General features: G+C 72.5%; 43 protein-coding genes and 1 pseudogene. 17 read left to right on the top strand and 27 right to left on the bottom strand.

Annotated elements, in window-relative coordinates; translation table 11 throughout:
* Positions 1 to 544: 544 nt before the first annotated feature.
* On the bottom strand, positions 545 to 877 hold the full coding sequence (locus tag ACWCYY_RS19455; protein WP_449796766.1) for a hypothetical protein: 333 nt from the start codon (positions 875 to 877) through the stop codon (positions 545 to 547).
* Between the two features lie 51 nt (positions 878 to 928).
* On the bottom strand, positions 929 to 1,894 hold the full coding sequence (locus ACWCYY_RS19450) for a hypothetical protein (protein ID WP_449796765.1): 966 nt from the start codon (positions 1,892 to 1,894) through the stop codon (positions 929 to 931).
* Between ACWCYY_RS19450 and ACWCYY_RS19445 the strand changes: the two are divergent.
* The 3 genes and pseudogenes from ACWCYY_RS19445 to ACWCYY_RS19435 all read left to right on the top strand — a co-directional run.
* Positions 1,815 to 2,072 (top strand): annotated as a pseudogene (locus tag ACWCYY_RS19445) (transposase); the annotation flags it as partial. The gene ACWCYY_RS19450 and the pseudogene ACWCYY_RS19445 sit on opposite strands and share 80 nt — an antisense overlap.
* Before the next feature lie 319 nt (positions 2,073 to 2,391).
* A complete protein-coding gene (locus tag ACWCYY_RS19440; RefSeq protein ID WP_449796764.1) occupies positions 2,392 to 3,084 on the top strand; it encodes a hypothetical protein in 693 nt (230 codons plus the stop codon).
* A gap of 1 nt (position 3,085) precedes the next feature.
* On the top strand, positions 3,086 to 5,251 hold the full coding sequence (locus ACWCYY_RS19435; RefSeq protein ID WP_449796763.1) for a M48 family metalloprotease: 2,166 nt from the start codon (positions 3,086 to 3,088) through the stop codon (positions 5,249 to 5,251).
* A gap of 30 nt (positions 5,252 to 5,281) precedes the next feature.
* On the opposite strand, the gene ACWCYY_RS19430 is transcribed toward ACWCYY_RS19435, so the two are convergent.
* From ACWCYY_RS19430 to ACWCYY_RS19420, 3 genes are all read right to left on the bottom strand, one after another.
* Positions 5,282 to 5,584: a hypothetical protein gene (locus ACWCYY_RS19430; RefSeq protein ID WP_449796762.1), complete on the bottom strand. Its 303-nt coding sequence runs from the start codon at positions 5,582 to 5,584 to the stop codon at positions 5,282 to 5,284.
* 176 nt (positions 5,585 to 5,760) lie between these two features.
* Entirely contained in the window at positions 5,761 to 6,540 is a 780-nt protein-coding gene (locus ACWCYY_RS19425) for a hypothetical protein (RefSeq protein WP_449796761.1), read from the bottom strand.
* 283 nt (positions 6,541 to 6,823) lie between these two features.
* Positions 6,824 to 7,123, bottom strand: a complete 300-nt coding sequence (locus tag ACWCYY_RS19420) for a DUF4193 domain-containing protein (RefSeq protein ID WP_345284610.1) — start codon at positions 7,121 to 7,123, stop codon at positions 6,824 to 6,826.
* 800 nt (positions 7,124 to 7,923) lie between these two features.
* On the opposite strand from ACWCYY_RS19420, the gene ACWCYY_RS19415 reads away from it, so the two are divergent.
* On the top strand, positions 7,924 to 9,480 hold the full coding sequence (locus tag ACWCYY_RS19415; RefSeq protein WP_449796760.1) for a trypsin-like serine protease: 1,557 nt from the start codon (positions 7,924 to 7,926) through the stop codon (positions 9,478 to 9,480).
* Between the two features lie 282 nt (positions 9,481 to 9,762).
* Here ACWCYY_RS19415 and ACWCYY_RS19410 read toward each other — a convergent pair whose 3' ends face one another.
* Entirely contained in the window at positions 9,763 to 11,028 is a 1,266-nt protein-coding gene (locus tag ACWCYY_RS19410) for an FAD-dependent monooxygenase (protein ID WP_449796759.1), read from the bottom strand.
* A gap of 117 nt (positions 11,029 to 11,145) precedes the next feature.
* Positions 11,146 to 13,344, bottom strand: coding sequence for an MMPL family transporter (locus ACWCYY_RS19405; RefSeq protein ID WP_449796758.1), 2,199 nt, complete (start codon positions 13,342 to 13,344; stop codon positions 11,146 to 11,148).
* A gap of 126 nt (positions 13,345 to 13,470) precedes the next feature.
* Here ACWCYY_RS19405 and ACWCYY_RS19400 point away from each other — a divergent pair, with 126 nt between their 5' ends.
* Entirely contained in the window at positions 13,471 to 14,094 is a 624-nt protein-coding gene (locus ACWCYY_RS19400; RefSeq protein ID WP_345284621.1) for a TetR/AcrR family transcriptional regulator, read from the top strand.
* Between the two features lie 26 nt (positions 14,095 to 14,120).
* Here the strand turns inward: ACWCYY_RS19400 and ACWCYY_RS19395 are convergent, their stop codons facing one another.
* The 3 genes from ACWCYY_RS19395 to ACWCYY_RS19385 form a co-directional block, all read right to left on the bottom strand.
* Complete coding sequence (locus ACWCYY_RS19395; RefSeq protein WP_345284623.1) at positions 14,121 to 14,513, bottom strand: Mth938-like domain-containing protein; 393 nt, start codon at positions 14,511 to 14,513, stop codon at positions 14,121 to 14,123.
* Between the two features lie 52 nt (positions 14,514 to 14,565).
* Entirely contained in the window at positions 14,566 to 16,851 is a 2,286-nt protein-coding gene (locus ACWCYY_RS19390; protein WP_449796757.1) for a tetratricopeptide repeat protein, read from the bottom strand.
* Between the two features lie 221 nt (positions 16,852 to 17,072).
* Complete coding sequence (locus ACWCYY_RS19385; protein ID WP_345284627.1) at positions 17,073 to 17,624, bottom strand: cupin domain-containing protein; 552 nt, start codon at positions 17,622 to 17,624, stop codon at positions 17,073 to 17,075.
* 126 nt (positions 17,625 to 17,750) lie between these two features.
* On the opposite strand from ACWCYY_RS19385, the gene ACWCYY_RS19380 reads away from it, so the two are divergent.
* Positions 17,751 to 18,320, top strand: a complete 570-nt coding sequence (locus ACWCYY_RS19380; protein ID WP_449796756.1) for a TetR/AcrR family transcriptional regulator — start codon at positions 17,751 to 17,753, stop codon at positions 18,318 to 18,320.
* 24 nt (positions 18,321 to 18,344) lie between these two features.
* On the opposite strand, the gene ACWCYY_RS19375 is transcribed toward ACWCYY_RS19380, so the two are convergent.
* Positions 18,345 to 19,007: a hypothetical protein gene (locus ACWCYY_RS19375; RefSeq protein ID WP_345284631.1), complete on the bottom strand. Its 663-nt coding sequence runs from the start codon at positions 19,005 to 19,007 to the stop codon at positions 18,345 to 18,347.
* Positions 19,008 to 19,275: 268 nt separating this feature from the next.
* On the opposite strand from ACWCYY_RS19375, the gene ACWCYY_RS19370 reads away from it, so the two are divergent.
* Positions 19,276 to 19,596, top strand: coding sequence for a YkvA family protein (locus tag ACWCYY_RS19370; RefSeq protein WP_345284633.1), 321 nt, complete (start codon positions 19,276 to 19,278; stop codon positions 19,594 to 19,596).
* Positions 19,597 to 19,630: 34 nt separating this feature from the next.
* On the opposite strand, the gene tpg is transcribed toward ACWCYY_RS19370, so the two are convergent.
* The 7 genes from tpg to ACWCYY_RS19335 form a co-directional block, all read right to left on the bottom strand.
* Positions 19,631 to 20,176 carry a telomere-protecting terminal protein Tpg gene (tpg, locus tag ACWCYY_RS19365; protein ID WP_345284635.1) on the bottom strand — a complete coding sequence of 182 codons (546 nt, stop codon included), beginning with the start codon at positions 20,174 to 20,176 and terminating at the stop codon, positions 19,631 to 19,633.
* Between the two features lie 73 nt (positions 20,177 to 20,249).
* Positions 20,250 to 22,643 carry a telomere-associated protein Tap gene (gene tap / locus ACWCYY_RS19360; RefSeq protein WP_449796755.1) on the bottom strand — a complete coding sequence of 798 codons (2,394 nt, stop codon included), beginning with the start codon at positions 22,641 to 22,643 and terminating at the stop codon, positions 20,250 to 20,252.
* 283 nt (positions 22,644 to 22,926) lie between these two features.
* Positions 22,927 to 23,187, bottom strand: coding sequence for a hypothetical protein (locus tag ACWCYY_RS19355; RefSeq protein ID WP_345284639.1), 261 nt, complete (start codon positions 23,185 to 23,187; stop codon positions 22,927 to 22,929).
* Between the two features lie 477 nt (positions 23,188 to 23,664).
* Entirely contained in the window at positions 23,665 to 24,531 is an 867-nt protein-coding gene (locus tag ACWCYY_RS19350) for an NmrA family NAD(P)-binding protein (protein ID WP_449796754.1), read from the bottom strand.
* Positions 24,528 to 25,055, bottom strand: a complete 528-nt coding sequence (locus ACWCYY_RS19345; RefSeq protein ID WP_449796753.1) for a hypothetical protein — start codon at positions 25,053 to 25,055, stop codon at positions 24,528 to 24,530. The genes ACWCYY_RS19350 and ACWCYY_RS19345 overlap by 4 nt, the downstream gene beginning before the upstream one ends.
* Before the next feature lie 108 nt (positions 25,056 to 25,163).
* Positions 25,164 to 25,685, bottom strand: a complete 522-nt coding sequence (locus tag ACWCYY_RS19340; RefSeq protein ID WP_449796752.1) for a MarR family winged helix-turn-helix transcriptional regulator — start codon at positions 25,683 to 25,685, stop codon at positions 25,164 to 25,166.
* An 87-nt stretch (positions 25,686 to 25,772) separates the two neighbouring features.
* Complete coding sequence (locus ACWCYY_RS19335) at positions 25,773 to 26,669, bottom strand: class I SAM-dependent methyltransferase (protein WP_449796751.1); 897 nt, start codon at positions 26,667 to 26,669, stop codon at positions 25,773 to 25,775.
* Positions 26,670 to 26,781: 112 nt separating this feature from the next.
* Between ACWCYY_RS19335 and ACWCYY_RS19330 the strand changes: the two genes are divergently transcribed.
* Positions 26,782 to 27,312, top strand: a complete 531-nt coding sequence (locus ACWCYY_RS19330; RefSeq protein ID WP_345284649.1) for an ArsR/SmtB family transcription factor — start codon at positions 26,782 to 26,784, stop codon at positions 27,310 to 27,312.
* Positions 27,313 to 27,423: 111 nt separating this feature from the next.
* The gene (locus tag ACWCYY_RS19325; RefSeq protein WP_380150233.1) at positions 27,424 to 28,137 is read left to right on the top strand and encodes a hypothetical protein; all 714 of its coding nucleotides are present in this window, start codon (positions 27,424 to 27,426) and stop codon (positions 28,135 to 28,137) included.
* A 683-nt stretch (positions 28,138 to 28,820) separates the two neighbouring features.
* Here the strand turns inward: ACWCYY_RS19325 and ACWCYY_RS19320 are convergent.
* Complete coding sequence (locus tag ACWCYY_RS19320) at positions 28,821 to 29,348, bottom strand: glycine-rich domain-containing protein (protein WP_449796750.1); 528 nt, start codon at positions 29,346 to 29,348, stop codon at positions 28,821 to 28,823.
* Between the two features lie 728 nt (positions 29,349 to 30,076).
* Positions 30,077 to 30,250, bottom strand: a complete 174-nt coding sequence (locus tag ACWCYY_RS19315; RefSeq protein WP_449796749.1) for a hypothetical protein — start codon at positions 30,248 to 30,250, stop codon at positions 30,077 to 30,079.
* Between the two features lie 207 nt (positions 30,251 to 30,457).
* Here ACWCYY_RS19315 and ACWCYY_RS19310 point away from each other — a divergent pair, with 207 nt between their 5' ends.
* The 3 genes from ACWCYY_RS19310 (at position 30,458) to ACWCYY_RS19300 (ending at position 31,801) form a co-directional block, all read left to right on the top strand.
* Positions 30,458 to 31,273 carry a helix-turn-helix domain-containing protein gene (locus ACWCYY_RS19310; RefSeq protein WP_380150235.1) on the top strand — a complete coding sequence of 272 codons (816 nt, stop codon included), beginning with the start codon at positions 30,458 to 30,460 and terminating at the stop codon, positions 31,271 to 31,273.
* Positions 31,270 to 31,473: a DUF397 domain-containing protein gene (locus tag ACWCYY_RS19305; protein ID WP_345286915.1), complete on the top strand. Its 204-nt coding sequence runs from the start codon at positions 31,270 to 31,272 to the stop codon at positions 31,471 to 31,473. The genes ACWCYY_RS19310 and ACWCYY_RS19305 overlap by 4 nt, the downstream gene beginning before the upstream one ends.
* A gap of 106 nt (positions 31,474 to 31,579) precedes the next feature.
* Positions 31,580 to 31,801, top strand: coding sequence for a hypothetical protein (locus ACWCYY_RS19300; protein WP_449796748.1), 222 nt, complete (start codon positions 31,580 to 31,582; stop codon positions 31,799 to 31,801).
* 418 nt (positions 31,802 to 32,219) lie between these two features.
* Here ACWCYY_RS19300 and ACWCYY_RS19295 read toward each other — a convergent pair whose 3' ends face one another.
* From ACWCYY_RS19295 to ACWCYY_RS19275, 5 genes are all read right to left on the bottom strand, one after another.
* Entirely contained in the window at positions 32,220 to 32,609 is a 390-nt protein-coding gene (locus ACWCYY_RS19295) for a hypothetical protein (protein ID WP_449796747.1), read from the bottom strand.
* 69 nt (positions 32,610 to 32,678) lie between these two features.
* Positions 32,679 to 33,131 carry a hypothetical protein gene (locus ACWCYY_RS19290; protein WP_449796746.1) on the bottom strand — a complete coding sequence of 151 codons (453 nt, stop codon included), beginning with the start codon at positions 33,129 to 33,131 and terminating at the stop codon, positions 32,679 to 32,681.
* A gap of 35 nt (positions 33,132 to 33,166) precedes the next feature.
* A complete protein-coding gene (locus tag ACWCYY_RS19285) occupies positions 33,167 to 33,760 on the bottom strand; it encodes a hypothetical protein (protein WP_449796745.1) in 594 nt (197 codons plus the stop codon).
* A gap of 366 nt (positions 33,761 to 34,126) precedes the next feature.
* The gene (locus ACWCYY_RS19280) at positions 34,127 to 34,594 is read right to left on the bottom strand and encodes a hypothetical protein (RefSeq protein WP_449796744.1); all 468 of its coding nucleotides are present in this window, start codon (positions 34,592 to 34,594) and stop codon (positions 34,127 to 34,129) included.
* Positions 34,591 to 35,082 (bottom strand): hypothetical protein, encoded by a 492-nt coding sequence (locus ACWCYY_RS19275; RefSeq protein WP_449796743.1) that lies wholly within the window; start codon positions 35,080 to 35,082, stop codon positions 34,591 to 34,593. The genes ACWCYY_RS19280 and ACWCYY_RS19275 overlap by 4 nt, the downstream gene beginning before the upstream one ends.
* A 207-nt stretch (positions 35,083 to 35,289) precedes the next feature.
* Here ACWCYY_RS19275 and ACWCYY_RS19270 point away from each other — a divergent pair, with 207 nt between their 5' ends.
* Positions 35,290 to 36,093, top strand: a complete 804-nt coding sequence (locus tag ACWCYY_RS19270; RefSeq protein WP_449796742.1) for a GNAT family N-acetyltransferase — start codon at positions 35,290 to 35,292, stop codon at positions 36,091 to 36,093.
* 10 nt (positions 36,094 to 36,103) lie between these two features.
* On the opposite strand, the gene yidD is transcribed toward ACWCYY_RS19270, so the two are convergent.
* Complete coding sequence (yidD, locus tag ACWCYY_RS19265; RefSeq protein WP_449796741.1) at positions 36,104 to 36,604, bottom strand: membrane protein insertion efficiency factor YidD; 501 nt, start codon at positions 36,602 to 36,604, stop codon at positions 36,104 to 36,106.
* 134 nt (positions 36,605 to 36,738) lie between these two features.
* Here yidD and ACWCYY_RS19260 point away from each other — a divergent pair, with 134 nt between their 5' ends.
* Positions 36,739 to 37,362: a DUF4865 family protein gene (locus ACWCYY_RS19260; RefSeq protein WP_449796740.1), complete on the top strand. Its 624-nt coding sequence runs from the start codon at positions 36,739 to 36,741 to the stop codon at positions 37,360 to 37,362.
* Positions 37,363 to 37,474: 112 nt separating this feature from the next.
* On the opposite strand, the gene ACWCYY_RS19255 is transcribed toward ACWCYY_RS19260, so the two are convergent.
* Positions 37,475 to 38,062 (bottom strand): HAD family hydrolase, encoded by a 588-nt coding sequence (locus ACWCYY_RS19255; RefSeq protein WP_449796739.1) that lies wholly within the window; start codon positions 38,060 to 38,062, stop codon positions 37,475 to 37,477.
* A gap of 51 nt (positions 38,063 to 38,113) precedes the next feature.
* Here ACWCYY_RS19255 and ACWCYY_RS19250 point away from each other — a divergent pair, with 51 nt between their 5' ends.
* The 3 genes from ACWCYY_RS19250 (at position 38,114) to ACWCYY_RS19240 (ending at position 42,004) form a co-directional block, all read left to right on the top strand.
* Positions 38,114 to 39,160 (top strand): SCO2583/SCO2584 N-terminal domain-containing protein, encoded by a 1,047-nt coding sequence (locus ACWCYY_RS19250; protein ID WP_345286899.1) that lies wholly within the window; start codon positions 38,114 to 38,116, stop codon positions 39,158 to 39,160.
* Positions 39,161 to 39,256: 96 nt separating this feature from the next.
* On the top strand, positions 39,257 to 40,774 hold the full coding sequence (locus tag ACWCYY_RS19245) for a M1 family metallopeptidase (RefSeq protein WP_449796738.1): 1,518 nt from the start codon (positions 39,257 to 39,259) through the stop codon (positions 40,772 to 40,774).
* 114 nt (positions 40,775 to 40,888) lie between these two features.
* Positions 40,889 to 42,004: a calcium:proton antiporter gene (locus tag ACWCYY_RS19240; protein WP_345286895.1), complete on the top strand. Its 1,116-nt coding sequence runs from the start codon at positions 40,889 to 40,891 to the stop codon at positions 42,002 to 42,004.
* Positions 42,005 to 42,026 lie beyond the last annotated feature (22 nt).

The raw sequence follows: 42,026 nt of genomic DNA, 5'->3' as shown, positions 1-42,026 counted from the left end.
GCTGGTCGCCGACGCGGACGACCCCTGGGCCAAGGCCCGCGTGCTGATGGACGCCCTGGCCCCCGGCAGCTACGTCGCCATCACCCACCCCGGGCCGGACTTCGACCCGGGCGTCGGTGGGCGGGTACGCGATCGGGGCGTGGCTGGCGGATCTGCGGTCGGCGACGCAGGTCCCGGACGGCCATTCCCGAGCGCTGGCGCCGGACCGGCGGGCCGCATTGGAGGAGATCGACTCGTGGTTGTGCCCCATCTGGCCCATCGCTTGGCAACGCGCCTACACCGCTGCCAAGTTGTGGTGGCTGGAGGCCAACGGCGAGCCGTGGTAGCCCGCCGCCAAACGGCCTCCGACCCCGACCTCAAGCCCCGGGGCTGCGACCTGGTGCCCGGCTCCCTTCCGGAAGGGAGCCGGGCCCGGGCAGGTCGTCGCGCCGATCTTTACTGCCGTACACGGCCGTTGAGATACGTACCACCAATCAACTGACGATCACCCTGAAAAGCGGTCGGAGTTGGCCAGATCCAAAAGTCAGCCAGCGATCGCGCCAGCTCAGACGGAACCGAACCAGCAGATCTGCAGAAATGAATCGGAATCATCCAATTCATCCATCTCCCTTCTGATTCTCTCCAAGACCTCCCCCTTGGGGAGGCCCCATGGCTCAAAGTCCACATCGGGCTTCTCGCTGATATCGCCAACGGAGATTCCGGCGTCTACCATATCTCCGACCAGCTGGACAGTCATGTCACGGATGGCATCTTCCGTTGCCCCGGAGCCAGCGAGCTTTTCGGCCGCATCCCTGACGACAAAGAAGTACACGAGCGCATCATGCGCATATGCGACCAGGTAGTCCAGCTCTTCCTTGTAGAGCCTGGAGCCTGTCATTGATACCTATCCTTTACAGACGGAACGCATTACATCTCAACAGCGCAGCCCTCACCGTCGCGGAACATGGTAACGCTTCAGACCCAGTTCGCGCTGAAGGTCGTAGGCAAAGTCGATTGTCCAGTCGCCAGACCCAGCTGCACCACTGAAATTTCTATAGTTAATCTTACTGTCGCCGACCGCCCAGTACTCCACATCACCCTTTCCCGCCACCGGGACGCTCTTGTCAGCCGCTCCGATTTCCCTCCTGATATTTCCGATAATCATCTCCAGCTCCTCTTCGGTGACCTCCCACACACCAGCGCTTCCCGGCCTCCCGTATGGCTTTCCATCAGCCTTGAGCGCTACGCTTTTCACCTTTGAAACCTTCGCCGCGACTGCGGCCTTGGTCATGACGGTGGTAGCCGCAGCGAGCTTTTCGACGGTCTTTATCTTCTCTGCCGCCCGTACGACCTGCACACCTCGGCCTGCGGGGATCATGCCTACCGCAAGTTCCGAACAGGCGGACAGGGTGTGCTGGAGTCGGCACTCGTTGAATGTGTCGATACCGAGCAGTGCTTTGATCAGGGGAGTGCGCCGAGAGTCGTCCCGGTCGCCCCTGATCACGAGGCACATGTTGACCAGCCAAGTGGGTTCGGTGTAAGGGCAGGCGCTGTGGGCCTTGGGCCTTCCGCCGGGATTTTCTTTCTCGTAGGCCTTGATCGCCGCGATCATCTCGGCTTCGGCGTCAGCCATCTGCCTGTCGATCTCGGCCTGCTGGGCCGCCTCCTGCGCCTTTAGGGCGGCCTGACGTTCCTGCTCAAGTTTCTGGTCGACGAAATCCCAGGCCTCCTGCGCCGCAGCAGCGGCCTTGGCGTCGTCCTCGCCGGCGGCCGGTTGCGTCCAGGGGAGTGGTGTACGGGTTCCACCCGTTCCGGGGGTTTCATCCCGGTAGTGGGAGAACCTCGCCTCGGCGACTCCCGACTTGTTGCGGGCGATGGTGAAGACCTTCGCCGAGGCGATGATGTCCGCCGACATGGACCGGGCCTGCGGCGGCGAGTACGGCCGCCCCGGCGAGGACCGGGTCAACTCCCGGAACGGATACTGGAATCGGGACTGGGACACGAGGGCCGGCACGATCGACCTGGCAGTTCCGCACGTCGGCTCCGGCACCTACTTCCCGAGCTGGCTGCTGGAACGACCAGGCCGTACTGATCCGCCGTCCGACAGCGGCCCGGCTCACCCACGACGGTGACCCTGTGGTGAGGACAGCGGTTCGGGACTTACCGGCGGCGATCGGCGGCCACCCGAGTGAGCTCTGCCGCCGCGTTCGACGGAGGGGCCCATCTGCGCCCGTGCGGCCTGACCAGCCGGGGACGGCCCGAGAACGGTCCCGGAGCCCGATCGCGCCGATGGCCGGACAGCGTGAGATCACGGGGCCATACTGACGACACGTCGCGGCACGCGGGCCGATGTCCGACATCACCGCGGTCGCAGCTGAGTCCGGGACCGCAACGGGGGGCTGACACACACTCATGACGACTTCGAAATCATCCGACGCCGCCTGGCCCGTGAGCCCGTGGCGGGTCCGGGCGGAACGCCGTCGGATCATCCGCGCCCTCGCCCGGCCGGTGGTGGCCGAGGTCGCCCCGAAGGAACTCCCGCTCTTCGAGCGCCGCGCCCGGAGCCACTTCCGCCCCCGCCTGCGGCGCCGTAGGCCTCTGTCCATCGACATCGTGGGGCTGGCGACCGACGTGGTCACGCCTGCGGCGCTGTCGGCGGCCGCCGGAGTGCTCGGGACGATGTCCGCCCAGTGGGTGGGCCGGCTGGCCTCGCGCCTCTCGGACCGGGTGAGGCGCCGTCGACGCGGGGCCGACCAGGAGCCGCCCGAGCCCGCCGAACCGGACCTGCCGCCGGAGGCCGAGCCGCCCGCACCCACCGCGGCGGAGCTGGTCCGCTGGCGGCAGGCTGCGCTGTCGGGCGCCCTGCGCCACACGTCCGACCGGCAACGGGCGGAGCAGATCGCCGACTCCGTCCTGGCAGAGCTCGTCGCCGCGTTGGCCGCAGGATCCGCCGACACCCCGGCGATCGGCCCGGGTGCGCCCGGCCCCGCCGACCGCCGGAACCCGGACGGGAATCCGGACGGGGACACCACCGGGAACCGGGATCCGGACGGGGACACCACCGGGAACGGGGGCGGGAACGGCCCAGCGGCGAGCGGGAGTTGACGTGTTCGCCCGGGCCCTCCTCTTCTGCGTCGCCCTGATGAGCGCGGCGGTCACGATCGCCTTCCCCGCCACCACCAGCCGGGAGGACGACGCCGGCATGGCGTACGCCATGTGCTGGCCGGGTGCGGTCAGGCAGTACCAGCTGCAACTGCCGCTCTCCCCCGTCGAGCGCGAGATCCTCCGCCTGGCACCGGTCTGGCCACCGCAACAGGTGGCGGGCGAGGACGGACCGGCTCTGCAGCGGTACTTGGCGCAGCACTGCCCCCAACCCCCGGTCCCCCGGGGCGAGTTCCGAGTCGGGCTGGCCCTGGGGATCCTGGGGGTGGGCGGCTTCGTCCTGTACTGGCTCGGCCCGTACTGGCAGATCCTCCGCCACCGCCTGCTGAGGCTGCGCCCGGGGACCGGCTACCGGCCGGACCTCGCGGCGGCGGTGTTCCGGCTGGCGGACGAAGCCGGCGTCACCGTCCACGGGGTCTGGCTGAACCCGGGCGACTACACCTCCAACGCCGTGGCCTTCGGACACTTCGGGCGTCGGCACATCGAGCTCGGCAGCGGCATGGAGAGCCGGTTCGACGAGGACCCGGACACCTTCGAGGTGATCGTCCGTCACGAACTCGGCCACGTCCGCCACCGCGACCTCGACGTCACCCAGGGCATCGGCGCGCTGTGGGGGGCCTTCCTCGTCCTGCTCGTCGCCGCCCTCGGCTTCGCCGTGTCGGGTGACGCCGGGGACGGCGGGTACCTCGGGCAACTCTCGTTCCACCTGGCCGTGCTGGCCGGTCTGGTGTACGCCGCCCGCAACGCCTTCCTCCAGTCCAGGGAACTGCACGCCGACGCGTTCGCCGTCCACGGCCTCGACACCCGTTCAGGGCGGAGGGCGGGATTGCAGCGCAGCCTCGACGCCTTCTTCGTCGACCTGGCCGCCGGACGCGACGGCGGCGGGCTGCCGTTCGGCACCCACCCCGCCCTCCCCCGCCGCCGGGCCGCCCTGCGCCACCCCGCCCTCGCCGGCGAACTCAGCTTCTGGGACGCCGCGTTGACCGGCTGCGTCGCCCTGCTGGCCGTCAACCTGCTGCTGGGCGACAGCTTCGAGCTGATGCTGACCGGGGGGCGCCTGGGCTTCCTGGAGATCGACACGCTGCGCCCGGTCTACACCTGGCTGGCTCTCCCCCTCCTCCTGCCCGCCGGGGCCGTCCTCGGGACCGGCATCCGCCGCACGGTCGGCGCCTGGGGCGGCGGCCGCGCCGGGACGGGGCGGCTGGCACTGATCGCCCTGGGCCTGTTCGCGGGGCTCTACGCCGGGTGCGCACTCCACCCGAGCCAGCCGTACGGGAGCCGCTCCGCCCAGTTGCACAGCATGTGGTGGCGTCCGCTCACCGACACCGCCTTGCTCGGCCTCGCGCTGACAGCGGTCCTCTCGGTCCTGGCGCTCGCCCTGTTCGCCCACGCCCACGACACGCTGCGCGGGCCACGAGCCGCGTCCTGGCCGGTGGGTGCGTACGGCGTGCTCGTCACGGCCACCTGGTTCCCGACGGCCCTTCCGGGCGGAAGCACGCCGTACCTCCGAGGCGCGGTGATCGCGGGCGCCGTGCTCGCCGGCGTGCTCCTGGTGTTCCGACGCCGCCAACCCGAACGGGCCTCCGCGCCAACGCCGTTGCTCCCGCCGGACGGCACGAACCGGACCGAGGCGCCGTCCGTGACGGGCCCTCGACTCCTGCTCGCCCACGCCGTGACGGCCGCCACCGCAGCGGGCACCGTCGCCGCGGCGTCCCACCTCCTGGAGCAACCCCCCGACTCGCCGCTCGCCTTGGTCGCCGGTTCCGGGCTGATCTGCTCCGCAGGCGCCTTGGCGGGAGCGGCAGCCGCCCCGCACGACGCCGAGTTCCGGCGCCGCGTCCGGTACGCCACGGTCTGCCTCGGTGTCGGCACGGTCGCCGCCCTGCTGAGCGCTCCGGGGAACGCCGGGCTCGCCCTCCTGCTCGGCGCGGCCGCAACCGGCCTCGCGGTGACCGGCCGCCTCACGGCGTCGACCGTCTACGCCTTCCGCCACCACCACCGACCGGCACCGACCACCGCCCCGCCCGAGGCCGCCCCCCTGCCCCGCCCGGCCGCCCCGCAGAACGAGCCGACGGCCCGTCCCCGGCGCACCGGAGGACGCCACCGCTGACCGGCCCCACGAGCGGCCGCTGCTCCGGCATCAGGTGCACGCCCACCGCGTCGGCCGCCGGCCGCCGGTGGTCAGTTCAGTTCGGGTGCTGTGAAGGGTCTCGCCGTCCGTCGCGGAGGTGATGGCGGCCTCGGCCGAGTAGCGGCCATCCGCCGACTTCGCGAGCGCCACCTCCGGATCGAAGGCCACGGCGGCGGACCTGCCCACCGAGGGTGACACCGACGCGCGGGGAGCGGCGGGTCCGGAGTCGGCCGGCCCGCCGCACGCGGTCAGCAGGGCGGCCAGCGCGAGCGCCGAAGCGGTGAACAGGTGGCGGCGGTGCAGGACCCGCACGGGATTCCCCCAGGTGAGACGTGGTGCGAGGAGCGCCGAAGCGTCTCACACCACCCTCCGCTCCCCGGACATCGGGCGCCCCCTACAGCACCTCGGCACCCCGTCGACGGCGGACGTGACCTGCGGCCCAGGAGTGACGGACCGTCACCGTGCCGACCGGAGCGCACTGGTGACCGTCACCTCTCCTCCCGAGCGTGGAGCGTGTCAGCGACCCCCTTGCCCAGGTCGGCGAGGAACGCGTCGTGGGCATCACCCAGTTCGCGCTGGACCAGCTGCGCGCTGTGGTCCCGCAACCTGCGCAGCCAGCGCTCCCGCACCGGGTACCAGAACAGCGCCTGCACGGCGAGCACGACCACGAACCCCACCAGCCAGACGAGCAGGCCGGCCAGCACCGCACCGCCGTAAGCACCTGAGCCGTCGTCCGGCGGGCTCGTGTCGTCTGCCGCCGCCCCCGTCCGCGACAGCCAGGCTGCCAGGCCCACGACCGTGCAGAGCGCCATCCAGCCGGAGATCACGACCGCCGGGAAGCCCATCAGCGCCGGGACAAGGTTGCCCTCCTGCTCGGGCCCGGGTATCCGGTCGGCCACCCACCGGGCCTCCTTGCCGTGTGCGGTACGGAAGTCCGGTCCCTCCGTGAGCTCGGTGAGGTCCTGCGGGAGTCCGCGGTCGACGACCTCGCGGGCCAGGGCGGTGAGCGGGTGGTCGAGCTCGCCGTCCCGCAGCGGCCTCCTGGCGCGGTGGATCGCCGCCCATCCGGTGGCCACGGTGTCGTAGCGGCTCCGGCCGTGGGCGAGCAGGGTCGCCGGGTACAGCGCCCCCGTACGCTCGTCCAGTTCCGCCAGTGCCCGGGCGAGCGCCTGGTCGGCGCGCCGCCAGGCCAGGAACGCCCAGAGGTTCGCGAGGACGGCGACCACGACGGTGCTGACGACGAAGGCACTGACGCTCCACCACTGCATGACCTGGCCTCAGTCCTCGGAACGGGGCGCGGCGGTTGCCGCCGCAGTCATGCCCGGCCGGTGGGTCGCGAAAACTCGGCCCTGGGAGCCGCCCGGAGGCACCCACCCGCGGCCCGCGGCAATCCGGCCGCCACTCGCCGGGACACTGTCGCCGAAGCCCTCACGCGTTCACCCGGCACCGGCTCCCGACCGAAGTGATCGGGAGCCGGTGCCGCGGTCGAGGATGTCCTGCAGCGCCCGCTGCCCCCGTGAGGGACGCGTGGGCGCGTGGCTCGATGCCCGGTCAGTCGCAGTCGCGGCAGATCGGCTGGTCGTTCTTGAAGCGCGCCAGTCGGCTGCGGTGGTGCACCAGGAAGCAGCTGCTGCAGGTGAACTCGTCGCTCATCATCGGCTGAACGGCGACGGTGAGCTCCTCACCGGAGAGGTCTGCTCCGGGGAGTTCCACACCATCGGCGGACTCGAGAACGTCGAGGGCGTCGATGCTGGAGCCCGACTTGTCGCTCCGGTGGGCCTTCAGCTCCTCGATGCTGTCGGTCGAGCTGTCGTCGTCGCCCTTGCGCGGAGCGTCGTAGTCGGTTGCCACAAAGGAGTCCTCATCGTCTGAAGGCACTGGCACGGGCATGGGCGGATTCGCCGAACCGCCTCCCGGCCCGCGCCGGTTCCGGTGCTGAATGGTGTGCGGAGTGTAACCGAGGTGTACCGGGTGCAAGGACACATCACCCACATCCGGGCAGTCGCCAGGCCCGGCCACCGGCAACTCCTGTCCCGCCGCGACCAGCTGACGACCCCACACTCAGCGGACCAGATCCGTCACCGGCCGCGACACGGATCGCCCAACGGCAGACCGCCCGGTTTCGGCCTTGACCAGCCGGTCAGGACTGGCAGGTGGCCCGGCGCTTCCCGTCCGTCGACCAGCGTCGGTTCGACGGCACACCGCGACGTGACACACCACGGGAGCGAAGGGGAAGCCGATGGGTGCCGGACGGGTCCTGGTGGTGGAGGACGACGCGGCGATCCGACGCTCGCCGGAGCGCGGGCTGCGACAGCGACTCCGAGTGGCAGGCCACCTACCGCCGCTGGCGCCAACCCGTCGAGCGCGCAGTGGCCCGGCTGGGAACGACGGCTCGGCCTCCACGCCGCACTCCCCTCTACTGACGGAGGGTCAGCAGCCATGGCTCGCAACCGTGTTACGGGCTCCGAGGCTCTCACTGAAACACGTTTGAGTGGCTCCCGCAGTGTGCCTGAAGCGCGGGTGAGGCCTACCGGATACCCCCTGCGTTCAAGATCGTGGCCATGCGGAACGGCCCGGTGCCGTTCCTCCGTACATGGCCGCCGGCCGAGGGCCCGGCGGCGGACGAACGGGAGTCACACATGCGCACGTGGATGAGCCGAAGGACGGCCGCCGTCCTGACGACGGGGGCGGCGGCGATCACGAGTCTGGTCACCGCCTTGCCGGCGCAGGCCGTCATCGGGGGCACCGAGTCCACCCAGCCGTACTCGTTCATGGTCTCGCTCCAGTACGACGCCCCCCGCCCGGACGGCCACCGCTGCGGGGCCGTGCTCATCGCTCCGCAGTGGGCGGTGACGGCGGGGCACTGCGCCAGCACCCCGACGGGCTCGAAGGCGGGCGTGCCCCGCGGCTGGAAGGTCCGCGTCGGCTCGCTGGACGTCACCAACGGCGGCGAGGTCACCGAGGTCGACAGGTTCTACCGGCGTACGGCCGCGTACGATCCCCCGGGCGAGGACGTCGCACTGCTGCACCTGGGCACCCCCGTACGGGCCAAGCCCGTGCGGCTGTCCGCGACCACGCCCGTTGCCGGGACGCCCGCCCGCATCCTCGGCTGGGGGCAGGCTTCGGACAGCTGCGACGATTTCAACGACCCCGTGTGCTTCCCCAGCAGGCTCCGCGAGGCCGACACCGAGGTCCTGCCGATGGAGGAGTGCTGGGACGGTACCGATACCGCTTCGCTGCTGTGCATCGGCCGCACCACTCCCCCGCTCGGCCCCGGGACGACGGACTCCGGAGGCCCTGCCCTGGTCCGGGAGGGCGACGAGTGGGTGCTGGCGGGAACGGTCGTCGGCGCCGGCAACAAGAACTCCTACTTCCCCGGCCTCTACGCCGACGTCGCACCCAACTCCGCCTGGATCAACGGCATCGTGACCGGGACCGACGTGCCGCCGCTCGATCCGATCCCGAACGTGGAGGGCGCGGCCAAGGTCGGCACCTGCCTGGGCTCCGTGGTCCGTCCGCCCACCGCCCGCCCCAAGGACCCGGCGCTGGTGCTGACCAACGGCCACTGCGTGCCGAGCGGCCGGCCCGCGCCGGGAACGGCGCTGGTGGACCGGCCGGCCGACCTGAAGGACCCGGTCACCATCAACGACTCCGCCGGCTACCCCCGGGCAAGCGCCCGCGCGACCCGACTGGTGTACGCGACGATGTCGGGCACGGACATCGCGCTGTACCGGCTGGACAAGACCTACGCGCAGCTGGCCGCGGAGGGCGCGAAGGTCTTCCGGCTGTCCACCACCCCGATGCGCAAGGGCGACCGGTTGACCATGGCCTACAACTTCAACCGTCCGTCGTGCACGGTGGAGGCCGTGGTGCCGCACCTGCGGGAGGCCGGCTACCAACAGGACAACGCGGTGCGCTACGCCACCACCGGCAACTGCGCCAGCAGGGCCGGCCACTCCGGCAGCGCACTGCTGGCGTCCGACGGCGAGACCGTCGTGGGCATCAACAACACCCACAACGAGGACGGCGAGCAGTGCACCGAGAACAACCCCTGCGAGGTCGGCCGGGACGGATCGGTGACCTCGGTGCAGGGCCGCAGCTACGGCCAGCAGGTCCATCAGATCGCCGCCTGCCTCACCACCGGCTCCCGGTTGAAGCTCACCCGACCGGACTGCGCCCTGACCGGTGGCGCAGCAGCACCTCGCTAGGCCGTCCCTGCGGGTGCTCGCCGGTCGAGCCGCGGTGACGGGTGCGGTGCCCGGCCCGCGGTCGGGGTCGGGCACCTGCCGGGTTCACGCGTCGGCGACCGCCCGCTCCAGCCGGCGGCGGCGTCGGCGCGGATCCTGCCGAGTCCTCAAGAGCAGCTGCGAACGCGGAGGCGGAGGACAACACCGGGCACGCTCGCCCCGGTCGGTCCCCGAGCCCTGCACATGCCTGAGGTCGGGGAACCGCACGTCGATGTCGTCCCGCGGCCGGTGACGAGGGGCGCCCTACCGCCGAGCCGGTGGCGCGGTGTCCGGCACCCCCGCGTAGTCGGGCAGGTCGACGCCGTTGATCGCGCGGGTGAGCAGGTCGGCGAACCAGGCGCCGGAGAAGTCGGGGAGCGGCTCGGCATCCGGCCCGCGGACCTCGCGGGTGCGGGCGTTCAGGCGGCCGATCTCCTGGTTCGCCTCGACGAACGGACGCATGAGCGTCTCGTAGCGGGCGAACCCCGCCTCCGGGTCCCACCCGGCGGCGGCCAGCTCTCCGGCCAGCACGTAGGCACCGACCAGTGCCAGCCCCGTGCCCTGCCCGGACATCGGTGAGGAGCAGAACGCCGCATCGCCCAGCAGCCCGACCCGCCCGTTCGACCAACGGTCCATCACCACCTGGGCCACCTGGTCGAGGTAGAAGTCCGGGGTGTCGTCCACGTGGGCGAGGATCTCCGGGGCCAGCCAGCCCAGGCCGGCCATCCGCTCGCGCAGCAGACGCTTCTGCGCCGCCACGTCGCGGTGGTCGACGTCGAAGTCACCGGCGGCGGAGTAGAACATCGCCATCGCCCGGGTCGCGTCCTGGATCGGCCGCAGCAGGACCGAGCGTCCGGACGCCTGGTCCTGGTACTCCAGCAGCCAGCGGTCCAGGCCGAATTCGTTCGGCACGCTGTAGAACGCCAGCACGTGCCCGAGGGGGCGCAGGAAGCGCTCGTGCGGCCCGAAGGCCATCGCCCGCAGCTCCGAGTAGGGCCCGTCGGCCCCGATCACCAGCTCGAAGCGCCGCCGGGCACCGCCCGCGAAGACCACGTCGACTCCGTCGGCGTCCTGGGCGAGCGAGGCGATCCGGTCGCCGAAGACGTACTCGACGCCGTCGCGGGTGTCCTCGTGGAGCACCCGGGACAGGTCCCCGCGCAGGATCTCGATGTCCGCGATGAACCCGTCACCGCCGTCGTCGTCCGCCCGGACGGTCTCCAGCACCCGCCCGTGCTCGTCCACGGTGTGCGCGCCGGCGGTGTCGGTGCACGCGGCACGGACCGCCGCGTCCAACCCCATCCGCCGGATGGCCTCCTTGGCGATCCCGCGCGCGTCCACCGCCTGACCGCCGGGACGCAGACCCGGGGCCCGTTCCACCACCGTCACCTCGGCCCCGCGCCGGTGCAGCCAGTGGGCCAGTGCGGGCCCCGCGATGCTCGCCCCCGCCACCAGTACCCTGGGCGCGCCCGCCCGCGCCCCCTGCCCTGCGGTGCGGACCGTGGACCGCGGCCCGAAGTCGTCGACGCCCATTCACTGCCTCCGTGTGCTTCCTCGTGCGCCGGGTCGCCCCCGGCACGGGCCCACCGCTCTCGATGGGTCCGGAGTGTCGACTGCGGAACCGCGCACGACTCATCGGTACGGCCGACATTACGTCCCGTGGACGTCCGGTTGGGCGTGTTGGCGGCCCTCGACGGCGATGCGCGGCAGCAGGCGGCCGAGGCGCGCCGGGAGCCACCAGTTGGCGCGGCCCAGCAGGACCATGCTGGTGGGGACCAGGAGGCCGCGGACGACGGTGGCGTCCAGGGCCACCGCGGTGGCCAGGCCGATGCCGAACATCTTCACCACGGGATCGCCCGAGAGCAGGTAGCCCAGGAAGACGCTGACCATGATCAGGGCGGCCGAGGTGATGACGCCGGCCGTCCGGGTCAGGCCTTGGACGACGGCCGCGCGGTCGTCCAGGCCTTGGAGGTGGGCCTCGCGGACGGCGGTCAGCAGGAAGACCTCGTAGTCCATCGACAGGCCGAACAGCACGGCGAACATCAGCAGCGGTACGTACCCGGGCACCGGCACCGCCGCGTCCAGCCCCGTCAGCGCCCGCCCCCACCCCCAGGGGAACACCGCCGTCAGCACCCCGTACGCGGCGCCGACCGAGACCAGGTTCAGCAGCACGGCCTTCACCGCCACCACCGGCGCGCGGAACGCCAGCAGCAGCAGGAGAGCGGCGGTGGCCAGGACGAACCCGGCCACCCGGGGTAGCCGGTCGGCGATCCGCTGGTTGAGGTCGGCCTGCGCGGCGGGCACGCCGCCGACGTGGGTGACCCAGCCGGTGCCCGCGGTCACGGGCGGAAGCGTCCCGGCCCGCAGGCGGTGGACGAGGCCGGCCGTCGCGGGGTCGGCGGCCGCACTCGTCGGGGTGAGCTTCCAGCGGACGTCCGGTCCGCCGGACGCGACGGCGGGCCCGGCGACCGCCGCCACCCCGGGTGTGCGCCGCAACGCCTCGGTGACGGCGGCGAGCCCGGGCTCGGCCGGTCCCATGGCGGAGACGGAGGCAGAGGCGGAGGCAGGGGCGGGCAGGGTGGCCGTCACCAGCAGGGCGGCCTCGGCTCCCGGTCCGAAGGCGGCGGCCAGGCGGTCGTGGGCGGTACGGCTCATCGTGCCGGGGGCGTGGTGGGAGCCGTCCAGCTGACCGAACGTCAACTGCAGTGCGGGAGCCGCGAGGAGGGCCATCAGGGCGAGGCCCGCCACCAGCGGGCGCCAGGGCCGGGCGGTGACGAGCTCGGCGATCCGCCGCCAACCCCTCGTCCGGCGCCGGTCACCCGCCCCGACGGGAGGGCGCTCGGCGCTCAGCCAGGGTCCGAGCAGGACCAGCAGGGCCGGCAGCAGGGTGAGGTTGACGGCGACGGCGGTCAGGACCGCGAGGGCGGGAGCCAGCGCGAGCGCGTACAGCAGCGGCAGGCCGCCGAGGGCCAGCCCCGCCAGCGCCGCCACCACCGCGCATCCGGCGAAGGCCACGGCACGCCCCGAACCTGTGGTCGTCGCCAACGCCGCCGGGCCCACCTCGACGCCGGCGCCGCGCAGTTCGCGGAACCTGGTGAGGCTGAAGAGGGTGTAGTCGATGCCCACCCCCAGGCCGATCATCGCGGCGATCGTGGTGCCGGCGGAGGGGACGTCCACCACGTGTCCGACCAGCCCCAGCAGCGAGAGCGACACCGCGAGCCCGGCCAGACCGGTCAGCAGCGGCAGGACGGCGGCGGCCGGGCGGCGGAAGGCAAGGGCCAGCACGACCAGGGCCGCGGCCATCCCCACCAGTTCGCTGCGGTGGGTCGAGCCCTTGTCGGCCGCGGCCGCGAGGCCACCGCCGGGGGTGACCTCGATGCCGGCGGCTTCGGCCGGGGCCGCGGCCGCGAGCAGCGAACGGGTCAGCTCGGGCGTCAACCCGCGTGCGCTCACGTCGAGTTCGACCGTCAGGTAGGCGGTGCGTCCGTCGGCGCTCATCCGCGCCCGGCCGTCGTCCCCGTAGGGCAGGCCGACGTCGATCACGTGCGGGACCAGGGCCATCGCGCGGGCCGCCGCCCGGACCGCCTCGGCGGACGGCCCCGAGCCGAGCGGCGGCCGGTCCGGCGGTACGTGCAGCACCACCGGCTGACTGCCGGAGGGCGCCTCGGGGAAGGAACGGGCGGCGAGGTCGTGGGCGGCCTGACTGTCGCTGCCCGGGATGGTGACGGTCTCGGAGGTGGCGCTGCCGAGGAGCGTCACGGCGGCGAGCGCGGCGGTGATCAGGAGCAGCCAGCCGGCCAGGACCGTTCCGGGTCTGCGGACGCACCAGCGTCCGGTGAGGGTGAGCATGCCGGGCGCCTCTCGCATGGCCTGGGGCGGCGGGTCCCCGGGAAACGACACTTGCACTCCGAGTGCAATCGAGAGGCTTGCACTCGGAGTGCAATAATGTCAACGCGAGACGAGGAGAGGAGCCCCGTGGAACGCACCGAGCCCGCGAAGCCCACCCAGCCCACCGTCAACGGCCGGACCGCGCGCGGCGAACAGACTCGCGAGAGGATCGCCGACGCGGTGCTGTCCCTGCTCGACGAAGGCCGCACCACCTTCCCCGCCGACCAGGTCGCCGCGCGCGCCGGCGTCTCCCGCCGCCTGGTCTTCCACCACTTCGCCGATCTCGCCCACCTCACCGGCGTCGCCATCACCCGCCGCCTGGACCAGCTGATGGCACAGGTCGGCCCCCTGCCGACCACGGGCCCCCGGGACGTACGCATCGCCGAACTGGTCGCCCAGCGCGCCCGCATCCTCGAGGGCCTCACCCCCACCCGGCTCGCCGTCATGCGCCTGGAGAACCCGTCCCCGCAGATCGACGAAGCCGTCCGCCTGATGCTCGACTTCGCCCGCCAACGCCTGTCCGAGGTCTTCGCGACCGAGCTCGACCCCCTCACCCGGGCCCGTCGCACCGACCTGCTCCACGCCCTGGACGCCGCCACCACCTGGACCACCTGGCACCACTGGCGCAGCTCCGGCCTCGGCACCGCAGCCGCCGCCCGCACGATGGCCACGACCGTCCACGCGCTCCTGAGCGCCGCGGCACCGGACTGACACCCTCACGGGCACGTGACGGTCGGTCAGCAGGTCGAGTGGAACAGCGCGCCGGTCGGGCGGGTCTCGGCGAGGCGGTTGTAGAGGTCGAGGGCGGCACGGGTGTCGGCGACGTGCACCTCCGCGCCGGCGGCCGCGAGGAGCTCCAGGGTGGCCGGGGCGATCCGCAGGACCCGGTCCATCCCGAGGGTCAGGACGACCACCTCGGCGCCCTGGTCAAGGAGCTCCTGGGCGTCGCCGGGCTGGACACCCGCTGCGTGGCGGGTGCCGTGCACGCTCCAGTCCCAGGCATGCCCCCCACCCGGGTACAGCACGAAGTCCTTCCCGGGGGCGAGGCCCTCGACCTCCATCCGGCCCCACTCCAGGTGCGTGATCCGCGGCGCTCGGCGGGCTCCTGTCGAACCGTCAGCATCGTTCATGCGCACGATTCTCACAGGCGTCAGGGTGCAGCGAACGCGCACGGGGCGAGCACTACCCGGCGGGCCCTGCCCGCCCGGGCTGCTCGATCAGCGCTCGGGTCCGTTCCGTCTCGGGATGGCCGCTCCCCAGCAGTCGCTGCTGCCGCTCGTGCACGTCCAGCAGCAGGCTCCTCGCCTCGTCCCGTCGGCCCTGCCGGGCGATGACCCGGGCGAGCAGGACGGTCGAGTTCAGGGTCCCGAGGTAGGACGGGCCCATCAGGCGGGTCCTGATCTCGACGACGGAGGCGAGATCCCGCTCCGCCTCGTCGAGCCGTCCGTTCAACGCCCGGACCCAGGCGAGCCGTTCGACGGTGGCGAGGGTGTCGTGGTGCTCGTCGCCGAAGAGGCTGCGGCGCACCGCGAGCACCCTGCTCAGTTCGGCCTCGGCCTCCTCGGTCCGCCCCTGCTCGCCGATCGTCCAGCCGACCCGGTTGCGGCTGGCGAGGGCGGCCGGGTGGTCGGTGCCGAACAGCGCGGCCCGGCCGGTTGCGGCCGTGCGGAACATCGCCTCGGCCTCGGGCCAGCGCCGGCGGTAGCCCTCGACCCGGCCCAGCTCGTGGTAGGTCGCGAGGGTGTCGAGGTGGCGCTCGCCCAGGACCTCCCGCTGCGCCGCGAGTACCGCCCTGAGCAGCTCGTCGGCCTCCTCGTAGCGGCCGAGGCCGATCAGAACGGCGGCACGCACACACTCGGTCCGCAGGGCCTCCGGTGCGGCAGCCCCGAGAGCGGCCACCTGATCGGCGTGGAGCTGTCCCAACTCCCTTTCCGCGGCGACCCTGTCGTCCTGGAACACCCTGCACCGGGCCAGCCAGTAACGGACCTCGAGGACGTCGCGGTGATCCTCCGGCAGCGAGCGGACGGCGGCGAGCGTCGCAGTCGCGACCTCGACCCCCAAGGAGGCCGGCCCGCTCCACTCGCAGTAGTCGGTGAGGGTCGTCCCGCAGCGGGCGAGCAGCGCCAGCGCCTCGCCGTCGAGAGTCGGTGCGACGGTGTTGAGCAGGGCCCGGAAGTGCGGTGCGAGCAGGCGGAACCGCGGCCAGTCGGCGGGCCGGTCAGTGGCAAGCCGGTCGAGCGCCCCGGCGATCAGCGCCACGGCCACGGACGGCGTGGCGACCGCCGAGACCTCCCCGGCCCGTCGTTCGGTGTCCAGGTGCACCCGTGCGACATCGGCCACGACCGGGTGCAGCATCAGGTGACCGGTCGGCTCGCCGTCGGGTGCTGCCGGCGTCCGGTCGACCAGGCCGAGGCGGATCAGCGCCCGCATGCCCTGTTCCAGCCAGCCGATCCGGTCGGTGGCGGTGACGGCGTCCGGCGGTGCGAGCGTGCGGAGCAGCTCCGGATCCAGCAGGTCGTCGGGGAGCGCCGTCGCGGAACCGAGGCAGCCGAGCAGCCGCAGAAGGGTACGGGCCTGGGGCACGCCCGCGAGGTCGAGCGCGTCCAGCGAGGTCTCCCAGGTCCGCAGGACGGTGGCCCGGTCCGGGAGGTTCAGGTCCCGGTCCGGGGTCAGCAAGTCCACGGACCGGGAGGAGGTGTCGAGCGACCTCTGGTACTCAGCGAACCCGCGCGTCAGCGCGAAGTCCGAACCGAGGTAACGACCTGCCAGGTGCAGGGCGAGCGGCAGACCACCGAGCCGCTCCCCCAGGCTCTCCGCCTCCCGCTGGTCTCCGCCCTCCGGTGCGAGGTCGCGCAGGATCCGCCCGGAGTCGGCGGCGCCGAGCCGGTCGATCCGGCGGATCGTCGCGTCCCGGCCCCAGGTGGCCGCGTCCGCGTAGCGCGTGGTCACGACGACCATCCCGCTGCGCGGCTTCCTGAGCCAGCCCCGGCCGTCGGCCACCCGCGCCGCGCCGGTGTCGTGGGTGGACTCCCCCTGCGGACCGGCGGGCGCACCGGGGAGGGCGAGGTCCTGCGGCGTGTCGGCATTGTCGATGACCAGGAGCCAGCGGTGCCTGGTCCTCTCCAGTACGGCCCAGAGGGCGTCCGGTGCCTGCGGCGCTCCGGACGCGATGGCGTTCAGCTCGGCGGTCGACGCCCCGAGGGTCCGCGCGATGGTCAGCATCCCCGCGACCAGGCTGCCCGGCTCGGCGACGGAGACCCACCAGACGTGCCGACGGATTCCGCGTCGTCGCACCTGCTCGGCCACCGCGGCGGCCACCGTGGACTTGCCGATGCCGCCCATCCCCGTGAGCACCACGACCCGCCCCTCGGAGTGCCCCGCCATGGTGAGGAGTTCGTCGAGTTGGTCCTGGCGGCCCCGGAACTCGGCCGGCAGGCTGCGCACGGGCGGCAAGACCGGGACCGTCACGGGAAGATCCTGCGGATCCGGCTCCAACGGCCCACCGCCCAGGGCATGCTGACGCAGTTGCAGACGGATCTGCCAGCTCGCCAATCCCAACGCGACGCATCCGGCGAGCGTTCCCCCGGCCGTCCACAACAGTGCGGCGTCCATGGTCCGTCCGCTACCCAGCCGCCGCCCGCACCATGCCTGTCAGTTGAAGGCCTCCCAACGGGCATCGTGCGCCGCGCTCAGGAGCCGGGCGGCGGGGTGAGGCCGTAGCGGGAGATGACGTCCGGCAGCCAGTCGGGGCGGCCGAACCGCAGGCCGTAGCCGGCGGCGAGGCGGGGCAGGGCGTCCTCGGCGAGGGGTTGGCCGTCGGCGAGCAGCTCGGCCAGTTCGCGGAAGAAGTGCTCGAAGCCGGCCGGGCTGATGATCTCGATCATGCGGGCCGGGGCGGGGCCGGCGTTCCACATCGTGTGGAGTTCGCCGCGGGGTTTGGTGAGGTAGCCACCGGCCCCCAGGACCACCTCGCGGTCGCCGGAGCGGAAGCCGATCTCGCCCTCGGTGACGATGGAGTACTCGTCCTCGCGGGTGTGCAGGTGCGGCGGCACCAACGCCCCGACAGGGAAGGGGTGTTCGACGACGGAGACCGCTCCGCCGGTGTCGGCGCCCCAGAGCTTGAAGGCCACCCCGATCGAGCCGAGGAAGGCCTCCGTGCCCTCGCCCGGGCGGACGACGGTCAGCGGCGGCGGCACGCGCGCGGCGGACGGGGCGGGCGGGCTGATGAGCGGTCCGGTCATGACGATCACTTCCCGGCAGTATTTCGGGATACACTGGTGTTCTCTGAAAACGAGTCTCCTCCGCCGACTCCGGGGCGTCAACAGTTGAGCGAACAGCAGCGTTCACCGAAACCGCGTGGCTACGAGATGCGCAAACGCGCCCAGGACGTGGACCGCACCCGGCAGCGGATCGTGGAGGCCGCCGTGCACCTGCACGGCACCGCCGGCCCCGCCGCCACCAGCATCGCGGCCATCGCCGAGCGCGCCGGTGTGACCCGGCTGACCGTCTACCGCCACTTCCCCGACGACACGGCCCTGTTCACGGCCTGCTCCGCGCACTGGCTCGCCCGGCAGACCCTGCCCGACCTCGACGGCTGGGCCCGGATCGCCGACCCCGTCGAGCGCCTGGCCGTCGGACTCGCCGACCTCTACCGTCACTACCGCGAGGGCGAGGCGATGCTCGCCCTGGTCCACCGCGACCAGCACGTCGTGCCGCCGGCCGTCCGCGACCTGCGACTCGGCGCCTTCCGCCGCTACGTCGACACCCTCGCGGACGCCTGGCCCCGGCCGCACGACCCCGTCCGCACGGCCGTCATCGGCCACGCCGCCGCCTTCACGACCTGGCACTCCCTGTGCCGCGACCAGCAGCTCACCAACGAGCAGGCGGTCGACGTCATGACCGCCCTGGTGCGGACCGTCCACGCGACGCGCCCGTGACTCCCGGCCGCGGCCTCCCCGGCACTACCCCCGGTTGACGATCAGCGCCACGATGTCGCCCCGGCCGGAGAGCGTCGCCAACCGCGTGCTGTCCACGCCGACGATGCTGACCCGGGCCGCGACCACCGCCCGCACCACCGGGTTCACCGCACCACCGCGCCCCGCCACGCCCGCCGCACCGCCCGGCCCCGGCTCCGCCTCCTTCGCGGCGAAGCGCTTGGCGTCCAGGTACGGGTAGGTGTCGCCCGCCGTGCGGCGCTGCTGCAACTCGTCCTCGACCCTCCGGACGTCCCGGGCCGCGAGGAACTCGGCCTGGGTCATGCCCGCCCACACCGCGCGGCCGCCGGTGACGAAGAAGTGGTTGGGGGCGGCGCCGGGCACCAGCCCGGAGTTGTCGACCAGGTAGGTGCGGCCCGAGGTGACCGTCAGGCTCCGGCCGAACAGCGGGCCCCACTTCCCTTTGGAGCTCGCCAGCAGGGTCTCCAGCAGGCCGCCGACCTCCAGCGCCTCCGCCACGATCGTCGCGTCGTCGACGCTCGCGTGGAGCAGGCTGTTGACCCCTGCGGCGGTGGCGGCCGTGCCGCAGTGGCGGTAGGAGTGGCGCTGCAGGGACATGTCGAGCCGCAGCGGCGGCGTGGAGTCGATGTCGACGGTGACGACGTTGCCGTTGATCGCGGCAGTGGCCATGACGGTACCCCCATCACGAGCCGCGCCGGGTCCCCCCACCGGAACACTCGGCCGCGGCCTACCAGCTCTTCCACTGTCCCAGAGACACACCGCCCCGACACATCACCGAACCAGCCAACTACCCGCCCCCACAGCACCGTTGCCGCACACCCCACCAGCGGCTCGGCACCTCACACTCCCCACGGGCCGCCGACAGGTGTGTATGGTCCGCAGGGAAGAGGGCAGGCTGACGGGACCCGATCGGAACGGGAGAAGGGCGGGGACGCGGATGGACGGCGGCGGTGTGTTCTGGTGGCTGGCCGGCGCGCTGGTGGTCGCCTGCATGGTGGTGGCGGCCGTGCTGCTGGTGAAACTGGTCCAGGCCCGCAAGGTCCTGACGGCCTCGGGGATCCCGATGTCGAACAAGGTCCTGTTCTGGGGGTCGATCGCTTATCTCGTCAGCCCCGTGGACCTGCTGCCCGACCCGATCCTGCTCGACGACATCGGCCTCCTGCTGCTGGCCCTGCGCTCCCTCCACCAGGCGGCACTCCGCCCAGGCCCGCACTCCCCGCCGGACGCCGACCGCGAGGCCGGCCGCGACGCCGCCTGACGACCTCGCATGACGACCTCGCACTCACCGCTCGCTACAGCTGCTCGATGTCAAGCCACTCCAGGTCGGTCAGTTCGACGCCCAGGCCCGCGGCGCGGTGGCCGCCGTCCTTGAAGTAGTGGTCGCCGAGGGCGTCGGCGAGGATCTGCTCCTGCTGGGCCTGGGTCGCCCCGGCGTCACGGGCGGCGTAGAGGCGGGCGGCGACCTCACCGGGCATCAGCTGGGTGAGGGTGCGCGGGCGCGGGTCGTCGGTGGAGCCGGCGGAGGAGGTGAAGCCGAAGCGGGCCTGGAGGTGCAGCATGAACCCGCGCTTCTCCGCGTCGCGCCGCACCCGCTGACGCACCCTCGGCTGCCACTTCGCCCTCACCCGCTGCTCCACCTTGGCCGCCGCGGCCGGCTTGGGGGTGGAGGTGCCCTTGAGCCACCGCTGGACGGTGCGCTGGGAGACGCCGAGTTCGGCGGCCAGGGCCTTGGTGGAGCCCTTGTGCCCCTTGAGCAGGAACCGCAGCCGGGCGCCCAGGGACTGCGGGATCGGCCGGGTGCGCTCCACCCGCTCCAGGCCTTCGTCGATCTCCCCCACGCTGCGGCTCCTCCTCGTACGGATGGTGGTGGTGCCGGCGGGGCGTCGGACGGACGCCGGTCACCGGTTCGTCCTACTCGTCGGCGGAGACCGCTCCGCCGGTCTTGATGTGCCGGGCCGGGTTGACGCCGTCGGCGAGCAGCGCGGCGATCTCGGCCATGGGCCGGGTGCCCTCGTGCTTGACGTGCCCGGGGCTCACCCCGAGCCGCAGCGCGCCGCTGACGGCCCCGTCGGGCCGGGTGAGGACGTCGAGCGCACCCGGGCCCGGCGAGGCGAAGACCGCGCAGTCGGAGAGCACCGCGAAGGCGTGGCGCCCCTCGGCGGCGGCCTTGCGGAGCTTGCGGTGCAGGTTGACGGTGGCGGTGTCGATGACCAGGGCGCGCATCAACGGGTCCCAGGTGGGCCGCTCCAGCGCGGGCCAGCGCTCGCCGGGACGGTAGCCGTGGCCGCGCGGCCGTTCCCGGAACTTCCCGATGGTGCCCTTGGCCGTCTGCTTGACGGCGCTCAGCACGGCCAGTTCGACCGGGTCGCCGGCCGTCCGCAGGCCCGCCATGGCGTCGAGGAAGGCGACCGGGTCGGTGTCGGCCAGGTCGAGCGGGATGCCGAGCGCGGCCATGGTGTCCACGTAGGCCTGCCGCAGGTGCTTGTGCCAGGGGTCGAGGTAGGGGCCGGACTCGTGCCGCAGCCAGCCCTCGGCCGGCTGCACGGGGTGGCCGAGTTCGGCGGCGTAGGCGAGCTTGGCGGTGCTGTACCAGGCCGGACCGGTCGGGCAACTGCCGTCCGGGGTGAAGGGGTTGGGCAGCAGCGGGTCGACCGGGACCTGGGAGAGGTCGGCCAGCCAACTGCCCGGGATCCGCTTGTCGAAGGCCGGGGCGAGCTCGTGCACCGGCTCGGACAGCGGCAGGGTGAGACGGCCGGCCGCCGCGAGGAAGGCCATGTTGACGTCCAGTCCGACCGCGTACGGCAGGGCGCTCTCGGCCGGGGTGAGCGGCCGGTGCCAGTCCCAGGCCTCCGTCACCAACTCGCCGTTCCCGTCCCGCTCCTGAGCCAGCGGGTGGACGTCGGGCACCTCCGGCGGCGCGGCGTCGAAGGCGTGCGTCCGGGAGCCCTCCACCGGGCCGGAGGTCCAGCCGCTCTCGGTGCGCACCGCCCGCGTGGGCGGTCGCAGCGAGGTCACCAGCTCCAGACCGCTGACGGCCGTCGAACCGCGCGGCGTCAGCACCCGGGTGGCGTACGTGCCGAGCAGCCGGGCCAGGCCGGGGGCGTCCAGGCCGTCGGGGACGGACCAGCCGCCGGAGGCGAGGGCGCCCCAGGCCGGCACGCAGAGCTGGACGCACTGGCGACGGCCGTCCTCCGGCGTGCGGTAGATCCGGGCCCACGGGCCGAGACCGCGCTGGGTGAGCAGCCAGCCGGCCTTCTCCAGCGCCTTCACCGCCTTGTGGTTCTTGGGGAGTTGGCCCAGGCGCGGAACGAAGTCCTGCTTCTCGTCACGGCCGGCGCTGGGCAGGCCGAGCTCCGCGAGCGCGGTGTCGGTGAGGACCAGCAGCGGATCGCCGTCGCGGCCGTGCCGGTGCAGCCTCCCCTGCCCGAGTCCGGCCTCCAGCGCCCACGCGACGGCGGCGGCGACCGTACGGGCGTCCGGCGCGGTCGCGGCCGGGGAACCGTCCGCGAGGTACGCCACCAGCCCCCGGCCGTCGGCGGCGACGTCGAGCACGGCGAGCGGGCCGGCCGGGAAGCGGGCCGCGGCCGCCCGCTCCCAGTCCGACTGCGCGGCAACGGACTTGGCGGGGGCCTTCCTGGGCGCGGCGGGTCGGGAGCGCACGGCCGTACGCGGGCGCGGCGCGGCGGGAGCCGAAGGCGCGGCGGGAGCCGAAGGCGCGGCAGCCGCGGCCTGCGGCACGCCGGTGGGGACGGCGACCTGCGCCGGAGCAGCCTCCTGCGGCGGAGCGGAGACCTGCACCGGAGCGGAGACGGCCGGGGTGCACCAGCCGCCCATGTGCACCGGACGGCCCTGCGCGCGGTACGGGGTCGGACGTCCGCACCGCACGCACGCCTGCGGCTCCGCGACCACCAGCTCCCCCGCGGCGGTCCGGTCCAGCTCCACCACGACCTCACCGGCCGCGGCCGGAGCCGGAGTTGCCGGAACGGGATCTGCCGGAGCGCCCGCGGTGACCGGCGCGGACGAGGGGCCGGACGGCGGCGGGGCGAGCCGGGCCGCCAAGCCCTCCAACAGCCGCGCGTACGCCGCGCGCCCCTCCCCCTGCGGTTCGCGCTGCCCGGACTCCCAGGCGGTGAGCGTCCCGGCGCTGACGTCCAGGGCCGCCGCGGTCTCCGCCTTGGTCAGCCCGTACTCGGTGCGCAGGCGCTTGCGCTCGTCGGGTTCGGGCAGCGGAACCGCCCGCCGGGGACCGGCGCCGAGCAACGCGTCGATCGCGTCCGGGGTCTGCTGCGGCGAGGCACCGGTCATGTCCGTCTCCTGATCCCTCTCTGACGCCGTCTCAGACCGCCCGGGACCGACCTCCCGAACGTCCTCCCACCTGCCCCGGCGCCTCGACCGGCGAGCGGGGTCAGGTACCAGACCCTAGCAAGCGATCTCCCTGCTCCCGACGATCTCGGTGCACCTCCGCCGTCAGGGCGGACCTCCGGCGCCGAAGGGGTCGCCGGCCGCCGGGCGGGAACGACGGAGGGTCCCGGCCGTAGCGCTACGGCCGGGACCCTCGGGTGGTCTCAGATGGGTCGGGCTTCCGGCCTCAGTGGCCGGTCGGTACGACCAGCACCGCGCCGGGCCAGAGGTCGAGGTTGTTGCCGACGTTGGAGCCGGTGGCGGTCACCGAGGTGACGTTCGCGTAGTTGGAGGAGACGCCGCCGCCGTCGGCGCCGGAGCCCTGACCGATGGCGACGTTGCCGCTGCCGGACTGACCGGCGGCGTTGTCCGCGAAGGCGGTGGTGGGGAGAGCCGAGAGAGCGCATGCCGCAATGAAGGCGCCGAACGCCTTACCGAAGGTTCGCATGAGTCCGATCATGGCAAACGGGTCAGCGGAAAGTCACGCTCCGTAACTCGTTCAGCCGAACACCGAACCGCACGGGGCCCGAACCCACCCGTTCGGCCGCACGCCGAGCGCCCTCTCCCCCACGGCGAACCGCCCGCCACCGCGCGGGCCGTGAGGGTCCGTCACCCGCAGTGTCCCGCCGCGGCCTTGCAGGCCGGTTCGTGCCACGTGGTGCGCACGACGCGGCCGCTCCGCTCGCGACGTTCGCTGGACCAGGTCCGGCAGCACCCGCCCCGGCCTGTGTGCCGTGGCGGCGCCGGGGCGCGGTGGGCCTGCAGGCCGACGGCGGGGCGGGACGGGCGGCGGCGGGGGCGCGACCGGCGCCCTGCGGAGGCTGCGGAGGATGAGTTCGTCACGGAACGGGCTCTGCCCGCCACCGCCGCCCACCGAACCTCAACCCACCCGAAGGGAGGATCACACCCCCACCTCCGCCACTCGTCAGCGGAAGACGTGGAGGTTCTCGGCGAGGAAGGCCTCCAGGGTCCGGGGCTCCCGCCCGGTGACCCGCCGGAAGGTGTCGTCCGGCCGTTCCTCCCGGACCACCGCCAGCTGCTGGATCTCCACCACGTGGGTGGCCAACCACTCCGGCATCCCGGCCCGCTCGATCAGGTGAGCCCGCAGGCCGTCCGGCCCAAGGTCCACGTAGCGGACCGTCCGACCGAGCAACTCCCCCAGGACATCCACGAGTTCGGGGTAGCTGTAGGCCCGGGGGCCGGTCAGCGGGTAGGTGCCGCCGGCCAGTTCGGGGCGGATGAGGGTCTCGGCGGCGAGCTCGCCGATGTCGCGGACGTCCACGTAGTTGCAGCGCGCCACGCCCATCGCGCCGGTCACCACGCCCGCGGCGGCGATGCCGGGCGCCAGGAGCAGCAGCTTCTGCAGGAAGGCGTACGGCCGCAGGACCGTGGTGGTGATGCCGGTCGCGCGCAGCCGCTCCTCGATGAGGTGGTGGCCGCGGGAGACCTCGACCGGCGAGTCCGCCTCGGCGGCCGGTGCCGAGATCTTGACGATGTGTCGGATCCCGCTGTCGAGGGCGGCCTCGACGGCGTTCAGCTCGTACCGCACCTGCTGCGGCCCGTTGGCCATGGTGAGGAAGAGCTGCTCGGCGCCCTTGAAGGCGGCCCGCAGCGAGTCCGGGTCGGCGGCGTCGGCGGCCAGCACCTCCGTGGTGGCGAGGACGGAGCCGTCCAGCGACGAAGCGAGTCCGTCGGGGTCGCGGGTGAGGGAGCGGGTCGGCACGCCGCGGGCGGCGAGTGCGTGCAGCGTGGCGCTGCCGGTGGCGCCGGCGGCACCCATGACGACGATCACGAGGGCTGCCCTTCGAGGAGCGGAGCCTGAGCAGGCTCGGCGGTGGCGGAAGCGGTAGCGGAATCAGTGGCGGCTGCGGCGGCAGCCCGCTGCGCGGCGCGGCTGCCGCGCCAGCGGAAGGTCGCGATGGTGCCGGCTATCGCGGACGAGATCGCGAAGTCGGCGGGCAGCCGGCCCGGCCAGGGGCTGCCGTCGAGCGCGGGGATCAGCGGCAGCAGCTGGGAGGCGGCGAGGCCGACGGCCAGGCCGGCGGCGGCACCGGCGAGGCCCGTGGCGAGGGCCGCGAGCAGCCGCGGGGTCCGCGGCGGGCGGGCCGGCACGGGGCGGCGGTGCAGGGCGACGGTGAGGGCGCCGGCCACCAGGGCGGAGGAGCCGCCGATGGTGGTGAGGGCGGCGGCCACCAACTGCGGCTGGCCGGAGGCGAAGCCGCCGGCGCTCGCCATCACGGCGGGCATGAGGTAGGCGGGCAGCACCTCCTTCCACAGGACGTACGGCGCCGGAGCGTCAGGAGTTCTCGTCCGCATGAACGGTCTCTTTCCATTGGTCGACGGGAGGCCCAAGACTTGTACTTAGGTCCCTAACTAATAGGGTCGAAGGAAGGCGGGCCGCCATGCGGCCCGCCTGAGCGGGAGTCAGTCTTCGGTGAGTGCGTCAACGCCCGCCACCACACGGGCCAGCAGGTCGAGGAAGGTGGTGCGCTCCTCCTCGGAGAGCCCGCCGACCATCGCCTGCATCCGGGCGAAGTGCTCCGGCGCCAGCGTGCGCAGCCGGTCGGCCCCGCGCGCGGTGAGGATCACCACGTTGCCGCGCCCGTCCTCCGCGGACGGGCGTCTGGCCACCAGGCCTTCCCGCTCCAGACCGTCGACCAGCCCGGTCACGGTCGCCCGGGAGACCCCGAGGCCGGCCGCGAGCTGGGACGGCGACTTCTCACCGCCGTGGTCCTCCAGGTCGGCGAGCAGCCGGTACCGGCCGGTGGAGAGGCCGAAGCGGCCGAAGTGCACCTCGCCCGCCTGGCTGACTCGGGTGCCGGCCGCCATCAGCCGGGCAGCGACGAGCACCGCCTGCGGGTCGGCCGCGAGGCCGTATCGGGAGATCTGGCGGCGCGCCTGATCGAGGCTCGGGGCGCCAGGGTCGAATGCGGACTGCGGGGTCACGAGAAGTAATATGGCGCCTAACCAGCTCCTCGGTCAAGGACTTCCGCGAAACGACCCGCCGCGTCGCGCGGGACCGCCCCGGACGGCTCAGCGCTTGCGGGCGACCGTCACCCCGTCGCGCAGCGGCAGCATGACGGCCTCCACCCGGGGGTCGGCCGCGACGAAGGCGTTGAGCTCGCGGACCGCGCGGTGGTCCGGCCCGTCGAAGGCCGGGTCGAGGACGCGGCCGCCGAGGAAGACGTTGTCCAGCACGATCAGGCCGCCCGGGCGCAGCCGGGGCACGAGCTCCTCGTAGTAGGCGGGGTAGCCGGCCTTGTCGGCGTCCACGAAGGCGAGGTCGAGCTCGGGCGCGTCGGGCAGGGCACGCAGGGTGTCCAGGGCGGGAGCGATCACCAGGTCGATCCGGTCCGCGACGCCGGCCCGCTCCCAGTGGCGGCGGGCGATCGATCCCCACTCCTCGTTGACGTCGCAGGCCAGCAGACGGCCCCCGTCGGCCAGGCCGCGGGCGATGCAGAGCGAGGAGTACCCGGTGAAGACTCCGACCTCGACGGCGCGCCGGGCTCCGACCAGCCGGGTCAACAGGGTCAGGAACGCGCCCTCGTCGTGCGAGACCTGCATCCGGGCGGCCCCGCCGGTGAGGGCGCGGGTCTCGGCCTCCAGGTCGCGCAGCACCTGGTCGGCGGGGGTGCAGTGGGCCAGCACGTACTCGGCGGCGACCGGGTGGGTGGTCTCCAGGCCGTCCCCGCCGTACGGGGCGCCCCACTCCACCGCCGGCCCGCCGGCCGACAGGCGGGTGACGGTGCGTCGGATCTCCTCCAGGGAGGCGGAGTCCGGCGCGGTGGCGGTCAGTTCGAGGCCGTCCGCCGTGGCGGTGGCGGTGCAGACGCCACCGGCCAGGGCCAGGCGGCCGTCGGGCCCCAGGGGCAGGGCGGCCCGCAGGAGGTCGGCGCGGTCGGTGGCGATGCGGGCGGTGGAGATGGGCATGCGGTTCCCCCCGTTGAAAGTGTCGACGGATACGGACGCTTCCGGTCGAGCAGGAGTCTGGGGCGCGAGGGGCCCGATTGTCAAAGCGTCGAATTCCATGGACACTTTCCGCATGGAACCCCCCGAGGACGACGAGCCGCTGACGCTCGACTCCCCCGCGCACTTCAAGGCCCTCGGCCACCCCGTCCGCCACAAGATGGTCAACGCGCTGCGCCAGCGCCCGGCCACCCTGCGGCAGTTGGCGGAGGCCACCGGCCTGGCCAAGGGCACCGTCAGCCACCACGTCCGGGTGCTCCAGGACGCCGGGCTGGTCCGGGTCGCCGAGACCCGGCAGGTGCGGGGCGGCACCGAGCAGTACTTCGCGCTGGTCAGCCGGGGCTTCCGACTGCCGGAGGAGGAGGGCGGCGGGGCCCGCTTCCTGGTGGAGGCCGCGCTCGCCGAGATGCTGCCCGAGCGGGACGACACCACCCACACCCGCCTCAGCCACCTCTGGCTCACCCCCGAGCAGGCCCGCGAACTCGCCCGCTCCATCGAGACCCGGGCCGCCCACCCCGGCCAGGATCCCGAGCACGGCGAGGCCTTCGGCCTGCTCGTCAGCCTCTACCGGGCGGACGTCCCGCGCCTCCCCGCCGACGGCGCCTGACGGACCACCGACAGAAATCCGGCTCGCGGATGCAACCGAACCACCCGCCCGGAACGTACTGGGTGTGGACCCGTCCGAGCAGCGGGCCGTTCACCGTCCTGGGAGCCCTCCTTGAAGAACCGTCACCTCACCGCCACCACCGCCCTGGCCTGCGCGGTCCTCGCGCTCAGCGCCTGCAGTTCCACCGGGAGCCCGGTGGCGGCCGGTGACACCAAGGCCTCCCCCACGGCCTCCGGCTCCGCTCCCTCGGCGGCCACGGGCGGCGGCGCGTCGCCGACCGTCCCCGCTCCGACCTCGACCACGCCCACCTCGACCGGCCGGCCCGACGCCCCGTCCTGCGGCGGCTCCGAGAAGGAGACCGACGTCACCGGCGTGCTGACCGGACTGGACAAGAGCGCCTCCCCCCGCTGGTCCGGCGTCATCAAGCTGACCAACGTCTCCGCCAAGCCGTGCAAGCTCTACGGCCCGGCCGACGTGCGCACCGACGGGGCCGGCACCTTCCACAAGCTGGTCACCGGCGTGATCGGCGACGTCAAGTTCGTCACCGACCGGGCGAACGCGACCGTCATCGGCCCGGGCGAAAGCCTCTACCAGGCCGTCAGCTGGCTCTCCTCCCCGCCCAGCGCCCCCAACGCGGAGTGCGCCACCGGCAACCAGCTGGTCCTGGTCCGCAACGAGGAGGCCCTCTTCATCTCCGTCCCGGTCAAGGACGCCCGCTTCTGCCCGTCCAAGGAGACCGGCTCCCCGCAGGTCATGATCGGTGCCCAGCTGGCGGTCGAGGCCCAGGCGAAGGGCCAGCTGGAGGTCTTCGCCACCAAGCGCTGACCCGCCGTCAGCCCTCCGTCCGCCCGGGCCACCACGGCCGGTGCGCCACCCACCACGCCGCCCAGGGGACCCTCATCCTCGCCGAGGACCGCCTCGCCACCCAGTGGCCGCAGCCCCTCGGATGGAGGCGGGCCGCGTATCACCTGCACTGCATCACAGTCCCGGTCGACCGCTGGCTCCGGCCGCCGTGGGTCGGCGTCCTCGGCACCCGCCCGAACGACACCATCGACCCGTGGCCCTACCTCGACCGGCTGCCGTTCACCACCGTCGCCTGGGCTCTCGGCCTCACCAACCGTTGTGCCGATCCGTCCTGAGAACCGGGCTGACCGCCTCCGGGAGGTCGACCGCCGGCCGGCGCCGCCCAGGCCATCGCCGACCAACTGTGACCGCCACCCGGTCCTACTGGGTGGCGGTCACAGTCAGTCGGTCAGGGGTTGGACGGTAGGACGAAGCCGCGCCGAGGCCCGACCCGCCGGACATGTACCGTCGCGTCGGTGATCTCCCGCCGGGTCGCCGGGTCCGCGCCGTCGAACACCCGCCACTCGCCCTCCGGATGGTCAGGGTCCAAGGGCCCGGCCACCCCTCGAAGGCCCTGGCGTCGCAGTTCGCTCGCTGCCCGCTCGGCTTCGTCCTCGTTCATCGGCCCCGCCTCCCGTGTTGATGGAGTCTCAGGCTAGCGGGGCTCACATGCCCCGGGTCGCACCGCTGCCACCACCCTCACCTCCGCCGCCGGAGCAGTGCGAGGCGCACGCGCCGGGGTTGATCGGACCGCACCCGCCCGGCACCGGCGTGTGCGAGCACTGCGCGGCGACGGCGACGAGGTCCCGCGTCGGGCTGAGCCACAGCTCACGGTCGGCGGTGTAGCCGGCCTCCTCGATCAGGGCGACGGTCCGCAGCAGGACACCCTCGTCGTGCCGGTAGGGGTCTGGCCGCTCCGGGTAGTGGTGGACGAACCCGCCGAGCCTGCCGCAGAGTTCGGCGTACGTGCTGGTGTGGAGGATCAGCGCGTGCCAGCCCTCGTCCACGACGTTGGACGGCGTGATCGGCACCTTCGGGAAGGTGCGGGCGGTGGCGACGAACTTGAGCGCGTCGGTGACGATGCGCTCCGCCAGCTCCTGCGCCATGCCGGGGTTGTTGTCCTGCACGGTGTGGACGACCAGGTCGAACCGGTCGGGGGTGAGCAGCATTCGGACGTCGATCGTTTCGGACATACTGATGTCTCCTCGCATCATGTCGATTCCGGGGCACCGTCCAGTGCCTCGGGTCGTGCGGTGGAGCCTCGCCCGTCTCGACTAGCGGACCTGCCAGGGTTGTGGCTGGCCGAGACGGGCGTTGTGCAGCCCGGCAGTAGAACTCGACTTCTCCTGCCGGGAGTTCAAGGGGGTGCTCAGCGGGTGAGGGCGCCGAGCAGAACGGCCGTGCCGACGAGCGCGAGCAGGACCCAGTACAGGGCCTCACGCCGCCGCCGGGCGAACCGATCGTCGTCGGTCACGGCCGTTCGCCTCGCAGGGGGCACGGGCCGGGGCACTCGCACGGCGGGTACTCGCGAAGACCTGCAGCGAGGTCACCGTCGTAGCGCTGCCGGGGTGCCCGCTCGGCTGCCGTGCCGTCAGGGCGGCGGTCGTAGACGCGGATCGAGATCCACGAGGCGTCGTTCGGTGCGGTCATGCTGACCGCCGGGGCTGGCTGATCCGGGTCCGGAGGGCCGCGTGCCGTTGCCAGACGACGGCCATCGCCGCTTCGATCCTCGCCGCAACCTCGGCCGCGGTAGCCCGTTCTGCCGGATCACAGTCGTGCCGCCGGGCGTCGGCGATCTTCGACGGGTCCATCAGGATCGGCGCGTCTGGGGCGGCTTGCTGGCGTTCGATGCTGTCGAGCCAGACGCAGGCGAGGCAGCCGGGCGGGGCGGGGGCCGGCGGTCTCGGCGGAGGGACCGCCGTCACTGGTCGCTCCCGGATCCCTTGGCCATCGGGTCGGTGCAGCGCATCCGACCCCGCGCCTGCCAGCCGTTGCGGTAGTCGGTGGCGAAGGCTTCGAAGGCGGCGGAGCCGACCCGCTGGTCAAAGTCGGGGATCGCCGTCCGCCGATCCGGGATCGTCCACTGCTTGGTCATGCTGCACCCATTCGTCCGGCGGGCTTCGGCCTGCAGCTTGCCCGTTGGCTCGTTCTGGGTATCAGCATCGGCACGCAGCGCTACGATCACCAGGTGTGACGGCCCGACACCTCGAACTGTCGGGCCCCGCCTGGAGGGGCAGCCTCCACCACCGCCACGGCACTGTCTCTCCGACAACCAACACTGTCGGACCACCGGAGGGGACCGATGGGAAGCCCGAAACCAGTCGATCCCGCGTCGACCCCGCTGGCGTTCGTCGCGAACGAGATCCGCGCCTACCGTGACCGGGCCGGCCTGAGCCAGGACCAGGTCGGCGAACTCCTCGGCTACACCGCCGACACGATCGGCCTCGTCGAACGAGCGCGGCGGGCACCGAAGAAGGAACTCCTCGACCGACTCGACCAGGTCCTCAACGCACATGGCGGGCTGTCCCGGCTGTGGCCATTGGTCCAGCAGGCGTTCCACGAGCCTTACCTGCTCGACTACACCGAGCACGAGAAGCGGGCCGAGGACATTCGCAGCCTCGAAATTCAGTTGGTCAGCGGTCTCCTGCAGACGGAGGCGTACGCCCGCGAGGTCATCTGGGAGGCGCAAGTACCGAACCCCGAGGAGAAGTTGGCACTGCGGCTCCAGCGGCAGGAGCGCCTGCGCGCGGCTGACGCGCCGACCTGCTGGTTCATCGTCGACGAGTTCGTGTTGCGGCGTCAGATCGGCGGGCCAGCGGTGATGCGGGAGCAGCTGGAGTTCCTGATCGACGCGAAGGCGGAACTCGATGTGGAGATCCAGGTACTTCCCCGGGAGATCGGTGCTCACCAGGGGATGGGTGGAGTCCTCACGATCCTAGCGTTCTCGGAGAGCCCGGGTGTGGTGTACGTGGAGAATCCCATCGACGGGACGATACTCGCGTCTCCCGACTTCTTCCGGAAAGCCGTACGTCTCTACGATCACTTGCGGACCGTGGCGTTGACGGTGCCTCAGTCGCGGGAGCGAATTGCCTCGATCTTGAAGGAGACGAAAGCATGAGGATCATGAAGGCGAGCGAGTTGACCGGGTGGCGCAAGAGCAGCCACAGCAACGGTGGCGGCGCGTGCGTCGAGGTCGTCGACGGCCTGCCCGGCATCGTCCCCGTCCGTGACAGCAAGGACCCCGACGGGCCCGCCCTCGTCTTCGAGGCGCCGGCCTGGCAGGCGTTCACCACCTTCGCCGCACGCTTCGACGTGTAGCTGCCACAACGAAGCACCGATGGCCCCGCCGGAACATCGTCCGGTGGGGCCATCGGCGGGTTCCGTCTGGTCGCGCTAGTTGTCACACGGGCCAGCTGAGATCGAGGTGCTGCGAGCCATCAATCAGTGGGCACTCGACCAGCTCGGCGCCAGCTACGAGCCCGGCGACCGCGTCGTCATCACCAGCCCCCGCCCATCGGACGGCGGCGGAGGCTGGGCCCACTACGCCGAAGCCCTCGGCATCGAGCAGACCCGCATCACCGGAGAGAGCACCTTCAACACCCACTCCAAACGCTGGCAGGTGCTCGTCGGCATAGACCGCAGCTGATCCGTCAGCGACTACAGCGGCGTCCGCCACTGGAACGGCCCCGCCCATGAGACACCGCCCGGGCTACGAGCCGCCCCGACCACCGGAAGGCCGGGTCAAGCACTTCGCCGTGAACATCGACTGGGTCACGAAGGACGGAACCTGATGCCGAGACCTGCACCCGCGCCCGCGTCCAACTCACCACCACCGGGCCCGACATCGCAGGCAACGGCCGCCTCCTCCTCCACGGCGTTGACATCTCCCGCTTCACCACCGCGGTCCGCATCGATGACCGCGTCTGCGACCGCACCACCGCCACCATCGAGGTCTGCCTACTCGTCGGCGCCGACTACGACGGCGACACCCTCATCCGCATCGGCGGCGACACGGCCGCCGTCCTCAAACGGCTCGGCTGGGCACCACCCGGCGGCGGAGGTCGTCAGGCCTCCGCCGCTCCCGGCGGGCGAACGAAGGTGTAGCCCTCCGGGAGCTCCCTGCCCCCTGACCATTCCCGGTATCGCTGCCGTGCCTCAGGACTGGCCGTCTGGCCCTTCGGAAGCTTGCGGAGGAACGGGTCGCGCTCTGGGTCGTAGACCGGGCCCTGTCCGGACGTAGACCAGGTGTCGCCCTGGTGGGGCTGTTGGTGGGGATCGGCCACGACGACATCAGCCTGCTGTTGCAGCGCGCGCAGAAGAGTGGCCAGCGCTATGACGCCAAGGCCTGTGGCTGCGGCCACCACCTTTGGCTTGTGCTGCTTGTACAGGATCTTCGCCTTCTCGCCGACGGACACGGTCTCGTCGCCCGTCGGCTGAATGGTGGAGTCAAGCACGTGCACGAGCTCCTTCTACGGCTGCGTGGCTGCCGGGTCGGGGGGCGGCATTATGCTCCCCCTGCCGGGCTACGGCTGGGTAGTGGCCGGCGCCGGATCCGCCGGCGCCGGTACAGCGGCAGGCGCCGGGGCCGGAGACTGCTGCCCGGCGAGGTTCGCCATCAACTTCTGCTGCATAGTCAGCGCCTTCATGTCCGCGTCCGACGGCGCCTGCCGCAGCACGAACATCTTCACCAACAGGACCAACGTCACAGCACCACCCGCGCCGGTGATCCCTGCGATCACGGGCTGGCTCTTGGCGAGCCACGCCGTCAACCCCAGGAACCCCAGCGACAGTAGGCCACCAATCACGAGCCCCGTCGCATCCAAACGCGCCCGCCGCTTGTCCTTGCTCTCAAGGTCACCCAGTTCCATGGCCCGCATACGTTCGAGATGCTCGCGCTGCATCTCCCGTTCCAGCGCCCCCATCGCGACCTTGAAGTGGGTGGCGGGCAGCTTCGACCACTGGCGGGCGAAGTCCAAGGCCCTCTGCCCTGACGGCTGCCCCTCGTCCTGCGTCACCACCGTGCTGCCCTCTCGGAAAGATCACTGACATCATCCATGGTTGGCTCGTCCGGCGACTCACCCGGCGGGCCTTCGACTCCCCAACTGCCGTCGTCAGGCACGGCGTCCGGCGGCGGCCCGAGTCGCTCGAACAACATCGTCATGCGGCTATCGAGCTGCTCAGCCGCCACATCCGCCTTAGGCCCTACAGGGACTGTCGGAACGAAGAATTGGTCCTCATTCGCCGTCCACGGCAGCGACGGCACCTTCATGGCCGGGTGAGCCTGCCGCTTCGCCTGCGCGTAGTCGCTGAAGGCCGCCTGCATCTCCATGAGCCGCAGATCAGCTTGCTGGGCCAGGACCTTCCTGTCCGCAGTCTGGTCGCGAAAGATGCGCATCGCCCTTTCGTACTCCTCAACAGCGTTGAGGAGTGACGCTCGTGTCGCCACCTCGTCAACGGCGACAGCGGGACCTGACCGGGCCTCAGTTGTGTCGATCAGGATCCGGACAAAGGCAGCCAGTTGATCGCGGTCGACTTCATACCGTTGGGGACGGGCAAGCACCTCATCGGTTCCCGCCGAGTCCCGCTGGCCCAGAACGAGCCTCATCAGCGTGACGCTCCGCACGAGCACAACGACACCCGTCACAACGAGCGCCCCAGCAGATCCCCACACGAGAGCAGACGCCACGAAAAGGACGAGGGTGATCAGCGCACTGGTCGAAGGACGTGTCAGCGTAGGGGCGACTATGTGCCAGTGCTTTCGTTCCACAACATTGTTGGGACTTGCAGGTTCTGATACCCCACCAGGAACTCCCGCCAAAGCCTCATCAGGCTGCTCGGCGCCCATCTGGCTTCACCCCCTGCCCGGCGTGATGGGACAGGATCAGGCTACCCGCCACGGGCGACCCCAGCGGCAGAACCGCCCCAAACATCGAGTGGTCAGCTCGGCTGGACACCACCCGGCGACGCCCCCCTACGGTGGGGTGATCGCCACCGGATCGGCCGGCGGCGGCACCGCCGAAGCAGGGGCGGCCGGGGGCGCCTGGGGCGGCTGCTGCGGGACCTTCGACCGGCTGATGATCTTCAAGTCGTCGGTGCTCGGCGACCGCTTCAGCACGAAGATGCTGACGATCACGGTGAGCGCCACCATGCCGGTCCCCGCGAAGATCCCCGCAATGACCGGCTGGTCGTTCACCGCGAGCCAGACCGTCGCGAACAGCCACCCACCGACCGTCAGGCCGCCGAGCACCTGGCCGGTCACCTCGCGCCGCTCCTCGGACTTGATCCGAAGCTTCTCCAGCTCAGCCTGACGGTCCCGCTCCTTGTTGACGGCAGCGACCGCGATCTTCAGATGCTCCGGCGGCAGCACCGCCCACTGATGGATGAGCTCCACCAGGGAGCCGACGTCTTCCGAACCCTGCCGCCCCTCCTCCTGCATCACCGGGATGACCTCACAGAGTCGTTATCGTCGAATACCGGGGCGTCCGGCGCCGAACCGGGCGGGTGACCGTCGGACCCATCCGTCGGTGTTGCTTCGGGAGGCGGTCCGATCTCGGCGAACAGCGCCGCCAAGCCCTGACTCAACTGCCGGGTGGCTGCATCGACATCCGGCCCGACGGGCACCGTCGGCACGAAGAGGTCGTCGAGCTCACCGAAGAAGGCCTCGTCCTCGGCCTCGTCGTCGTGGTGGTCGACGAGGAGGTCGAGGTGGGCGGTGAGGTGGGGAGCCTCAACCACCTGGAGGTCCGTGTGGAGTTGCTGCACGGCTCGCCGGAACGCCCTGCGCGCGAACTTCCACCGCACGAACAGGACGAACGGGAACAGGACCGAGATTGTAATGACCAGTCCAGCGATCACAACGGCTGTTGCGAGCGCGACGTTGTAGATGAGCCCAACACTGACCCCGACTCCGAACACCGGGATCACCATCACGGCGAGTTGAGTCCAATCTCCTCCGGAGACCTCCCATCCGTGCTGGAGTCGTCGGCGGAGGCCAATCCTGCTACTGGGCCTGCGACTTGACGGCATTTCGCCAACCCCCTCCCCTTGGGCCCGAGCATACCCGCTACACCAGGTGGCCAAGGCCTACCCCTAAGTGATCATCTGCCGCGCCGACCGCCCCGGTAGGCTGCCGGGATGTCTCCGCGCACCCTGCACAGCCTGCACGACCGGGCCGCCCTCGGCGCCCGCCTGCTCCGCGACCCGGCGCCGCACCTGCTCGAACTCGGCGACCTGGACGACCTGTTGTGGCCGCACACCAGCTGGTACGCCCTCGACGACGGGGGCCCGGTGGCACTGCTGTACGCCGTCGGCGAGACGCCGACGGTGCTGGTGTCGGCACAGCCGGAGCGGGCGGCGGGGGCCGAGGAACTGGCCGCCGCGCTGCTGCCGGTGCTGCCGCGACGCTTCATCGGACACCTGCCGGAGGGCGCCGTGAAGGTCCTGGAGGGTTCCAACCGCTTGAGCGGACGGGACACGCTCCTGCGGATGGTGCTGACCGACCCCACCCCCACCATCGCGCACGAGCCCGGTCCGTGGGAGCCGGCCGTGCTCACCCGGAGCGAACTCCCGGAGCTGCTGGGGCTGTTCGCCGCCGCCTACCCCGGCAACTGGTTCGACGACCGGATGCTCGACACCGGCCAGTACGTGGGCGTCCGGCACGAGGGGCGGCTGGCGGCGGTGGCCGGGGTGCACGCGTGGTCGGCGGAGCAGCGGGTGGCGGTGCTCGGCAACGTCACCACCCTGCCCGAGCTGCGCGGGCGCGGCGCGGCGGCGGCCTGCGTGGCCGCCCTCTGCAACCGCCTGGCGGAGACCGCCGACCACATCGGGCTCAACGTCCGCGCCGACAACGCCACCGCCGTCCGCCTCTACGAGCGCCTCGGCTTCACCGGGGTGACCACCTTCACCGAGGCGCTCTTCACCGCGCTGCCCTCCGACTGAGCGACGAGGACTACTCGGGCACCGGGTCGGCGCCGCCCCTGGTGCCCGGGCGGCAGCGCAGCAGCCGACCGGCCGTCAGGCGGGTGGCGCGCAGGGCGCCGTGGCGGTGCAGGGCCTGCACGGCGTAGGTGGAGCAGCTCGGGGTGTACGGGCAGCAGGCGGCGCGGCCGGGGCTGATCCGGGTGCGGTAGTGCTCCACCGAGCCGTGCAGGAAGGCGGAGGCGCGGCCGCCGGGGAGCCGGGGCCCGCGGTGGGCGGTGAGCACGGCCCGCAGGCCGGAGGTGAACACCACCGGGATCAGCGCGATCAGACAGGGGTCGGTGCAGCCGTCGGCGCAGTCGAGGGCGTCGCAGCAGTCGTTGTCCTTGTCCTTCTGCTTCTTCTGCTGGGCCTTGTAGCGCTCCCAGGCCCGGCGCCGCTCGCGCCTGGCGCGCCGCTCGTCGCTCGGCAGCCACCACCACGCCCGCTCCAGGAGCGGTGGCCGGGGCGCGGGTGGGTACACGGGGCCCATGGGGACCGCCTCTCATCCATCGGGTGACACGTCTGCCGGGACATCCTGCCGTACCGCCCCGCCCCGGTACGACGGGCATCTAGGCTGATCACCTGACGGCCCGTCGAACCGCCTGCTGCCGGAGAGGTCCCACCGTGTACGCCAAGCAGTACGAGCTCACCCTGCCCGCCGACTACGACATGGGGATCATCCGCAAGCGGGTGGCCGTCGGCGGGCACGTCCTCGACGACCGGACCGGTCTCGGGCTGAAGGCGTACCTGATCCGCGAGCGCGGCGAGCAGGGATCACCGGTGAACCAGTACGCCCCGTTCTACCTGTGGAACGACACCGGGGAGATGGCCCGTTTCCTGGTCGGTGGCGGCGGCTTCCAGAACATCGTCCGGGACTTCGGCCGCCCGGCCGCCCTGCACTGGACCGGCCTGGCCCAGCACGCCGGCCCGGCCCGCGCGGCCGTGCCCCGCGCCGCCTCCCGCCGCCTCACCGCCGTGCCGGTCGACCCCGACCGGGACCGCACCGGCCTCGGCCTCACCGAGCTGATCGCCCGCGAGACCGAGGAACTCGCCGAGCTGGCCCGGCAGGAGGACGTCCACACCGCCGCGCTGGCCCTCGACCCGCACCACTGGCAGCTGCTGCGCTTCGTCCTCCTCGCCGACACCCGCCCCCGCCCCGCCGCCGGCGAGGAGCACTACGAGGTCCTGCACCTCTCCGCCCCCGGCCTGGCCGACCTCCCGGAGGGCCGCACCTGGGCGACGGTCTGACGCCCGGTCAGCCGCGCGGTCCGACCCCGGTCCGACGCCCGGTCAGCCGCGCGGTCCGACCCCGGTCTGACGCCCGGTCAGCCGCGCGGTCCGACCCCGGTCCGACGCCCGGTCAGCCGCGCGGTGCGAGCACGTCCACGGCGGCCATCCCGGCGGCGGCCGCCGCCTCCAGGCCGAGCACGGAGTCCTCGAAGACCAGGCAGTGCCGCGGCTCGACACCCAGGCGGTGGGCGGCCAGCAGGAAGCCCTCCGGGTCGGGCTTGGGCCGGGTGACATCCTCGGCGCAGACCAGGGTCGCGAACATCCCCTCCACGCCCACCGCCTTCAGCGAGGCCTCGACCGAGTCACGGGTGCTGCCGGAGACCACGGCCGAGCGGCGGTGACGGAAGGCCTCCTCGACGTGCGGCAGGATGCCGGGCAGCAGCGCCACCTCGGGGAGCAGCTCGCGGTACAGCTCCTCGCGGCGGGCGGCCACCTCGGCGACCGGCATGGCCAGGCCCTGACGCCCGTTCAGGTCCGCGACGATGTCGGCGACCGGGCGGCCGCCCCAGGCGTAGAAGAGGCCCTCGGGGAACTCACCGCCCCACTCACCGACGGCCGCGCTCCACGCCCGGTGGTGGACGGGCATGGAGTCGACGACGGTCCCGTCGCAGTCGAACAGGTACGCCCGGAAGTCGCCCGGCGGCAGTGGAATGATCATGGCCCCACCCTAGCGACCGGACCGTCGGTGCACCGGTGCATACTTCTGCCCGTGCCGATAGCCGAAGATCCGGACCAGCGTCGCCCGGACCCCAGCAACCCCACCGACCGCTCCGACCGCCCCTCCGGGCCGGACCCGTTCGAGGGGCTGGTGCTGGACGAGGACTTCGTCAAGGGCGCCACCGCCCAGGAGGGTTCGGCCCGGGCCCGGATGCTCGCCGCCAAGTGGCGGGAGGAGGCCCCGGTCGACCCGGGCGGCCGCCGCTGGTCGCCGTCCGACCCGGTGTCGGCGAAGGCCTCCCGCTGGATCGACCGCCGGGGGAAGCTCGCGCTCTGGGTGCTCTGCGGACTGCTGCTCCTGGCGGTGGCGGTCAGCTACTCCGACTTCTCCCCCGCCCACCGCGGCGGCCGTCCCACCCACAACCCGGTCGTGGGCTCGACCAGCGACCTGGCCCTGCCCGGCGGCGGCACCTCGATGGGCAGCGCGTGCGGCGCCAAGGGCCGGCACCGCCACGCCCTCCCGCCGTTCGAGCCGGTGGGGCGGATCAAGGGCCCGCAGCTGGTGCTCACCTCCTACGGTTCGCAGCGCCTCTCCGGCGACGACCCCGGCGAGTTCGAGATCGACCTCGCCGTCGCCCCGGGCCTGGTGCCGCTCACCCTCCCCGCCTCCCTCGGCGCCGAGGGCGTGACCGTCGAGATCGAGGGCCCGGACGGACTGGTGGCCGGCGGCCACCACCTCCCCGTCACCCTCGTCGAGGGCACCACGCGCACCCCGGACGGCGGCCTGGCGGCCCCGCTCGGCGGCACCGTCCGGCTGGACGCGCTGGCGCTCTGCCCCGGCCAGGACCTCAGCCGGATCGGCAAGGGGCTCTCTCCGCCGATCGACAGCCACAACACCATCACCGGGCCGCCCCCGTACGTCCTGACCGTCTCCTTCTCGCACCCGGCCGTCGCCGCCGCACGGGCCGCCGCCGGTTCGGCGCTGCGCAGCGAGGTGCTCGCCGCCGACAACCTGGTGCGCCAGGAGGACGTCACGGCGTTCGACGACCCGTCACCGACCGTCCCGGCAGCGCCCGTTGCCGCGAATGAACTGGCGTGAACATTTCATAACGGCCCCGCCGATCCCCACCCCACCGGCCCCCGCACGCTCTAGCGTCGAACGACCCCGTCCGTACTCGACGCACCGGAGGACCCCGTGCGCACCAGGCTGACCCTCGCCGCCGCCGCAGCAGCCGTCCTGCTCCTGGCCCAACCCGCCACCGCGGGCACGGCCCCCTACGGCTCCGCCGGCGTCGGCGACCCGTACTACCCGGACTACGGCAACGGCGGCTACGACGTCTCGCACTACGACCTGCGCCTGACCTACCAGCCCGCCACCGACCAGCTCTCGGGCACGGCCACCATCCTGGCCACCACCACCGAGGCGCTGGCCCGCTTCAACCTGGACTTCGCCCTGGCCGTCCAGGAGGTCCAGGTGAACGGCCGTCAGGCGAAGTTCGCCGCCACCGGCGACCACGAGCTGGAGATCACCCCCGCCGCCCCGCTCGCCAAGGGCAAGAAGGTGACCGTCGTCGTCCGGTACTCCGACGTCCCCTCCAGCCGGAAGGTCTACGGCTGGACCGGTTGGCAGCGCACCCCGGACGGCGGCGTCGCGGCCAACGAGCCCGAGGGCTCCTGGTGGTGGTACCCGAGCAACGACCACCCGACCGACAAGGCCACCTTCGACGTCTCCGTCGCCGTCCCGGACGGCACCCAGGTGATCAGCAACGGCGCCCTGGTCGGCCAGTCCTCCAAGCTCGGCTGGACCAGGTACAGCTGGCGCCAGACCAAGCCGCAGGCCACCTACCTGGCCACCCTCGCGGTCGGCCGCTTCGACCTGGACACCACGACCACCACCACGGCCGCCGGCGTCCCCGTCATCACCGCCTACAGCCGCGACCTCGGCGAGTACGAGGGCGCCGCCCGCGCCAGCCTGGAGCGCACCGGCGAGATCACCGACTGGCTGGCCACCCAGTTCGGCCCGTACCCCTTCGCCACCGTCGGCGGCTACGTCCCCAACGTGCCCACCCGGTACGCCCTGGAGACGCAGGGTCAGGTCTTCTACAGCCCCAAGGTCTTCGCCGCCGGCTCCAACACCTCCGTGGTCGCCCACGAGCTGGCCCACCAGTGGTACGGCGACAGCGTCTCGCTGGAGCGCTGGAGCGACATCTGGCTGAACGAGGGCTTCGCCCGCTACGCCCAGTGGCTCTGGTCCGAGCACGAGGGCGAGGGCACCGCCCAGGAGCTGGCCGACTGGACGTACGCCTCCCGCCCGGCCGACGACCCGTGGTGGCAGGTGCTCCCCGGCGACCCGGGCGCGGACAACCAGTTCCACAGCGCCGTCTACGACCGGGGCGCCCTCGCCGTCCAGGCGCTGCGCAACGCGGTCGGCGAGCAGGCCTTCTTCGCCATCCTGCGCGGCTGGCCGACCGAGCACCGGCTCGGCAACGCCTCCCTGGCGGACTTCCGCTCCTACGCCGAGCGGATCTCCGGCAAGCCGCTGTCCGCCCTGCTCGACAGCTGGCTGCTCACCCCGGGCAGGCCGGCCCCCGGCACCGCCACCACCCCCGCCGCCTCCTCGGCCCCGCAGGGCCTCGCCAAGGCCGCGGCCCCGCAGGAGCCCAGGTCCTGGAAGCAGATCAAGGCCACCGACTCGCTGCACGCCGGACACTGACGCAGCGTCACCCGTGGCGGCCCCGGCCACTCCCCGCCGGGGCCGCCACGGGCGACACGCCGAGGGCGGCCGGGGCTTCGTGCCAGGGCTCCCCCGGCTGGAAAACTCGAGGTCATGAACGCCCAGGCCCGTCGTGAAGCTGTGAAGTGGACCACCCTCGTACCCGTACTCGCCTTCGTGCTGCTCGCCTTCACCTGGGGCAGATCACTGCCCGGCCCGGTGGTCGCGGTGGTGGCGCTGTTCCTCGCGGGCTCGGTGCTGGCGGCGGTGCACCACGCGGAGGTGATCGCCCACCGGGTGGGCGAACCGTTCGGCTCCCTGGTCCTGGCGGTGGCGGTCACCATCATCGAGGTGGCCCTGATCGTCACGCTGATGGCGGACGGCAACGAGAAGAACGCCACCCTGGCCCGGGACACCGTGTTCGCCGCCGTGATGATCACCTGCAACGGGATCGTCGGCCTCTCCATCCTGGTCACCGCACTGCGCCACCGGGTCGCGGTGTTCAACCCCGAGGGCACCGGCGCGGCCTTCAGCGCGATCGCCACCCTGGCCACCCTGAGCCTGGTGCTGCCGACCTTCACCACCAGCAAGCCCGGTCCGCAGTTCTCCACCACCCAGCTGGTCTTCGCCGCCGTCGCCTCGCTGCTGGTCTACGGACTCTTCGTCAGCACCCTGACGGTCCGCCACCGCGACTACTTCCTCCCCCTCTCCCCCAGCGGCCGGATCCTCGACGACGTCGGCGGCCACGACGACGACCACGCCGAGCCGCCGACCAAGCAGCAGGCCTGGATCAGCCTCGCCCTGCTCGGCGTCGCCCTGGTCGCCGTGGTCGGCCTCGGCAAGGGCGTCTCCCCCACCATCGAGCGCACCGTGGCCGACGCCGGACTGCCCTCCTCGGTGGTCGGTGTGGTGATCGCCATGCTGGTGCTCGCCCCCGAGACCATCGCCGCCGTCCGCGCGGCCGGCCGCAACCGCCTCCAGACCAGCCTCAACCTGGCGCACGGCTCGGCCCTCGCCTCCATCGGCCTCACCATCCCCGCCGTCGCCGTCGCCTCGGCCTGGCTCAGCGGCCCCCTGGTGCTCGGCCTCGACTCCACCCACATGGTGCTGCTGGCCCTGACCATCGCCGTCGGCACCCTCACCGTCATGCCGGGCCGCGCCACCCCGCTCCAGGGCGGCGTCCACCTCGCCGTGATGGGCGCCTACCTGGTCCTGGCCGTCAGTCCCTGACACCGCCTCACCTCCGCACGGG

It is taken from the genome of Kitasatospora sp. NPDC001664 (genome assembly GCF_053596675.1).
This window is presented reverse-complemented; position numbering and strand designations above follow the sequence as displayed.

Coding starts and splice junctions, on each gene's coding strand:
- ACWCYY_RS19455 (WP_449796766.1), bottom strand. CDS start 877: ATGACAGGCTCCAGGCTCTACAAGGAAGAGCTGGACTACCTGGTCGCA.
- ACWCYY_RS19450 (WP_449796765.1), bottom strand. CDS start 1,894: ATGTCGGCGGACATCATCGCCTCGGCGAAGGTCTTCACCATCGCCCGC.
- ACWCYY_RS19440 (WP_449796764.1), top strand. CDS start 2,392: ATGACGACTTCGAAATCATCCGACGCCGCCTGGCCCGTGAGCCCGTGG.
- ACWCYY_RS19425 (WP_449796761.1), bottom strand. CDS start 6,540: ATGCAGTGGTGGAGCGTCAGTGCCTTCGTCGTCAGCACCGTCGTGGTC.
- ACWCYY_RS19415 (WP_449796760.1), top strand. CDS start 7,924: ATGAGCCGAAGGACGGCCGCCGTCCTGACGACGGGGGCGGCGGCGATC.
- ACWCYY_RS19410 (WP_449796759.1), bottom strand. CDS start 11,028: ATGGGCGTCGACGACTTCGGGCCGCGGTCCACGGTCCGCACCGCAGGG.
- ACWCYY_RS19405 (WP_449796758.1), bottom strand. CDS start 13,344: ATGCTCACCCTCACCGGACGCTGGTGCGTCCGCAGACCCGGAACGGTC.
- ACWCYY_RS19395 (WP_345284623.1), bottom strand. CDS start 14,513: ATGAACGATGCTGACGGTTCGACAGGAGCCCGCCGAGCGCCGCGGATC.
- ACWCYY_RS19385 (WP_345284627.1), bottom strand. CDS start 17,624: ATGACCGGACCGCTCATCAGCCCGCCCGCCCCGTCCGCCGCGCGCGTG.
- ACWCYY_RS19380 (WP_449796756.1), top strand. CDS start 17,751: ATGCGCAAACGCGCCCAGGACGTGGACCGCACCCGGCAGCGGATCGTG.
- ACWCYY_RS19375 (WP_345284631.1), bottom strand. CDS start 19,007: ATGGCCACTGCCGCGATCAACGGCAACGTCGTCACCGTCGACATCGAC.
- ACWCYY_RS19370 (WP_345284633.1), top strand. CDS start 19,276: ATGGACGGCGGCGGTGTGTTCTGGTGGCTGGCCGGCGCGCTGGTGGTC.
- tap (WP_449796755.1), bottom strand. CDS start 22,643: ATGACCGGTGCCTCGCCGCAGCAGACCCCGGACGCGATCGACGCGTTG.
- ACWCYY_RS19355 (WP_345284639.1), bottom strand. CDS start 23,187: ATGCGAACCTTCGGTAAGGCGTTCGGCGCCTTCATTGCGGCATGCGCT.
- ACWCYY_RS19345 (WP_449796753.1), bottom strand. CDS start 25,055: ATGCGGACGAGAACTCCTGACGCTCCGGCGCCGTACGTCCTGTGGAAG.
- ACWCYY_RS19335 (WP_449796751.1), bottom strand. CDS start 26,669: ATGCCCATCTCCACCGCCCGCATCGCCACCGACCGCGCCGACCTCCTG.
- ACWCYY_RS19330 (WP_345284649.1), top strand. CDS start 26,782: ATGGAACCCCCCGAGGACGACGAGCCGCTGACGCTCGACTCCCCCGCG.
- ACWCYY_RS19320 (WP_449796750.1), bottom strand. CDS start 29,348: ATGTCCGAAACGATCGACGTCCGAATGCTGCTCACCCCCGACCGGTTC.
- ACWCYY_RS19315 (WP_449796749.1), bottom strand. CDS start 30,250: ATGACCAAGCAGTGGACGATCCCGGATCGGCGGACGGCGATCCCCGAC.
- ACWCYY_RS19310 (WP_380150235.1), top strand. CDS start 30,458: ATGGGAAGCCCGAAACCAGTCGATCCCGCGTCGACCCCGCTGGCGTTC.
- ACWCYY_RS19305 (WP_345286915.1), top strand. CDS start 31,270: ATGAGGATCATGAAGGCGAGCGAGTTGACCGGGTGGCGCAAGAGCAGC.
- ACWCYY_RS19285 (WP_449796745.1), bottom strand. CDS start 33,760: ATGAGGCTCGTTCTGGGCCAGCGGGACTCGGCGGGAACCGATGAGGTG.
- ACWCYY_RS19275 (WP_449796743.1), bottom strand. CDS start 35,082: ATGGTGATCCCGGTGTTCGGAGTCGGGGTCAGTGTTGGGCTCATCTAC.
- ACWCYY_RS19270 (WP_449796742.1), top strand. CDS start 35,290: ATGTCTCCGCGCACCCTGCACAGCCTGCACGACCGGGCCGCCCTCGGC.
- yidD (WP_449796741.1), bottom strand. CDS start 36,604: ATGGGCCCCGTGTACCCACCCGCGCCCCGGCCACCGCTCCTGGAGCGG.
- ACWCYY_RS19255 (WP_449796739.1), bottom strand. CDS start 38,062: ATGATCATTCCACTGCCGCCGGGCGACTTCCGGGCGTACCTGTTCGAC.
- ACWCYY_RS19240 (WP_345286895.1), top strand. CDS start 40,889: ATGAACGCCCAGGCCCGTCGTGAAGCTGTGAAGTGGACCACCCTCGTA.